Source organism: Azospirillum sp. TSO5, from assembly GCF_003116065.1.
Classification (GTDB): domain Bacteria; phylum Pseudomonadota; class Alphaproteobacteria; order Azospirillales; family Azospirillaceae; genus Azospirillum.
Genome location: NZ_LGQY01000121.1, coordinates 1 through 54,423, shown reverse-complemented (window position 1 = coordinate 54,423; position 54,423 = coordinate 1). Strand labels below are relative to the sequence as shown.

At 67.4% G+C, this 54,423-nt stretch carries 59 protein-coding genes (1 of these 59 only partly in view); 33 read left to right on the top strand and 26 right to left on the bottom strand.

What is annotated here, in order from left to right; genetic code table 11:
• The 7 genes from TSO5_RS26265 to TSO5_RS26235 form a co-directional block, all read left to right on the top strand.
• Positions 1-4, top strand: the 3' portion of a protein-coding gene (locus TSO5_RS26265; protein ID WP_247870978.1) for an N-formylglutamate amidohydrolase. It extends 854 nt beyond the left edge of the window; 4 of the gene's 858 nt are visible here — the last part of the coding sequence; its start codon lies beyond the left edge, outside the window; it ends in the stop codon at positions 2-4.
• Positions 5-29: 25 nt separating this feature from the next.
• Entirely contained in the window at positions 30-1,178 is a 1,149-nt protein-coding gene (locus TSO5_RS26260) for a carboxylate-amine ligase (protein ID WP_109154394.1), read from the top strand.
• 199 nt (positions 1,179-1,377) lie between these two features.
• The gene (locus TSO5_RS26255) at positions 1,378-2,715 is read left to right on the top strand and encodes an O-acetylhomoserine aminocarboxypropyltransferase (RefSeq protein ID WP_109154393.1); all 1,338 of its coding nucleotides are present in this window, start codon (positions 1,378-1,380) and stop codon (positions 2,713-2,715) included.
• A 10-nt stretch (positions 2,716-2,725) separates the two neighbouring features.
• Positions 2,726-3,541, top strand: a complete 816-nt coding sequence (locus TSO5_RS26250; RefSeq protein WP_109154392.1) for an alpha/beta hydrolase — start codon at positions 2,726-2,728, stop codon at positions 3,539-3,541.
• Between the two features lie 176 nt (positions 3,542-3,717).
• Complete coding sequence (locus tag TSO5_RS26245) at positions 3,718-5,610, top strand: PAS domain S-box protein (RefSeq protein WP_109154391.1); 1,893 nt, start codon at positions 3,718-3,720, stop codon at positions 5,608-5,610.
• An 85-nt stretch (positions 5,611-5,695) separates the two neighbouring features.
• A complete protein-coding gene (gene queC, locus TSO5_RS26240; RefSeq protein ID WP_109154390.1) occupies positions 5,696-6,424 on the top strand; it encodes a 7-cyano-7-deazaguanine synthase QueC in 729 nt (242 codons plus the stop codon).
• A gap of 110 nt (positions 6,425-6,534) precedes the next feature.
• Positions 6,535-6,768 (top strand): hypothetical protein, encoded by a 234-nt coding sequence (locus TSO5_RS26235; RefSeq protein ID WP_109154389.1) that lies wholly within the window; start codon positions 6,535-6,537, stop codon positions 6,766-6,768.
• Positions 6,769-6,777: 9 nt separating this feature from the next.
• On the opposite strand, the gene TSO5_RS26230 is transcribed toward TSO5_RS26235, so the two are convergent.
• Positions 6,778-7,128: a cupin domain-containing protein gene (locus TSO5_RS26230; protein ID WP_109154388.1), complete on the bottom strand. Its 351-nt coding sequence runs from the start codon at positions 7,126-7,128 to the stop codon at positions 6,778-6,780.
• 12 nt (positions 7,129-7,140) lie between these two features.
• Complete coding sequence (locus tag TSO5_RS26225) at positions 7,141-7,854, bottom strand: HAD family hydrolase (protein ID WP_109154387.1); 714 nt, start codon at positions 7,852-7,854, stop codon at positions 7,141-7,143.
• A 313-nt stretch (positions 7,855-8,167) separates the two neighbouring features.
• On the opposite strand from TSO5_RS26225, the gene TSO5_RS26220 reads away from it, so the two are divergent.
• Entirely contained in the window at positions 8,168-8,380 is a 213-nt protein-coding gene (locus TSO5_RS26220) for a DUF1127 domain-containing protein (protein ID WP_109076326.1), read from the top strand.
• A gap of 213 nt (positions 8,381-8,593) precedes the next feature.
• Here the strand turns inward: TSO5_RS26220 and TSO5_RS26215 are convergent, their stop codons facing one another.
• Positions 8,594-9,730: a type III PLP-dependent enzyme gene (locus TSO5_RS26215; RefSeq protein WP_109154386.1), complete on the bottom strand. Its 1,137-nt coding sequence runs from the start codon at positions 9,728-9,730 to the stop codon at positions 8,594-8,596.
• Between the two features lie 438 nt (positions 9,731-10,168).
• On the opposite strand from TSO5_RS26215, the gene TSO5_RS26210 reads away from it, so the two are divergent.
• Positions 10,169-10,741 (top strand): MgtC/SapB family protein, encoded by a 573-nt coding sequence (locus TSO5_RS26210; RefSeq protein WP_109154385.1) that lies wholly within the window; start codon positions 10,169-10,171, stop codon positions 10,739-10,741.
• Here TSO5_RS26210 and TSO5_RS26205 read toward each other — a convergent pair.
• The 5 genes from TSO5_RS26205 to TSO5_RS26190 all read right to left on the bottom strand — a co-directional run bounded on the left by TSO5_RS26205 (position 10,707) and on the right by TSO5_RS26190 (position 14,801).
• Positions 10,707-11,909, bottom strand: coding sequence for a multidrug effflux MFS transporter (locus tag TSO5_RS26205; RefSeq protein ID WP_109154384.1), 1,203 nt, complete (start codon positions 11,907-11,909; stop codon positions 10,707-10,709). The two genes, TSO5_RS26210 and TSO5_RS26205, sit on opposite strands and share 35 nt — an antisense overlap.
• A gap of 126 nt (positions 11,910-12,035) precedes the next feature.
• Positions 12,036-12,212, bottom strand: a complete 177-nt coding sequence (locus TSO5_RS33070; RefSeq protein WP_167393315.1) for a hypothetical protein — start codon at positions 12,210-12,212, stop codon at positions 12,036-12,038.
• A 16-nt stretch (positions 12,213-12,228) separates the two neighbouring features.
• Positions 12,229-13,170, bottom strand: a complete 942-nt coding sequence (locus TSO5_RS26200; RefSeq protein WP_109154383.1) for a bifunctional riboflavin kinase/FAD synthetase — start codon at positions 13,168-13,170, stop codon at positions 12,229-12,231.
• 142 nt (positions 13,171-13,312) lie between these two features.
• Positions 13,313-13,762 (bottom strand): MaoC family dehydratase, encoded by a 450-nt coding sequence (locus TSO5_RS26195; protein WP_109076331.1) that lies wholly within the window; start codon positions 13,760-13,762, stop codon positions 13,313-13,315.
• A 463-nt stretch (positions 13,763-14,225) separates the two neighbouring features.
• The gene (locus tag TSO5_RS26190; RefSeq protein WP_109154382.1) at positions 14,226-14,801 is read right to left on the bottom strand and encodes a septal ring lytic transglycosylase RlpA family protein; all 576 of its coding nucleotides are present in this window, start codon (positions 14,799-14,801) and stop codon (positions 14,226-14,228) included.
• A 169-nt stretch (positions 14,802-14,970) separates the two neighbouring features.
• Between TSO5_RS26190 and TSO5_RS26185 the strand changes: the two genes are divergently transcribed.
• Complete coding sequence (locus tag TSO5_RS26185; RefSeq protein ID WP_109154381.1) at positions 14,971-16,020, top strand: alpha/beta hydrolase; 1,050 nt, start codon at positions 14,971-14,973, stop codon at positions 16,018-16,020.
• 30 nt (positions 16,021-16,050) lie between these two features.
• Positions 16,051-17,064 (top strand): DUF6352 family protein, encoded by a 1,014-nt coding sequence (locus TSO5_RS26180; RefSeq protein WP_109154380.1) that lies wholly within the window; start codon positions 16,051-16,053, stop codon positions 17,062-17,064.
• 144 nt (positions 17,065-17,208) lie between these two features.
• Here TSO5_RS26180 and TSO5_RS26175 read toward each other — a convergent pair whose 3' ends face one another.
• The gene (locus TSO5_RS26175) at positions 17,209-18,354 is read right to left on the bottom strand and encodes an AI-2E family transporter (protein WP_109154379.1); all 1,146 of its coding nucleotides are present in this window, start codon (positions 18,352-18,354) and stop codon (positions 17,209-17,211) included.
• Positions 18,355-18,479: 125 nt separating this feature from the next.
• On the opposite strand from TSO5_RS26175, the gene TSO5_RS26170 reads away from it, so the two are divergent.
• Positions 18,480-19,004: a CreA family protein gene (locus TSO5_RS26170; RefSeq protein WP_109154378.1), complete on the top strand. Its 525-nt coding sequence runs from the start codon at positions 18,480-18,482 to the stop codon at positions 19,002-19,004.
• A gap of 219 nt (positions 19,005-19,223) precedes the next feature.
• On the opposite strand, the gene TSO5_RS26165 is transcribed toward TSO5_RS26170, so the two are convergent.
• Positions 19,224-20,177 (bottom strand): succinylglutamate desuccinylase/aspartoacylase family protein, encoded by a 954-nt coding sequence (locus tag TSO5_RS26165; RefSeq protein ID WP_109154377.1) that lies wholly within the window; start codon positions 20,175-20,177, stop codon positions 19,224-19,226.
• Between the two features lie 298 nt (positions 20,178-20,475).
• Between TSO5_RS26165 and TSO5_RS26160 the strand changes: the two genes are divergently transcribed.
• Positions 20,476-21,342: an N-formylglutamate amidohydrolase gene (locus TSO5_RS26160; RefSeq protein WP_109154376.1), complete on the top strand. Its 867-nt coding sequence runs from the start codon at positions 20,476-20,478 to the stop codon at positions 21,340-21,342.
• A gap of 61 nt (positions 21,343-21,403) precedes the next feature.
• On the opposite strand, the gene TSO5_RS26155 is transcribed toward TSO5_RS26160, so the two are convergent.
• Positions 21,404-21,724, bottom strand: a complete 321-nt coding sequence (locus TSO5_RS26155) for a DUF1476 domain-containing protein (protein WP_109076338.1) — start codon at positions 21,722-21,724, stop codon at positions 21,404-21,406.
• A 161-nt stretch (positions 21,725-21,885) separates the two neighbouring features.
• Here TSO5_RS26155 and TSO5_RS26150 point away from each other — a divergent pair, with 161 nt between their 5' ends.
• From TSO5_RS26150 to TSO5_RS26135, 4 genes are all read left to right on the top strand, one after another.
• A complete protein-coding gene (locus tag TSO5_RS26150; RefSeq protein WP_109154375.1) occupies positions 21,886-22,659 on the top strand; it encodes an NRDE family protein in 774 nt (257 codons plus the stop codon).
• A gap of 137 nt (positions 22,660-22,796) precedes the next feature.
• A complete protein-coding gene (gene purC, locus TSO5_RS26145) occupies positions 22,797-23,561 on the top strand; it encodes a phosphoribosylaminoimidazolesuccinocarboxamide synthase (RefSeq protein ID WP_042697247.1) in 765 nt (254 codons plus the stop codon).
• Between the two features lie 53 nt (positions 23,562-23,614).
• The gene (purS, locus tag TSO5_RS26140; RefSeq protein WP_014246942.1) at positions 23,615-23,857 is read left to right on the top strand and encodes a phosphoribosylformylglycinamidine synthase subunit PurS; all 243 of its coding nucleotides are present in this window, start codon (positions 23,615-23,617) and stop codon (positions 23,855-23,857) included.
• Positions 23,858-23,888: 31 nt separating this feature from the next.
• Complete coding sequence (locus tag TSO5_RS26135; RefSeq protein ID WP_109154374.1) at positions 23,889-24,527, top strand: DNA-3-methyladenine glycosylase; 639 nt, start codon at positions 23,889-23,891, stop codon at positions 24,525-24,527.
• A gap of 123 nt (positions 24,528-24,650) precedes the next feature.
• Here the strand turns inward: TSO5_RS26135 and TSO5_RS26130 are convergent, their stop codons facing one another.
• Positions 24,651-25,619: a YegS/Rv2252/BmrU family lipid kinase gene (locus tag TSO5_RS26130; protein ID WP_109154373.1), complete on the bottom strand. Its 969-nt coding sequence runs from the start codon at positions 25,617-25,619 to the stop codon at positions 24,651-24,653.
• 220 nt (positions 25,620-25,839) lie between these two features.
• On the opposite strand from TSO5_RS26130, the gene TSO5_RS26125 reads away from it, so the two are divergent.
• From TSO5_RS26125 to TSO5_RS26095, 7 genes are all read left to right on the top strand, one after another.
• Positions 25,840-26,661 carry a UDP-2,3-diacylglucosamine diphosphatase gene (locus TSO5_RS26125; protein ID WP_109154372.1) on the top strand — a complete coding sequence of 274 codons (822 nt, stop codon included), beginning with the start codon at positions 25,840-25,842 and terminating at the stop codon, positions 26,659-26,661.
• The gene (locus TSO5_RS26120; RefSeq protein WP_109154371.1) at positions 26,658-27,656 is read left to right on the top strand and encodes a glycosyltransferase family 1 protein; all 999 of its coding nucleotides are present in this window, start codon (positions 26,658-26,660) and stop codon (positions 27,654-27,656) included. Before TSO5_RS26125 ends, TSO5_RS26120 begins: the two co-directional genes overlap by 4 nt.
• A gap of 85 nt (positions 27,657-27,741) precedes the next feature.
• Positions 27,742-28,365, top strand: coding sequence for a LysE family translocator (locus tag TSO5_RS26115; RefSeq protein WP_109154370.1), 624 nt, complete (start codon positions 27,742-27,744; stop codon positions 28,363-28,365).
• Between the two features lie 135 nt (positions 28,366-28,500).
• Positions 28,501-29,787 carry a 3-deoxy-D-manno-octulosonic acid transferase gene (locus tag TSO5_RS26110; protein ID WP_109154369.1) on the top strand — a complete coding sequence of 429 codons (1,287 nt, stop codon included), beginning with the start codon at positions 28,501-28,503 and terminating at the stop codon, positions 29,785-29,787.
• A gap of 14 nt (positions 29,788-29,801) precedes the next feature.
• Positions 29,802-30,800 (top strand): tetraacyldisaccharide 4'-kinase, encoded by a 999-nt coding sequence (lpxK, locus tag TSO5_RS26105; protein ID WP_109154368.1) that lies wholly within the window; start codon positions 29,802-29,804, stop codon positions 30,798-30,800.
• Positions 30,784-31,680, top strand: coding sequence for a lauroyl acyltransferase (locus TSO5_RS26100; RefSeq protein ID WP_109154367.1), 897 nt, complete (start codon positions 30,784-30,786; stop codon positions 31,678-31,680). The genes lpxK and TSO5_RS26100 overlap by 17 nt, the downstream gene beginning before the upstream one ends.
• Positions 31,647-32,378, top strand: a complete 732-nt coding sequence (locus TSO5_RS26095; RefSeq protein ID WP_247870977.1) for a LysE family translocator — start codon at positions 31,647-31,649, stop codon at positions 32,376-32,378. Before TSO5_RS26100 ends, TSO5_RS26095 begins: the two co-directional genes overlap by 34 nt.
• Before the next feature lie 33 nt (positions 32,379-32,411).
• Here the strand turns inward: TSO5_RS26095 and TSO5_RS26090 are convergent, their stop codons facing one another.
• Positions 32,412-33,257 carry a BglII/BstYI family type II restriction endonuclease gene (locus tag TSO5_RS26090; protein ID WP_109154403.1) on the bottom strand — a complete coding sequence of 282 codons (846 nt, stop codon included), beginning with the start codon at positions 33,255-33,257 and terminating at the stop codon, positions 32,412-32,414.
• 189 nt (positions 33,258-33,446) lie between these two features.
• On the opposite strand from TSO5_RS26090, the gene TSO5_RS26085 reads away from it, so the two are divergent.
• From TSO5_RS26085 to TSO5_RS26065, 5 genes are all read left to right on the top strand, one after another.
• Positions 33,447-36,545, top strand: coding sequence for a DUF3369 domain-containing protein (locus TSO5_RS26085; protein WP_109154366.1), 3,099 nt, complete (start codon positions 33,447-33,449; stop codon positions 36,543-36,545).
• A 226-nt stretch (positions 36,546-36,771) separates the two neighbouring features.
• Positions 36,772-37,623: an electron transfer flavoprotein subunit beta/FixA family protein gene (locus tag TSO5_RS26080; RefSeq protein ID WP_109154365.1), complete on the top strand. Its 852-nt coding sequence runs from the start codon at positions 36,772-36,774 to the stop codon at positions 37,621-37,623.
• A gap of 25 nt (positions 37,624-37,648) precedes the next feature.
• A complete protein-coding gene (locus tag TSO5_RS26075; RefSeq protein WP_109154364.1) occupies positions 37,649-38,746 on the top strand; it encodes an electron transfer flavoprotein subunit alpha/FixB family protein in 1,098 nt (365 codons plus the stop codon).
• Positions 38,747-38,774: 28 nt separating this feature from the next.
• Positions 38,775-40,076, top strand: a complete 1,302-nt coding sequence (locus tag TSO5_RS26070) for an FAD-dependent monooxygenase (protein WP_109154363.1) — start codon at positions 38,775-38,777, stop codon at positions 40,074-40,076.
• Positions 40,073-40,366: a ferredoxin family protein gene (locus tag TSO5_RS26065; protein WP_109154362.1), complete on the top strand. Its 294-nt coding sequence runs from the start codon at positions 40,073-40,075 to the stop codon at positions 40,364-40,366. Before TSO5_RS26070 ends, TSO5_RS26065 begins: the two co-directional genes overlap by 4 nt.
• Before the next feature lie 183 nt (positions 40,367-40,549).
• On the opposite strand, the gene TSO5_RS26060 is transcribed toward TSO5_RS26065, so the two are convergent.
• The gene (locus tag TSO5_RS26060; protein WP_109154402.1) at positions 40,550-41,005 is read right to left on the bottom strand and encodes a response regulator; all 456 of its coding nucleotides are present in this window, start codon (positions 41,003-41,005) and stop codon (positions 40,550-40,552) included.
• Between the two features lie 273 nt (positions 41,006-41,278).
• Between TSO5_RS26060 and TSO5_RS26055 the strand changes: the two genes are divergently transcribed.
• A complete protein-coding gene (locus tag TSO5_RS26055) occupies positions 41,279-41,581 on the top strand; it encodes a hypothetical protein (RefSeq protein WP_109154361.1) in 303 nt (100 codons plus the stop codon).
• A 55-nt stretch (positions 41,582-41,636) separates the two neighbouring features.
• Here the strand turns inward: TSO5_RS26055 and TSO5_RS26050 are convergent, their stop codons facing one another.
• From TSO5_RS26050 to TSO5_RS26025, 6 genes are all read right to left on the bottom strand, one after another.
• Positions 41,637-41,972 (bottom strand): nitrogenase-stabilizing/protective protein NifW, encoded by a 336-nt coding sequence (locus tag TSO5_RS26050; RefSeq protein ID WP_109154360.1) that lies wholly within the window; start codon positions 41,970-41,972, stop codon positions 41,637-41,639.
• 13 nt (positions 41,973-41,985) lie between these two features.
• Positions 41,986-42,798, bottom strand: a complete 813-nt coding sequence (gene cysE / locus TSO5_RS26045; protein WP_348981067.1) for a serine O-acetyltransferase — start codon at positions 42,796-42,798, stop codon at positions 41,986-41,988.
• Between the two features lie 11 nt (positions 42,799-42,809).
• On the bottom strand, positions 42,810-43,931 hold the full coding sequence (nifV, locus tag TSO5_RS26040; protein WP_109154358.1) for a homocitrate synthase: 1,122 nt from the start codon (positions 43,929-43,931) through the stop codon (positions 42,810-42,812).
• A gap of 263 nt (positions 43,932-44,194) precedes the next feature.
• A complete protein-coding gene (gene nifS, locus TSO5_RS26035) occupies positions 44,195-45,400 on the bottom strand; it encodes a cysteine desulfurase NifS (protein WP_109154357.1) in 1,206 nt (401 codons plus the stop codon).
• Between the two features lie 4 nt (positions 45,401-45,404).
• On the bottom strand, positions 45,405-46,325 hold the full coding sequence (nifU, locus tag TSO5_RS26030; RefSeq protein ID WP_109154356.1) for a Fe-S cluster assembly protein NifU: 921 nt from the start codon (positions 46,323-46,325) through the stop codon (positions 45,405-45,407).
• 57 nt (positions 46,326-46,382) lie between these two features.
• Entirely contained in the window at positions 46,383-46,778 is a 396-nt protein-coding gene (locus TSO5_RS26025; RefSeq protein ID WP_109154355.1) for an iron-sulfur cluster assembly accessory protein, read from the bottom strand.
• Between the two features lie 310 nt (positions 46,779-47,088).
• Here TSO5_RS26025 and TSO5_RS26020 point away from each other — a divergent pair, with 310 nt between their 5' ends.
• A complete protein-coding gene (locus TSO5_RS26020; protein ID WP_109154354.1) occupies positions 47,089-47,601 on the top strand; it encodes a hypothetical protein in 513 nt (170 codons plus the stop codon).
• Positions 47,602-47,735: 134 nt separating this feature from the next.
• On the opposite strand, the gene TSO5_RS26015 is transcribed toward TSO5_RS26020, so the two are convergent.
• Positions 47,736-48,851: an alkene reductase gene (locus TSO5_RS26015; RefSeq protein WP_109154353.1), complete on the bottom strand. Its 1,116-nt coding sequence runs from the start codon at positions 48,849-48,851 to the stop codon at positions 47,736-47,738.
• Positions 48,852-48,997: 146 nt separating this feature from the next.
• Between TSO5_RS26015 and TSO5_RS26010 the strand changes: the two genes are divergently transcribed.
• A complete protein-coding gene (locus tag TSO5_RS26010) occupies positions 48,998-49,660 on the top strand; it encodes a TetR/AcrR family transcriptional regulator (RefSeq protein WP_109154352.1) in 663 nt (220 codons plus the stop codon).
• Between the two features lie 18 nt (positions 49,661-49,678).
• Here TSO5_RS26010 and rarD read toward each other — a convergent pair whose 3' ends face one another.
• Both rarD and TSO5_RS26000 read right to left on the bottom strand, forming a co-directional pair.
• Complete coding sequence (gene rarD, locus TSO5_RS26005) at positions 49,679-50,605, bottom strand: EamA family transporter RarD (protein ID WP_109154351.1); 927 nt, start codon at positions 50,603-50,605, stop codon at positions 49,679-49,681.
• Positions 50,606-50,708: 103 nt separating this feature from the next.
• A complete protein-coding gene (locus TSO5_RS26000) occupies positions 50,709-51,593 on the bottom strand; it encodes a GNAT family N-acetyltransferase (RefSeq protein ID WP_109154350.1) in 885 nt (294 codons plus the stop codon).
• 223 nt (positions 51,594-51,816) lie between these two features.
• On the opposite strand from TSO5_RS26000, the gene TSO5_RS25995 reads away from it, so the two are divergent.
• Entirely contained in the window at positions 51,817-52,152 is a 336-nt protein-coding gene (locus TSO5_RS25995; RefSeq protein ID WP_109076365.1) for an NHLP leader peptide family RiPP precursor, read from the top strand.
• A gap of 66 nt (positions 52,153-52,218) precedes the next feature.
• On the opposite strand, the gene grxD is transcribed toward TSO5_RS25995, so the two are convergent.
• From grxD to purB, 3 genes are all read right to left on the bottom strand, one after another.
• On the bottom strand, positions 52,219-52,560 hold the full coding sequence (grxD, locus tag TSO5_RS25990; RefSeq protein WP_109154349.1) for a Grx4 family monothiol glutaredoxin: 342 nt from the start codon (positions 52,558-52,560) through the stop codon (positions 52,219-52,221).
• 112 nt (positions 52,561-52,672) lie between these two features.
• On the bottom strand, positions 52,673-52,912 hold the full coding sequence (locus TSO5_RS25985) for a BolA family transcriptional regulator (protein WP_109076367.1): 240 nt from the start codon (positions 52,910-52,912) through the stop codon (positions 52,673-52,675).
• Positions 52,913-53,058: 146 nt separating this feature from the next.
• Positions 53,059-54,354 (bottom strand): adenylosuccinate lyase, encoded by a 1,296-nt coding sequence (gene purB, locus TSO5_RS25980; RefSeq protein WP_109154348.1) that lies wholly within the window; start codon positions 54,352-54,354, stop codon positions 53,059-53,061.
• Between the last annotated feature and the right edge of the window lie 69 nt (positions 54,355-54,423).

Below are 54,423 nucleotides of genomic sequence, written 5' to 3'. Positions count from 1 at the left end.
CTGAACACCGAATGGAAAGCGCCGTGCCAATGAATAGCGCCGCGACCGAACCGTCCTTCACCCTCGGCCTGGAAGAGGAGTATCTGCTGGTCGACCGCGGCACGCGCGACATCGTGCCCAGCCCGCCGGACGAGATGCTGGAAGCCTGCCAGGAACAGGCGCCCGGCCGCATCCATCCGGAATTCCTGCGCTGCCAGATCGAGGTGGGAACACCGGTCTGCAGGACGCTGGGCGAGGCGCGGACCGAGCTGGCGGCTCTGCGCGCGACGGTGGCCGGGGTGGCCGACCGCTATGGGCTGGCGCCGATCGCCGCCTCCACCCATCCCTTCGCCGCGTGGGAACCGCAGAAGCACACCAACCGCGACCGCTACAACATGCTGGCCCGCGATCTGGGGGCACCGGCCCGCCGGCTGATGATCTGCGGCATGCATGTCCATGTCGGGATCGAGGACGACGACCTGCGCATCGACCTGATGAATCAGGTCCGCTATTTCCTGCCGCATCTGCTGGCGCTGTCGACCTCCTCGCCCTTCTGGCGCGGGCGCGACATGGAGCGCCGGTCCTACCGACTCAGCGTCTGGCACGAACTGCCGCGCACCGGCATGCCCGCCGGCTTCCAGAGCTTCGGCGAATACCAGAGCCATGTGGCGGTGCTGGTGAATGCCGGGGTGATCGAGGACGCCAGCAAGCTGTGGTGGGATATCCGCCCGTCGTCGCGATTCCCGACGCTGGAGATGCGCATCACCGACATCTGCACCCGCTTGGACGACGCGGTGACGGTGGCGGCGCTGTATCGCTGCCTGCTGCGCATGCTGTGGCGGCTGAAGCTGCGCAACGTCACCTGGCGGCCCTACAAGAACATGCTGATCGAGGAGAACCGCTGGCGCGCCCAGCGCTATGGCCTGGACAGCGGGCTGGTCGATTTCGGGCAGGGCCGCATCGTGCCCTATGCCGACCTGCTGAACGAGATCATCGACCTGACCCGCGAGGATGCGGAGCATTTCGGCTGCACCGCCGAGGTCGAACGGGCGCGGGAGATCATCAAGCGCGGCACCAGCGCCCATCGGCAGATCGAGATCTTCCAGGCGGCGCTCGCCGACGGCGCCGACGAGGACGAGGCGCTGCGCCGGGTGGTGGACTGGCTGGCGGAGGAGACGATGGTGGGGGTGGCGACCTGAGGGATACGGCTTCGGCGCCGCGTCTCCCGGCCGTCCCTTCCCAACCGCCTTGACGCGCGCGTCATGTCTCCATACGCTTCCGCACCGTCGATGCCGCTGGAATGCGGGTTGAACAGGGCTGGCAAATAAAAAGCTGAAAAGCAAAGAGGGCCGCTCCATCACAGGCGGCCCTCTTCCAACATCAAGGGGAGGGAGGAGCATGGCCGGCGCCAAGTTCCTGAAGTTCGACACGCAGAGCCTGCATGCAGGGCAAAGGCCCGATCCGGCGACCGGGGCGCGGGCGGTTCCGATCCACCTCACCTCCTCCTACGTCTTCAGCGACGTCGATCAGGCGGCGGCCCTGTTCAATCTGGAACGGCCGGGCCACATCTATTCGCGCATTTCCAACCCCACCGTCGCGGTGCTGGAGGAGCGGCTGGCGACGCTGGAAGGCGGGGTGGGCGCCGTCTGCACCGCCAGCGGACAGGCGGCGCTGACGCTCGCCATCATGACGCTGATGGGGGCGGGCGGGCACATCGTCGCCTCCTCCTCCATCTATGGCGGCAGCCGCAACCTGTTGGCCTATACGCTGCCGCGGTTCGGCATCACCACGACCTTCGTCCATCCGCGCGACCTCGACGGCATCCGCGCGGCGATCCGTCCGGAAACCCGCCTTGTCTTCGGCGAGGTGCTGGGCAATCCGGGGCTGGAGGTTCTGGACGTGCCGAAGGTCGCGGCCATCGCCCATGAGGCCGGGATCCCGCTGCTGATCGACTCGACCTTCACCACCCCCTATCTCTGCCGTCCGTTCGAGCATGGCGCCGATCTGGTCATGCATTCCTGCACCAAGTGGCTGGGCGGGCACGGCACCGCCATCGGCGGCGTGGTGATCGACGGCGGTCGGTTCGACTGGGAGGCGTCGGGCAAGTTCCCGACCCTGACGGAGCCCTATGCCGGCTATCACGGCATCGACTTCGCCGAGGAATACGGTCCGGCCGCCTTCATCGCCCGCGCCCGTGCCGAAGGCTTGCGCGATTTCGGCGCCTGCATGAGCCCGATGAACGCCTTCCAGATCCTGCAGGGCGTGGAAACGCTGCCGCTGCGGATGAAGGCGCACATCCACAACACCCGCAAGATCATCTGCTTCCTGGAAGGGGAGTTGAATGCGGAGAAGGGGGCGGTCGCCTGGGTCTCCTACCCGGAACTGGTGGACCATCCCGACCACGCCCTGGCCGCCCGGCTGCTGCCGCATGGCGCCGGCTCCATCATTTCCTTCGGCATCCGCGCGGTCGGGTCAGGCGGAGGCCAAGGGAGTAGCCGTGAGGCCGGGCGCCGTTTCATCGAGTCGCTGAGCCTATTCTCGCATCTCGCCAATGTCGGCGACGCCAAGTCTCTGGTGATCCATCCGGCCAGCACCACCCATGCCCAGCTGGATGCGGAGGCGCTCGCCGCCGCGGGGGTGGGGGAGGACATGATCCGCCTGTCCATCGGGCTGGAGGATTGCGAAGACCTGATCGACGACCTGAAGCAGGCGCTGCGCGCCGCCACCAAGGGCTGAGGGCCGCGCCATGCAACTGACCGTCAACGGAACCCCCGTCTTCGTCCACACCGGCGGCCGGGACATCGACCCCGCGCGCCCCGCAATCGTGCTGATCCACGGCGCCGGCATGGACCACAGCGTGTGGAGCCTGCAAAGCCGTTATCTCGCCCACCATGGCCGCTCGGTTCTGGCGGTCGATCTGCCGGGACATGGCCGCTCCGGTGGGGAGCCGCTGGGCAGCATCGCCGCCATCGCCGATTGGGTGATCGCCCTGCTGGATGCCGCCGGACTGGAGCGGGCTGCGCTGGTCGGTCATTCCATGGGCGCGCTGGTGGCGCTGGACGCCGCCGCCCGCCATGGCGGACGGGTGGAGGCAATCGCTCTGCTGGGCATCGCGGAGCGGATGCCGGTACACCCGGACCTGCTGGTCGCCGCCCATGCCGGCGAACAGTCCGCCATCGATATGGTGATCGGCTGGGGCCACGGTCCGCGTGGCCATGGCGGTGCCCAGGGCGGCGGTTGCCCGACGCCGGGGCTGGCGCTGATTCCCGGTGGACGCCGGCTGATGGCGTCGGTTCGTCCGGGCGTGCTGGGTGTCGATCTGGCCGCCTGCAACGACTATGGACAAGGGGCCGGTGCCGCCGAGGCGGTCGATTGTCCGGCGCTATTCCTGCTGGGGGCGCTCGACAAGATGACTCCGGCAAAGGCCGGCCGGTCGCTGGCGGCCCGCGTCAAGACTTCGCAGGTCGTCGTCCTGCCGCAGACCGGACACATGGTGATGACCGAAGCTCCCGATGCAGTGCTGGAGGCGCTGACATCCTTCCTGTCCTTGCGCCGGGGATAAGGGTGGCGGAAATAAAAGTTTCAGTGCTGAAATCAATGGCCCGGAGTCGGGTTAATCCTGACATGAACCATTGATGACCTCTGATTACTCTGCATGGCGGGATCGAAGCCATCCCGCCATTTGCAGCAGGTTCGGGGGGTATCATCTTGCAGGATGGCGAGCATCGCGCGACCGCAATGGCTGTCGGCGCCCTGTTCCGCGATTGCCGGGAAGTCGTCGCGCTGCTGTCGGCCGACGGGTGCGTGCTCCGCATCAGTGACGGCGTCGCGGATCTGCTGGGCCACCCTTCGGACAAGCTGACCGGCACGTCCTTCGACGGCCATATTCATCCCGATGATGTCGAGGAGGCGCGGCGCCGGTTCCAACTGCGCGCGGTGGCCCCGGCCGGCAGCAGTGGCCGCGCCGTTTTCCGTTTTCGCCATGCCGATGGCGGCTGGCGCTGGCTGGAAGTCACCACCCGCAACGAGTTGGCCAATCCGGCCATCGGCGGACTGGTCCTGACCGTCCGCGACATCAGCGACCACATCGCCCTGTCGGAACGGCTGCGGGCCAGCGAAGCGCGCTATCGCACATTGGCGGAGGCGGTGCCGGTCGGCATCCTGCAGGCCGATGCCGACGGTCAGGTGCTGTTCGCCAATGCCCGGCTTGCCGGCATCACCGGGCTGGAGCCCGACCGGCTGCTCGGCGGTGGCTGGCTCGACGCCGTCCATCCCGACGACCGGGCTCGGGTGGCGGCGGACTGGCGGCTGGACGCGACCGGCGATCCGGCGCCGACCGATTTCCGCTTCCACGACTCCGACGGGGCCGGCGTCGACCGGCGGGTGCTGTGCCAGCGCATGGCCCTGGAGGATGGCGGCACCATCGCCACCATCACCGACGTCAGCGAATATGTGCACACCGCCAACGCCCTGCGCCTGTCGGAGGCGCGCAACGAGGCAATTCTCGACACCGCGGCCGAGGCGATCCTGACCATCGACGAGGCCGGCGTGCTGCACAGCTTCAACCGGGCGGCGGAGGCGATGTTCGGTGTTGCGGCCGGGGATCTGCTGTGGCGCCCTCTCGACCGCCTGATCCCGCTGACGGATCTGCGGGAGGAGGGCGGCGTCCGGCTGGAGTTCGCGCCCGGCCAGACCACCGCGTTGATCGCCCGTGACCGTGCGGCGAAGGCGGAGCGCGCCGACGGCACCCGCTTTCCCGTGGAGTTGTCGGTCAGCGCCAGCGAGGTGGAGGGTCGGAGGCTCTACACCGCCATTCTCCGCGACGTCACCGAACGCCGCCGGACGGAGGCCGAGTTGCTGGCGGCCAAGGACGCGGCGGAGGCCGCCGACCGAGCCAAATCCACCTTCATCGCGGCGATGAGCCACGAATTGCGCACCCCGCTGAACGCGGTGATCGGCTTCTCCCAGTTGTTGGAGGCGCAGGCCGGACGAACGATTGGCGACGAGGGGCGGAACGATCAGATGCGCGATTGTGTCGGCGCGATCCGTCAGGCCGGCGAACAGCTGTTGGCGATCATCGACGACATCCTCGACATGGCCCGCGTCGATGGCGGCGGGCTGTCCTTGACCGAAGCGCCCGTCGATTTGTCGGCGGTCGCCGACCGGGCCGTGGCAGACCTGCACTTTCACGCCACCCGTCAGAGTGTGACGGTCGCGGTGGTGGCCGATGGCGGGCTGCCTTCGATTCGTGGCGACCAACGTCGCCTGGTCCAGGCGCTGGGCAATTTGCTGTCCAACGCCATCAAATTCAGCCATCCGTGGGATACCGTCACCCTGACGGCTGCATTGGCCGCCGATGGCTGGGTCGAGCTTTCGGTGCGGGACCGGGGTGTCGGCATGCGACCGGAGGACATTGCGAAAGCCCTGACGCCCTTCGCCCAGCTTGACCAAGGTCCCACACGCCGTCACGAGGGCGTCGGACTCGGACTGCCGCTGGCGTCGCGTCTGGTGGAGGCCCATGGTGGGACACTCACGCTGGACAGCGCGCTGGGGCAGGGCTGTACCGCCACAATCCGGCTGCCGCCGTCGCGCATCATGACCGTCGCCGAGGTGCTGGCGGCGATGTCCTGATCTGGTCTGCGCTGCCCGGATGTGTCAGAAGCTGCCGCATAGGGTCCACCCGGCGGACGGATGGCGAAGGAAAGGCAGGTGTGCGATGGCGGATCAGGACAAGTCAAAGCCGGCGGTGGTGCTGGTCAGCGGCGGACTCGACTCGACGACGGTGCTCGCCATCGCCAAGGCCGAGGGCTACCGGGTCAACGCCTTGAGCTTCCGCTACGGCCAGCGTCATTCGGTGGAGCTGGAGGCGGCGCGGCGGGTGGTTGCGGCAATGGGGGTGGAGCGGCATGTGATCGCCGACATCGACCTGCGCGCCTTCGGCGGCTCCGCACTGACCGACGCCATCGACGTGCCGAAGCACGACAGCGCCGCCGATCTGGCGGCCGGGCTGGGGGAGGGCATCCCGGTCACCTATGTGCCGGCGCGCAACACCGTCTTCCTGTCCTTCGCGCTGGCCTGGGCGGAAACGCTGGGGGCGTCCGACCTGTTCATCGGCGTCAACGCCCTGGACTACTCCGGCTATCCTGACTGCCGTCCCGAATACATCGCCGCCTTCGAGACGCTGGCGAACCTCGCCACCAAGGCGGGGGTGGAGGGCACCAGCCGGTTCAAGATCCATGCGCCGCTGATGCGGATGGACAAGGCCGCCATCGTCCGTCGCGGGCTGGAGCTGGGGGTCGACTACAGCCTCACCCATTCCTGCTACGATCCGACGCCGGAGGGGCTGTCCTGTGGCGCCTGCGACAGCTGCCTGTTGCGCCTGAAGGGCTTTTCCGAAGCCGGAACGACCGATCCAATCCGTTACGTCAGCGGAACGAATAAGTAATTCCTTCCGGCTGCTTCTGGTCCTTCGCGGCGAAAATCCCGACTTGCCCAACAAGATAAAATTTTATATAAAAGCATATCGATTTGTTCGGGACGACGAGGGAGCGCAAGATGGCTGCCACCTCCTGGATGGGACCGCGGCTGAGCGGCCGTGCAGCACGGGCGGTGCTGCGCGAGCATCGCCGCGCCAACGCCCGCAAGCGCGGCTGGTCGCGTGACATCGCCCGCCTGATGCTGGTCGCCTCCGTCCTGGTGCTGGGCGTTCTGGCGGTGGAGATCGGACGCAAGGCCGTCACCATCCTCAGCCACGGCGCCGCCCAGCATTCAATCGAGATCGTTGGCTGACGATCTGCCTCAGGGCAGGACCACCACATAGCGCTTGGTGGTGGCCGCGACCACGGTCCAGCTTCCCGTGAAGCCCGGTTCGATGACGAAACGGTCCCCGGCCCTCAAGGTCCAGGAGCGCCCGTCGTCATGGGCGACGACGCTCTCGCCCTCCAAGACCTCGCAATATTCCCACTCGTCATAGACGATGCGCCAGGATCCGGGCGTCGACCGCCATGTGCCTGCGAACCGCTTGCCGTCCTCCGACTCGTAGCCGTTCCAGGTGGTGAAGACCGGTGACCCGGCCAGGATGCGGTCGGCGGCCGGGGCGCCGGTTTCCGGCGTGATGCCGTCGAGGTCAGGCAGCATGGACAGGGTCATCGAAGGTCCTTCTCACCAGTCGGCCAGCAGCGCCGGCAGGTCGCGGATCGAGTCCAGCCGGCGGTAGTGATCGTCGGGCACCTCCGCCTCCTCATGCGCCCAGGTGATGGCATAGGGGATGTGGACGGCATGGGCACCGGTGGCCAGCACCGGCAGGATGTCCGAGCGTACCGAATTGCCGACCATCAGGAAACGGGCCGGATCGATGCCGTGGCGGTCCATCACCCGCCGGTAGGTGGCCGGGTCCTTCTCGCTGACGATCTCCACCGCGTGGAACAGCTCCGACAGGCCGGAGCGCGCGATCTTGCTTTCCTGGTCGAACAGGTCGCCCTTGGTGATCAGAACCAGCCGGTGGCGGCTGGCCAGCGTCTCCACCACCTCCGCCACGCCGGGCAGCAGCTCCACCGGATGCTCCAGCATCGCCTTGCCGAAGTCGATCAGGCTCTGCAGGTCGCGGGCCGGGACATGGCCGTCGGTGACGGCGATCGCCGTCTCGATCATCGACAGCACGAAGCCCTTGATGCCGTAGCCATAGACGCGGAGGTTCGCCCGCTCCGCCTCCAGCAGGCGGCGGTCGAGGTCGGTAGGGTCCGCAGCATGAGCCAGCAGGCTGCGGAAGCGGTCCTGCGTCATCGAAAACAGCGATTCATTGTGCCAGAGCGTGTCGTCGCCATCGAAGCCGATGGTGTCGAAGGTCTGGCCGGCGGGGGTGATGGGGCTGTTCATGAACCTGTCCACTGGTCCGCTGAATTGATCCGTAAGTAAAACAATACATCGCCCAAGTAGGTTGGCCTTGTCCAGAGGCTGTCGATGCAGGGGTCCATTATTGTCAGCATAGCGAACCGTAAGTATCCGCAATGACGCTTTTGCCACAGATCGGTGACATTCCATGGCGAGTTCTTCGCTGCCTGCAAAGCGGGCATGTTGCCGTCGGGGGTGGCAACATGGCTCGAAGGAGCGTAATTATATTTCCACACAAGGAGGACGTGATCGCCGACCGGCGGACCCTCCATAACAAGACATCTCAGGAATCTCCATCATGGCAACCCTTCTGCATTCGGCCGAGACCGGCCGCAGCACCTCCACCTTTGCCCATGTCGTCGAAGTGGCGTCGAACATGCTGGGCCTGTGGCGCCAGCGCATCGTGACCCGCCGCGAACTGGGCTATCTGGACGACCGTATGCTCCAGGACATCGGCTTCAGCCGTCTGGATGCCGAGCGCGAGATGTCGAAGCCGTTCTGGCGCGAATGAGCGCTTGCACGCCGGCCGGCGAACGCACCGGAAAAGGCCGTTTCCGTTGATCGGAAACGGCCTTTTTCTTTGCCCGGTGCTTGGATTGTCCAAAAGTCAGGCTGCATAGAAAAGCGGCTGCCGGAAACGAAAAGCCCGCCACCGGTGGAACCGGCAGGCGGGCTTTTTCTTGGACCAAGTCCAGGAGGGGCAGAGTGTCGCCCTGCCGTCTCCTCAGATGCAGTAGTGGTGCAGCGGCGCGAAGCCGTTGAAGCAGACGGCCGAGTAGGTCGTGGTGTAGGCGCCGGTGGCATGGATGCGCACGCGGTCGCCGGCCTTCAGACCCATCGGCATCTTGTAGTCGGCACGCTCGTACAGCACGTCGGCGCTGTCGCAAGTCGGGCCGGCCAGGATCACCGCCTCGCGGTCGTCGTCCTGCTCATCGCCCAGCACTTCGATCGGGTACTGGATCGCCTCGTCCATCGTCTCGGCCAGACCGCCGAACTTGCCGATGTCCAGATAGACCCAGCGCTTGGGGTCCTCGGCCGACTTGCGCGACACCAGGACCACTTCGCTCTCGATGATGCCGGCGCTGCCGACCATGCCGCGACCCGGCTCCACGATGGTCTCCGGCAGGTGGTTGCCGAAGTGGGTACGCAGCGAGTCGAAGATCGCCTGGCCATAGGCGGTGCATTCCGGCACGTCGGTGCGGTAGCGGGTGGGGAAGCCGCCACCCAGGTTGATCATGCCCAGATCGACGCCCAGCACCTCAAGCTCGCGGAACAGCTGCGCCACCTGGAAGATGGCGTGGTCCCACTGCATCAGGTCCTTCTGCTGCGAGCCGACATGGAAAGACACGCCATAGGGCTGCACGTCCATGTCGCGGGCCTTCAGCAGCAGGTCGCGGGCCATCGGCAGGTCGCAGCCGAACTTGCGCGACAGCGGCCATTCGGCGCCCTCGCCCGAGGTCAGGATGCGGCAGAACACGCGGGCGCCGGGGGCGGCGCGCTCGATCTTTTCCAGTTCCGGCTCGCTGTCGAAGGCGAACAGGCGGACACCCAGCTCATAGGCGCGGCGGATGTCGCTTTCCTTCTTGATGGTGTTGCCGAAGGAAATGCGCTTCGGGGTGGCGCCGGCGGCCAGCGCCATCTGGATTTCCGGGACCGAGGCGCAGTCGAAGGCGGAGCCGAGACGGGCCAGCAGGCTGAGGATTTCCGCGGCCGGGTTCGCCTTCACCGCATAGAAGATGCGGGCGTCGGGCAGGGCGTCGTGCAGATCGTTGTAGTTCTGCTCGACCACGTCCAGATCGATGACGAGGCAAGGGGTCTGCGGGCGCTGCTCTTCGAAAAAGCGCGCAATCTTCTGGGTCATCTCAGTCTCCTGGGACGCAAGATGATGGAACGGAAAGGGCGAAGTCGGGGGGACGGAGCGGCCGGGCGGGCCGATCAGCAACTGAAAAAGCTGATCAGGCGCTCAGGCCGCCAATACTGGATTGCCCCGTACAGAACCCTGTTCTGTCCGTATGGTCCAGGAGCGGCAGATTTCGGAGACGGGTGAGCACGCGCCCACCCACAACAACATCAACCATCGTAACCTCCAAGTCGCCGCCTTGTTTAAGGGACGGTCGGGGATCACGCGTTACGTCGTTGCATAACCACATCTCGGAGACGCCGAGGGGCGGGCCAGCGGCACGTGCGCTTGCGAGTTCGCGTTACATAGATCCAACGCGATCGAATGCAAAGTGAAAAATGCCGTGTGCCCCAAAAAAGTGGCAGACCGTTTGGCAGGCGGAAAAACCGGAGTGATTTCATGGGCTTGACCGAGGTTCTGACAACGGAGGAGATGGGGGTGCGGCTGCTGGCGGCGGCCTTTTGCGGTGCGTTGCTTGGACTCGACCGCGAAATGCGGGGCAAGGCGGCGGGGCTGCGCACGCATACGCTGATCTCCATCAGCTGCGCCCTGACCACCATGGTTGCGCTGGAACTGTTCGCCGGCCTGCAGACCAGCGGCGACGAGCGGCCGAGCGACCCGGTGCGCGTCATCCAGGGCGTGGCGCAGGCGGTCGGCTTCATCAGTGCCGGCGTGATGTTCCGGTCCGGCGACAGCGTGCGGGGGGCGACGACCGCCGCGGTCATCTGGGTGGCGGGCGGGCTGGGCATCGCCTGCGGCGCCGGCTATTACGCGCTTGCCGGCATGACGCTGGCCCTGTGCCTGGTGGTGACCATCCTGTTCACCATCCTGATGGACCGCTTCCCGCAGTTGGGAGCGTCGGAGGCCGAGGCGGATGCGGAGGATGGCGACGGCAAGGCGCGCCACCGCCGCCACGCCAACCTTCGTCAGGGCCGGATCAGGCGGATCGCCCGCCACGCGCCGCGGGGATGACCAGCAGCCGGTGCGCCAGCAGCGCGCCCAACCCGACCAGCCCGATGGCTCCCATCATTGGCAGGGCGGTGCCGTCGTTCATGTGGCCGACGACGATGCCGATGACTGCGGCGATGGCCATCTGCGCGAAGCCCAGCAGCGAAGACGCCAGCCCGGCCATGGTGGCGTAGGGACCGACCGCGTTGGCGGTGGCATTGGGCAGGGTCAGCCCGGCGCCCAGGATGAACAGGAAGACCGGCACCACGATGGCCAGCAGGTGCAATACCCCGGCCAGCGCCAGCACCCCGCCCAGCAGCCCGCCGCCCAGCGACAGCAGCGTCCCGATGCGGATCATCCGCGCGCCGCCCAGCCGCGGCGTCAGCCGCCCGGCCAGGAAGGTGCCCAGCATATATCCCAGGACCACCGCGCCGAAGCTGGCGCCATACTGCGCCGGGGTCAGGTGCAATTGTCCGATCAGCACGAAGGACGAGCCGGAGATGAAGGAGAAGATGCCGCTGTAGGAAAAGGCAACCACCAGCACATAGCCGACGAAGCCGCGGTTGCGCATCAGCAGCAGGTAGTTGGCGGCGAGCCGGCCCGGCCGCAGCGCCTCCTCGTCGCGGTGGGCGTTGGTTTCGCCCAGCATCGACCACACCGCGGCCAGGATGCCGCAGGCGAACACGGTCAGCAGCATGAAGTTGGCGCGCCAGCCGAACCACTCCGTCAGGACGCCGCCCAGCATCGGCCCCACCGCCGGGGCGAGCGCCATCGCCATCGACATATAGGCCAGTACCGTCGCCGCCCGGTCGCGCCCGAACACGTCGCGCACCACCGCGCGCGCCACCACCGGCCCACAGCAGGCGCCCAGAGCCTGGAAGAAACGGGCGGCGATCAGCGCGTCGATGCTGCTGGTCATGGCGCAGACGGCGCTGGCCGCCAGATAGATCGCCACCCCCACCAGCAGGGTCGGGCGCCGGCCGAAGCGGTCGGACATCGGGCCATAGACCAGCTGCGACACCGCGAAGCCGACCAGGAAGATCGACAGCGTCAGCTGCACCGTGGCGACATCGGTGTCGAACACCCGCACCAGAGTCGGCAGCGACGGCAGGTACAGGTCGGTGGACAGCGGGCCGAAGGCGACCAGCGCCGTCAGCAGGACGCGGATGGACAGGGAATCGGGACGGGGCATGGAACGGCTTTGGGGCGAAGCGGAGACGGGGCGGCACTGTATCAGATGAAACCACCGCCGCCAGCGCGGATCGCTTGCCATCCCGTCACTTGGCCAAATCGCTTGGGCCCAATCGCTTGGGCCCGGTCACTTGGCCGGCAGCACCATGCGGATGCAGCGCGCCAGCACGGTGTTTCCGGTCATCTCGCGGTAATTCTGGATGATGATCGGCTCGGCCGCCTTGCATTGCTCCATGCTGGCGAAATCCAGCGTGGTCGGGCCGCCCTGGTTCAGCATGAACAGCAGCATCAACACGCGCTCCATCCTGCACGCCCTCCGGTCAGCCGGCCGCCAGCACGGCGCGGGCGGCGGCGGCGTCCTTCACGATCTGGTCCTTCAGCACGTCGAAGCTGGGGAACTTCATCTCCGGCCGCAGGAAGTCGATCATCTGGACCCGCAGATGCAGATCGTACAGGTCAAGGTCGACGTCGAACAGGTGGGCCTCCAGCCGGGCGATCGTGCCGTCGACGGTGGGGCGGGCGCCGAGGTTGGCGACGCCCGGCAGCCAGACGGTCTCGCCGGCGCGGTCGATGCCGGCGCGCACCGCATAGACGCCGAAGGCCGGGCGCAGATACTCGCCCAACTCGATGTTGGCGGTGGGGAAACCGATGGTGCGGCCGCGCTGGTCGCCATGGACGACGCGCCCCTCGATCTCCCAGGAATGGCCCAGAACGAAGGCGGCCTCGCGCGGACGGCCGGCGGTCAGCGCATCGCGCACGCGGGTGGAGGAATAGACGCCACCCTGCTCGTCGGACACCGGCCCGACCTCAGTCACGCCGAAGCCCTGGGCGCGCCCGGCTTTCTGCAGAAAGGCGGGGTCGCCCGACCGTTTGTGCCCGAACAGGAAGTCATAGCCGCAGACGACGTGCCGCACGCCCAGTCCGGCGATCAGAACCTCGTCGACGAAGGCCTGCGCGGTCTTGTGGCGGAAGCTGTCGTCGAAATGGCAGACGATCAACTGGTCGACGCCCAGCGCCTCGATGTGGCGGGTCTTGACGCGGAAGGGCGTCAGGCGAAAGGGCGGGTCGTCGGGGCGGAAGACGCTGCGCGGATGCGGTTCGAAGGTGACGACGGCCGACGGCACGCCCATTTCCGCCGCAAGGCGCTGAGCGGTGCCGATGACCGTCTGATGCCCGCGGTGCACGCCGTCGAAATTGCCGAGCGCAACGACGGCGCCCCGCTCTTCGGCCGGCAGGTCGGCGGTGTGTCTGTACAGTCGCATGCGCGCCCCGGTGCTGTGGGCGGACCCCGGCGGGTCCGCTTGCTCGGGCGTCTATATAGACCGACGCCGGCGCGGGGTAAACGCGCCGGCGTGTTTTACGCTCGCAAGCAGGCCGATTGGCCGGAGTGCTGGTCGCGGCCGATCAACCGCGAGACGGGACCATCAGCAGCGCCTCGCCCTCGACCACCACGGTCTCGCCGACGGTGCAGACGGTCTTGATGACGCAGCGGCGCTTTTCCGGGATCAGTTCGGTGATGGTGGCGCGGGCGGTGACGGTGTCGCCGGCGCGGACCGGCGCCTTGAACTTCAGCGTCTGGCTCATGTAGATGCAGCCCGGCCCCGGCAGCTTGGTGCCCAGCACGGCCGAAATGAAGCCGACCGTCAGCATGCCGTGGGCGATACGGCCCTGGAACATGGTGGTGGCGGCGTATTCCTGGTTGATGTGCACCGGGTTGGTGTCGCCGGAAATGCCCGCGAACAGGACGATGTCGGCCTCCGTCACCGTCTTGGCGAAGCTGGCCGTCATGCCGACGGACAGGTCTTCGATGCAGTAGCCTTCGATATCCTTGCGGACCTGACGCACGTCGTCCATCGCAGCAATTCCTCTTTCTCTCGGTGCCTGTTCCGGCGTCTGACGCTGGGCGCCGCGCCGTTCGCTGCAATGCGTGGTGTGCGCCGCAGCGATGGGAATGGCACCACGTCTCCTCCAAAAATGCAAAAAAATCTCTAACGTTCCGCACAAGTCCGCAGGAAAGGCGGCTGCCCCGTTCGGCAGGCTTCGGCGCAATGGAAGCCGTCGTGGTGCCGGCGGATTACTTCGGGCCGAAGGTATAGCAAGGGGAATGGTGCCGGATCAGTGGCTTAACGGTAAAAATCACCGCCTTGGGCCGGCTGCGGACCGCTGGTGCGACTTTGCGGTCGCCATATGGTGCCCTGCCGGCGAAGTCCGTTTCTTTTCAGAGGCCTGACCATCCGGTGACTGTTGGTTCGGCGATTGAACGGAAATCCGGCAGCGGATGCGGCGAATCGGAAGCCGTCTTCGCCGCACCGCAGCATTACTTGCCGGACCCGGAGTGCGACACTGTGTCGCTTTTGCTTCCCCCGCTGCTGCCGTTGCGGCGGGTGTCCCCCTGGGCGACCTGGCTGTCGGGGGCGAGCTGGTCCACCTTGTTCTCCACCTTTTCGCGGGCGGCTTCGGTCGGCTGCTCCGACGGCTTGACCTCCACAGTCACCGGCGCGGTGCCGTCGTCGATCATGTCCAGCTTCTTGGCGGCAGACCGCGACAGGTCGATCACGCGACCATCGACATAAGGGCCGCGGTCGTTGACGATGACGTCGACGCTCTTGCCGTTCTCCTCATTCGTGACGGTCGCCTTGGCGCCCAGCGGCAGAGTGCGCGAGGCGGCGGTCGCCTTGTTCTGGTTCATCGTTTCGCCGCTCGCGGTGGTGCGGCCATGGAATTTCTGGCTGTAAAAGGACGCTTCCCCCTTGTGGACGAGGATCTCCTCGCCATCCTCATGCTCGACATGCACGGGCGGAACCTTGGCCTTTCCATTCGCCAGCGCAGGGACGGAAGTCCCACTCAGGGTCGCGGCGGCAATCGCCAGGACGATGATGCGTGTTGTCTTCATCGGTTCACCTCCAACGGCGGACCAACGGCATTCAAGGAAAAGAGTTCCCTCTCGCAGCTGACACAAGACATCGCTACTATTTCTGGTTTTCTATGTCTTGACGAATTCGAAATGGGTGGCCCGTCCGGGCGCTCTTCCGGTCTGCAACACAACGGTCAGGGGAGAAAGTATGGCCGATGATGCCGCTTGGACTGCATCCGAATTTGCGGCGAAGCCCGCCGGCGAAACTGCTGCCGACCCGGCTGCCGGTTCCGTGGAGATGCGCTTCGTCGCGATGCCCGACGGGGCCAAGCTGCGGGTCGCCGTCTGGCCGGTGCCGGAGCGGGTTCGCGGCACGGCGCTGGTGCTGACCGGCCGGGCGGAGTTCATCGAGAAATATGCCGAAACCGTGGAGGCGCTGGCGGCCCGCGGCTTCCGCGTCGTTGCGTTGGACTGGCGCAATCAGGGCCTGTCCGACCGGCCCTTGCCCAACCGGCAGATTCACCATCTGACCGATTTCGCGACGCTGGTGGACGATCTCGACGAGGTTTACCGGCAGGTGGTGGCACCCGTCGCCGCGGAGACGGGCGGGCCGCTGATCCTGCTGGCCCATTCCATGGGCGGGCTGGTGGCGATGCTGGCGCTGGCCCGCCATGCCGACGATGATCCCGACCGCTATGCCGCCGTCCTGCTGTCGGCGCCGATGTACGCCATCCACAGCGGACCGCTGCCGCGCTGGCTGGTCCGGATGCTGGCCGGCGTCGGGCTCGCCTGCGGATTGGGTGCCCGCTATGCGCTGGGGCAGGGCGATTACGACCCGGCGGAGGGGCGCTTCAGCCTGGACAACAAGATCACCGCCGATCCGCGGCGCTACGCCGCCTTCCACGGCCCCTATGCCGAGCGGCCGGAACTGCGCGTCGGCGGCGTCAGCTTCGCCTGGGTCGCCGCCGCCCTCGATGCGGAGGATGCGCTGCGCCACAGCCTGCCGCTGGAGCGGGTGCGCACGCCGGTGCTGCTGTTGAGCGCGCCGGACGACCGGGTGGTGCGGGCGGCGGCGCACCGCGCGGTGGTCGCCCGCCTCGGCAACGCCCATCTTGCCGACTATCCCGGGGCGCGGCACGAACTGCTGATGGAATGCGACGCCATCCGCGATCGGGTGTGGGCGGACATCGATGCCTTTCTCGACAAGACTCTTGCGCACAAGACACTTGCGCCGGCCGACGGCTCTGTCGTCGGATAGGCGCCTTCAGGACCAAAGGTGCCCAGCAGCATGACCGATTTCTGGACGGCGTCCGGTTTCCACCTGTTGACCCGCGATGACGACAACCATCTGGCGGTGACGCCCGATTTCCTGCGCGCCTACCTTCTCCGGCCGGAGATGCGGCCGCCGGAGGAGGCCTGCGATGCGGAGCGCACGCTGCACGCCGCCTTGCTCGACGATCCGGCGCGGAGTGTGCCCGCGCCGCTGCTCGACGCCATCGCCGATCCGGATGCGCGGGAGAATTTCCAGGTCTGGCTGGCCTTCCGCGACCGGCTGCTCGCGGCCGGAACGCTGGAAGGCTGCTACATCCGCCTGTTCCGCGAGGGTGCCCGCGGGGTGCCCGCCCTGTTCATCGACCAGCTGGTCCACGCCATCCTGCGCGGCATCCTGGATGAAACGCCGTCCGGCCTGCGGGCGCGGGCCGGGGAGCTGTTCTTCCGCGAACAGACCGTCTCGGTGGAGGACGGCCGCGTCCGTGTCGCCGATGCCGAGACGGTGGAGACGATGGCGGCGTCCGGCGGCTTCGGTTCGCTCGGCCGTCTGGTGGTGGAGGCCGGCACCGCTCCCCGCAGCGTCGAGCTGGACATCTTGGACGAGACCAACCACCCGCTCTATTGGGGCCGCGACGCCCGGCACGACACCGTGCTGGACATCACCTTCGCCGCCGCCGGGCTGGACGCGCTGGCCCGCGTGCTGGAGGCCTGGGTCGGGCATTTCCTGGGCGTGACGGTCAGCATCCAGCCGGTGCAGAACATCCGCGACGACCGCTGGGTCTGGCATGTCGGGCTCGACAGCGCAGCATCCGCGATCCTCAACGACCTCTACAACGGGGTCGAGGTGGGAGAGGAGCGGCTGGCCCGCATTCTCGCCCTGTTCCGCCTGGACTTCGCCGACCCCGCCGCCATGCGCCCCGATCTCGCCGGCCGGCCGGTCTATCTGGGGCTGGCCATGACGGAAGGGCGGCGGCTGAAGCTGAAGCCGCAGAATTTGCTGGTCAATCTGCCTCTGGCTTCGGTGGCGTGAGGGTATCGCTGCGGGTGCCCCCTCCCTAACCCTCCCCCTCTTCGAGGGAGAGGGGACTGCCGCCGCTTTGCAAACTCACCCTCTACCGCCGAAGGCGGGGGAGGGAGGGACCCGCGAAGCGGGAGGGAGGGGGCAACCCCACCTTCAATCCCCCAGCAGCGCACCCACCGGCTTCAGCGGCTCGTGCGCGTCGAACAGGATCTTCAGGATCGCCAGGATCGGTACGGCCAGCAGCGCGCCGGGTATGCCCCACAGCCAGCCCCAGAACAGGATCGACACGAACACCGCGATGGGGTTCAGCGACAGCCGGCGGCCGACGATCATCGGCGTCAGGAAATTGCCCTCTAGCGTGGTCAGCGCCACGAAGGACAGGGGTGGCAGGATGATGGTGCCGAGGCTGTCGAAGGTCAGGACCGACACCAGGAAGAACACGCCGGTCATCACCGCCGGGCCGATGAAGGGAATGTAGTTGGCCAGCGCCACCATCACTCCCCACAGCGCCGGGTTCGGCAGCCCCCACATCCACATCACCAGCCCGGTCGCCAGCCCCAGCACCGCATTGATGACGGTGATGGTCAGCAGATAGGCGGCGATGTTCTGCTGCAGCGTCGCCGCGACCATCGCGTAATGCACGCGGTCATCGACGTTGCGCATGGTGCCGATCAGCGACTCCAATGAATGGCGGCCGCGGGCGAGGAAGAAATAGAGCAGCACCAGCAGGATCACGACATTGGCGAGAACCGATTCGACTTGGCTGACCGCCTGTTCCATCAGGGTCGGACCGCGCACCACCACTTCGCGCACCGGCCCGGCCTCGCCGGTTTCCTTGGTGATCTCCTCGATCTGGCGGGAGGCTTCGCGGGCGCGGTCGATGCCGGCGCGGATGTCGCCCAGCTTGAATTCCAGTTCATGCAGGACCCGCGGCATGCGGTTCACCCACTCCGCCGCCGGGGTGGACAGGGTATAGACCGCCAGCAGCACGCCGCCGAACAGCATGACGACCATGACGGCGGCGCCGAGCCCCTCGGGCACCCCGACGCGGTAGAGGGCGCGGACCAGCGGTCGCAGAAGGAAGCTGAGGATCAGCGCCAGCATGATCGGCAGCAGCACGTCGCGTCCGAAATAGAGCGCGAACAGAACGGCGATGACGAACAGGCCGACGACGGCGATGGTCAGCGGATCGCGGCGGTGGCCGGGTGAGGGCAAGGGTTCGGTCGCCGGTTCCGGCGTGCCGGCAAGCGGAGCCTCGGGGGCGGGGGGAAGCGAGGCGAGCGGGCTGCGGTCTGTCATCGCGGTGGCCGGACCTCCGGAGGGAGGCGCTTGACGGCGGCGCCAGACCCTCCGATCTAGGGGAGTGTTTTTCCGGGCCGCTCATCCTGCGGTCCCCGCCCGTCCTTGCCGGAGACCCGATCGAGATGCGCAGCCCGTTTCCCCTGATGAACGCTTCCGCCGGCCTTTTGGTTCTGGGCCTGCTGGCCGCCGCGCTCCCGCTGCGCACGGCGGCGGCCGACGAGGTGGTCGGCCGCTTCTCCAACGACTGGACCGGCAACGGCTTGGAGATCCAGGCGATCGAGGATCCGAAGGTGAAGGGAATCACCTGCCATCTGGTCGATTTCGACCGCAGCCTGATCGACCGGCTGAGCAAGGGCAACTGGTTCGAGGACCCGTCCAACGCCTCCATCGCCTGCCGTCAGACCGGCCCGGTGACCGTCGGCGACATCGAATTGTCGCAGAAGGGGGAGGAGGTCTTCTCCGAACGGAAGAGCCTGATTTTCAAGTCGATCGCCATTCGCCGCATCTACGACCGGCCGAACGACACGATGGTTTATGTGGTGTACAGCCGACAGGTGAAGGACGCCTCGGCCAAGACCTCGATCTCCACCGTGCCGCTGTTCAGCGCGAATGCGACCTGGACGAAGGGCAAGCCGGCGGCCAAGTGAGGGGGCCGGCGGTGTTGGCCTCCCATCAGAGTTTGTGAGCTTTTGGGCTTTTCTCGGCCGTCATCCCCGCGGAGGCGGGGAACCAGACTGATCCGCATCTTGAGCCCCGGGAGCGTCTGGATTCCCGCCTTCGCGGGAATGACCGCCGAGGGAGGCTCTTGATAAGATCCGTCGCGAAGCGGTTCAACGTGAAGCGTTTATCAACGGCACTCACAAACCTCACCCGACGATCCGCCCCAGCCGCACCGCCGTCTGGCCGGACTTCACCCGGCGGGCGGGCATGATGAGGACGCAGTCGTCATGGGGAGTCAGGATCGCGCGGCCGTCGTCCCAGCCGATGACGGTGCCGGCGCGGCCGATCACCTCCATGCCGACGAAGGGGGCGGTGAAGCGGAACCGCTCGCTGGCTGCGGTCACCGCATCGGTGACCTCGACCACCCGCTGCGGATCGGTGCGCGGGCGCAGGCGCGGACCGTTCAGCGGCGGATCGATCATCTCCAGACCGAGAAGCAGGCGCAGGCAGCTTTCCAGCGCGACCGTCGCGGTCTCGGTCCGCCAATGCTGGCCGCATTCGACCAGGATGGCGGTGTGCGACCCCTCCGGCTCGGCGAAGCTGCCGTAATCGATCAGCCGCTTGCCCCCGGCATGGCCGCCGTCCGCCACCACCCAGGCCGGATAGCCGAGTCCGAGCGCCAGGTCGCGCCCGCGCGTGGTCCGGCCGCACAGGGTCAGCGGCGCGGTGTCCGCCGTCATCGAATGCAGGTCGAGCAGCAGGTCCGCCGACTCGTAGACCGGCCGCAGGACGCGGGCGCGCCGCAGCTCCACGCTGTCGCGCCGGCCGTTCAGATGCTCCGGCGACCACAGCCGGTTGAAATCCTCGTCCAGATAGCGCGAGGCATAGGGGTTCTGGCGGTCGAAGGTCGCATAGGCGGCGGTGTTGGCGAAGACGAAGGTCAGCCGTCCGCGCGTCGGCCGCAGACCCATCCGCAGCAGCGCATCCAGGGCGATGGCGCCGCACAGCTCGTTGCCGTGGACGAGCGCGTTCAGCACCACATGCGGCCCCGGCTCCGCCGCCGACAGGCTGGTGACGTGGTCGATGCCGGTGTTGCCGCGCCGGTGGGGCGCGATGTCCGGCGGAGAGAGTTCGACGGGGGCGAAGAGCGGGTCGGTCAAGCGGCAAGCTCGCCAGCGGTGGGCGCTCCAATCAGTATGACGAACCAAGCGACTCCGCGCCAGTGCGGGCCGGTCGTGAAGCGCGGTTTTTTTGGCTGATGCGCCCGGTGCGATGTTGCGGCGGCATGGCAGGATCATGACGAATTGCCGTCGACTGAGGCTTGACGCATGGGTTATAGGATTGTCTGGATTGATAAGGTCGGCGGTTGAACTTGCGGCAATTTAACTGGCGGGAATCGAACTTGCCGATGTCTCTATCGCCTATGTCTCCATCGGGTCGTCTGGCCGGGGCCGGTCGATGAGCTTCGTGATCGATGACGTTCTTGTCCGCAACGACCCGGTCGGCCGGCGCCTTCCGGTCCTGTTCGATTCGCCGCACAGCGGCAGCGTCTATCCCGCCGATTTCCGGGTGATCTGTCCGCATCCCCTGCTGCGCCAGGGGGAGGACACCCATGTCGAGGAGCTGTTCGCCACGGCGCCCGACCATGGCGCCACCCTGCTGTGCGCGCTGTTTCCCCGCACCTGCATCGACGTGAACCGCGCGGTCGACGACATCGACCCGGCGCTGGTCGACGGCGAGTTGCCGATGCCGCTGCGCCCGACTCCGCGCAGCACGCTGGGCATGGGGCTGATCCGCAGCATGCTGCGGCCGGGCCTGCCGCTCTATGACGGAAAGCTGCCGGCGGCGGCGGTGACCGACCGCATCGACCGCTATTACCGTCCCTACCATGCCCAGATGCGGCTTGCGCTGGATGGCTTGGCGGCGCGGTTCAGCACGGTGTGGCACGTCAACTGCCATTCCATGCCGTCGTCGCTGCGGCCGGACGGGCGCGACCCGCTGGCGGTGGATTTCGTCATCGGCGACCGCGACGGCACCACCAGCGAGCCCGGATTCGTCCGGCTGGTGGCGGAGACCCTGCGCGGCTTCGGCCATCGCGTGGCGATCAACGATCCGTACAAGGGGGTGGAACTGCTGGCGCGCTACGGCGATCCGGCGCGCGGCCGTCATTCGATCCAGCTTGAGATCAACCGCCGCCTCTACATGAACGAGGAGACGCTGGAACGCCACGACGGCTTCGCCCGGCTGAAGGGCGAGATCGACATGCTGATCCGCCGCATCGCCGACTATGCCGGGCAGCGCCTCCTGCACCGGGCCGCGGAGTAGGCCTCCCGCCGCACGGCCGTTGCGGCGGCGGGTCCGCGTGAGGCGGGCTCAGGCCCCCGGATCAGCCCTGAGTCACATGCTCGCGCGCGATGTCCAGGAAATGCGCCATCTGCTTTTCCACCCGGTGTTCGGAGATGTCGACTCCGCGGGCGTTCAGGTCGGCGCACAGCTTGTCCCGGATGTCGTGCGGGCCGGCGGTGGCGATGTCGGTGTCCACGATCTGGCGCGCATAGGCCTCGGCCTCCGCCCCGGACAGCCCCATCAGGTCGGCGGCCCATTCGCCGGCCAGCCGGTCGCGCCGGGCGCGGATGCGGAAGAGCAGGTCCGCGTCGTGCTGGAACTTGTTCTCGAAAGCCTTTTCGCGGTCGTCGAAGGTCGTCATGGGGACCCAGGCTCCTTATTGGTTTCGCTCCCGTTCCCAATGATTATATAGCCCGGAAGCGGTTGTCGTCACTGTCCCGCCGCGTCGCAGCCGCGGATATTCTGCAGAGTTTCCTCGGGGCGGCGAGATACCCTTGGGCACCACAAAAGACAAGGTATGGCATGTGCAGCGTGATCCTCCTGCGGCGACCCGACGCAACCTGGCCGCTGGTCGTCGCCGGAAACCGTGACGAGATGACCGGGCGCCCCTGGCTTCCTCCCGCCCGCCACTGGCCCGACCGGCCCAACGTGGTCGCCGGGCTGGACGAACTGGCCGGCGGCTCCTGGATGGGTCTGAACGACGAGGGGGTGGTGGCGGTCATCCTCAACCGCTTCGGCACGCTGGGGCCGGAGGCCGGCAAGCGGTCGCGCGGCGAACTGGTGCTGGACGCGCTGGATCATGGCGACGCCGCCGATGCCGCGCGCAGCTTCGCCGACCTCGACATCCGTGCCTACCGCCCCTTCAATCTGGTGATCGCCGACAACCGCGACGCCTATCTGGTCGTCCATCGCGGCGCCAACCCGCGCCACCGGCCGGAGGTGTCGTCGATCCCCGCCGGCGTCCACATGCTGACCGCCTTCGAGCTGGACGACCCGCAGGACCCGCGCACCGCCTTCTACCGCCCGCTGTTCGAGCATGCGGTCCCGCCGGCCGTGGACGTCCCCGACACGGAGTCCTTCGCCTGGGGTGGCTGGCCGGAACTGATGGGCAGCCGCATCTGGGAAGGCACGCCGGACGAGCGCGGCGCCATGGACTTCCTGCTGCCAAACGGCTTCGGCACCTCGTCCAGCTCCCTGCTGGCGGTGCCACGGGTGGAGCGGCCCGACCTGAACCCGATCTGGCACTTCGCCCCGGGCCGCCCGCACGCGGTGGATTATGGGCCGGTGGAGCTGTGAGGGGCGGGTTGACCGCACAATCCTGCCCTCCCGCCCCCGTCGTTGTGTTCGTGCACCCGGCTTGCTATATCACTCTGGCACATTCCTGGGCCGGCAAGCTCGCTTGACCGGTCCTTACGTATTTGGACGATCATGCGATGACACGACGCCGGCGCATCTACGAAGGCAAGGCCAAGGTACTCTTCGAAGGGCCGGAGCCGGGCACCCTGGTGCAATACTTCAAGGACGACGCCACCGCCTTCAACAACCAGAAGAAGGGCGTCATCACCGGCAAGGGGGTGCTGAACAACCGCATCTCCGAGTACCTGATGAGTCGTCTGTCCGAGATCGGCGTGCCCACGCACTTCATGCGCCGCCTGAACATGCGCGAGCAACTGGTGCGCGAGGTCGAGATCATCCCGATCGAGGTCGTTGTCCGCAACGTCGCCGCCGGCAGCCTGTCGCGCCGCTTCGGCATTCCCGAAGGCACGCCGCTGCCGCGGTCGATCATCGAATACTACTACAAGTCGGACGAGCTGAACGATCCGATGGTTTCCGAGGAGCACATCACCGCCTTCGGCTGGGCGGCTCCGCAGGACCTCGACGACATGGTCGCGCTGTCGCTTCGCGTGAACGACTATCTGTCCGGCCTCTTCCTCGGCATCGGGCTCAAGCTGGTGGATTTCAAGCTGGAATTCGGCCGGCTGTGGGAGAACGAGGAGATGCGGATCGTCCTGGCGGACGAGATCAGCCCCGACAATTGCCGCCTGTGGGACGTCAAGACCAACGAGAAGCTGGACAAGGACCGGTTCCGTCAGGACCTGGGCCGCGTCGAGGAAGCCTATCAGGAGGTCGCGCGGCGCCTCGGCATCCTGCCGGAAGGCGGGCCGAGCGACGTCAAGGGCCCCAAGACGATCCAGTGACTGCCATTCAATAACCACCCCTCCACCAACACCCCAAAGCGAGCGGACATCCGATGAAGGCCAAGGTTCACGTCACCCTCAAGCGCGGCGTTCTCGACCCCCAGGGCAAGGCCATCGCGCACGCGCTGCACACGCTGGGCTTCGACGGCGTCGAGGACGTCCGCGCCGGCAAGGTGATCGAGCTGCAGCTCAAGAGCACCGACGAGGCGACCGCCCGCAAGGAGGTCGAGGCGATGTGCAGCAAGCTGCTCGCCAACACCGTGATTGAGGACTACGCCATCGAGCTGGTGGCCTGATCCACAGGTTGCAGGGATTGGAGCGCGGCCGATGAGCGTTGAACATCTGGCTGCGCTCGACCCCATTTTTGCCGAATGCCTGCGCGTCGGCGGCCCGGTGATCCGCGATTTCACCCGGCCGACCGGCTTCGTCGGCCTGCTGCGCATGGTGATGGAGCAGCAGCTCTCCACTAAGGTGGCGCTGGCCCTGTGGGCCAAGCTGCAGGACCGGCTGGGCGGCGAAGTTACGCCTGATGCCATCCTGGCGCTGGACGACGAAAGTTTGCGCGCCTGCGGCTTCTCCCGCCAGAAGATCGGCTATGCCCGCGGCCTTGCCGAGGCGGTGGCGAGTGGCCGGCTCGATTTCGACATCATCCATGACCTGCCCGACGAGGAGGCGATTGCCCAACTCGTCGCGCTGAAGGGCATCGGCCGCTGGAGCGCCGAGGTCTATCTGATGACCACGCTCGACCGGCCGGACATCTGGCCGATCGGCGATCTGGCGATTCAGCTCGGCGTGCAGCGGCTGAAGGGCTGGGCCGACAAGCCGACGGCGAAACAGCTGATCGAGGTGGCCGAACCTTGGCGGCCCTACCGCTCGCTGGCGGCGCGGCTGGTCTGGCACCATTACGTGGCGTTGCAGGAGCAGGCGAGGGCGGCGCGGGTTGGCAAAGGATTGCCCCCTCCCTAACCCTCCCCCTCTTCGAGGGAGAGGGGACTGCCGCCGCTTCGCGATCAGTTTAGGCCGACAAGCATCACACCCCCTCTCCCGCGAAGCGGGGGAGGGATGGGGAGGGGGCAGCCGAGCAACCACTCACCCCGCCAGCACCGGCAAGCGCCATCCTGCCAGCGTGATCTCCACCGGCAGCCGTGCCAGCACGTCGCCATCGCCCTGCACCGCGTCGGCGAACAGCCCGTCACCCGCCGGCCCGTCGATCCGCACCCGCTTCGCCGTCACCACGCGATACTCCGGAAAGCGCGCCAGCCGTCCGGCGGTGACGCCCCAGACATAGCGCAGCGCATTCAGCCGCCCGCCGCGCGGGAACAGGCAGACATGCAGCACCGGCTCGGTCAGCCGCGCATCCGGCGCGCAGATGAACCGGCCGCCGTAGAAATGCCCCTTGGCGACGATCACCGACGCCACCTCCTGCGGCGGGCCGTCGTCCAGCGTCACGTGATAGCGGTGGTCCGGCCGCGTCGCCAACTGTACCAACGTCTCCGCCACATAGGCGCCTTTGCCGATCAGCCGCTTCACCCTCGGATCGACCCGCTCCACCACCCGCGCGTCCAGCCCAACCCCGGCCATCAGCGAAAACACCCGCCCGTTCGCCAGCGCCGGCCAGATCATCGTCCGCCGCCCGCCGGCAATCGCCGCGGCAATGCGCTCCGGGTCCATCGTCAGGCCCAGTTCGGCCGCCAGCACATTGGCGGTGCCCATCGGCACGATGCCGAGCGGCAGCGGCTGCCCCACGTCGGCATGGACCGCCAGCCCGTTAATGACCTCGTTGATGGTGCCGTCGCCGCCGGCCGCCACCACCGCATCGACGGCGGTGGGATCGGCCTCGCGGGCGAAGGCCTCGGCATCGCCGCGCTTGCCCGTCGGCCTGACGGTGACGTTAACCCCGCGCGCCTCCAACCGGGAGACAACCGCGCGCAGCCGCCGCGCCCGCCGCCCGCCGGCCGTCGGGTTGTGGATCACCAGAAGCCGCCGCACATCGGGCGCCGCATCCCCGCCGCCGGCATCGATCGTCGGATCCTCGTTCATCAGCACCGTGTCGCGCACCGATTCGCTCTCCCTGACCGGCGCGTGAGGCGCCTTCTGTTGCAAAGCCGTGAAGGGATCACGGCGGTTCCGTTGCAGTAAAAATGCAAGATGATGACGATAGAAGAAATATACGTGGCGAATAGGTGCGGGTGTTCCAAATCGTTGTCAAGGTGAGCGTCTTTCCTTTATACGGCAGTTGTCTTGATGGCCACCGGCCATGGCGACGACGGAGCGGAAGATGGACGCCGTCCCAGCGGTCAAGCGCTACCGCAGCATTTGGATATCCGACGTTCATCTGGGAACGCGCGGCTGTCAGGCGGAGCTGCTTCTCGATTTCCTGAAACACACCGAATCGGATCACCTGTTCCTGGTCGGCGACATCGTCGATGGATGGCGGCTGAAGAAAAGCTGGTACTGGCCGCAGGCCCACAATGACGTGGTGCAGAAGATCATGCGCCGCGCCCGCAAGGGTGTGGAGGTCTATTACATCCCCGGCAACCATGACGAGGCGGCGCGCGATTATGTCGGGCTGCAGTTCGGCGGGGTGCATGTGGTGGACGAATGGGTCCACACCACCGCCGACGGCCGGCGCCTGCTGATCACCCACGGCGACAAATTCGACGCGGTGGTGCGCTACGCCAAGTGGCTGGCCCTGCTGGGCGACCACGCCTATGTCACGCTGCTGCACGTCAACACCCTGTTCAACTGGGTCCGGCGCAAGCTGGGCTTCAGCTACTGGTCACTGTCGGCCTATCTGAAGCACAAGGCCAAGACCGCGGTCGAATTCATCGGCAAATACGAAGAAGCCCTAGGCGAGGAAGCCCGCCGTCGCAAGGTCGACGGCGTCGTCTGCGGCCACATCCACACCGCCGAGATGCGCGATATCGAAGGAATCCTCTATTGCAACGACGGCGATTGGGTCGAGTCCTGTACCGCCTTGGTCGAGCACGACAGCGGCGCGCTGGAGATCATCCACTGGACGGAGGTCATGGCGCAGCGGATGCCGGCCCCTGGTCCCAGTGCGGGCAAACTGGCGGCGAAGGAACGGGAAGCGGCGTGAACATCCTGATCGTCAGCGACGCTTGGCACCCGCAGGTGAACGGCGTCGTGCGCACCATCGGCACCGTGCGCGATGAGCTGGAGGCGATGGGGCACAGCGTCGAGGTGATCGGCCCCGACCGCTTCCGCACCTTGCCGATGCCGACATACCCGGAAATCCGGCTGGCGCTGGGGGCCAAGCGGCGGCTGTGGGCGATGATCGAGGGCATGCGGCCCGACTGCATCCACATCGCCACCGAAGGGCCGCTGGGCTTCGCCGCGCGGTCCTATTGCCTGAAGCATGGCAAGCCCTTCACCACCGCCTACCACACGCGCTTTCCCGAATATGTGCGCGACCGCGCGCCGATCCCGCTGGCGCTGTCCTATGCGGTGGTCCGCCGCTTCCACAAGCCGTCCTCGGCGGTGATGGTGGCGACCCAGACCATCGAGGACGCTCTGACGCACCGCGGTTTCGCCAACATCCGCCGCTGGACCCGCGGTGTCGATACCGAGCTGTTCCGGCCGCGTGACAAGGGTTTCCTCGATCTGCCCCGTCCGGTGTCGATGTATGTCGGCCGCGTCGCCGTGGAAAAGAACCTGGAGGATTTCCTGCGCCTCGACCTGCCCGGCACCAAGGTGGTGGTCGGCGACGGCCCGGCGCGGGAGGAGTTGCAGCGCAAATACCCCGGCGTCCATTGGGTCGGCGCCAGGCATGGCGAGGATCTGGCGAAGCACTACGCCGCTGCCGACGTCTTCGTCTTCCCGTCGCGAACCGACACCTTCGGATTGGTGTTGCTGGAGGCGCTGGCCTCCGGCGTGCCGGTGGCGGCCTATCCGGTTCCGGGACCGTTGGACGTGGTCGACGGCTCTGGCGCCGGCTGCCTGGACGAGGATCTGAAGCGGGCGGTCGAAGGGGCGCTGGCGATCCCGGCGCAGACCTGCCGTGACTATGCGCTGGGCTATTCCTGGCGCCGCTCGGCCGAACAATTCCTGTCGAATCTGCGGCCCTTCACGTAAGCGGGGAACCGCATTCCGCTTGGCGAAGACCGGGTGCCATGGTTCCATTTCGCCGGATCACCACTCCCGCGCGAGGTCCCCGGCCATGACCCCCGACTTCCTCATCACCTCCCTGATCGTCGTCGCCTCGCCCGGAACCGGGGTGCTGCTGACGCTGGCGGCGGGGTTGTCGCAGGGCGCGCGGGCCAGCGCTGTGACGGCGTTCGGCTGCACGATGGGGATCGTGCCGCACATGGCGGCGGCGGTGCTGGGACTGGCCGCCCTGCTGCACACCAGTGCCGTGGCGTTCCAGGGGCTGAAGATCCTGGGCGTGCTCTATCTGCTCTACATGGCCTGGGCGACGCTGAAGGAGCAGGGGGCGCTGAGCGTTGAGACGGACGGGGCGGCGGACAGGATGCAGCGTTCGGCCGGGCGGACGATCCTGCGGGCGGTGCTGGTCAATGTGCTGAACCCGAAGCTGTCGATCTTCTTCCTGGCCTTCCTGCCGCAGTTCGTCAGCGACGCCGACCCGCAGCCGCTCGCCCGCATGCTGGAACTGAGCGGCGTGTTCATGGCGCTGACCTTCGCGGTCTTCGTCCTCTACGGCCTGTTCGCCGCCGCGGTGCGCGATCAGGTGGTCTCCCGCCCGCGGGTGATGGCCTGGATGCGCCGCAGCTTCGCCGCCGCCTTCGCCGCGCTCGGCGCCAAGCTGGCGCTGGCGAAGCGGTGAGGGAGCTGCATCGCACCGTCCCCTGTTACGGAATGGTTGCCGCGTGCTAAGGTGCCGCCGGGCGCGTCGCCGGTGGTCCGTATCAGGGGGACCGGCAACGCGCCCGTTGTCGTACGTCTCCAGTTCCGGGCCTTGATGCTGCAATCCCTCTACCGTGGCCTGACGACCGTCGCCGGGCCGGCGGTGCGCCTCTATCTCGACCGCCGCCGCGCCGCCGGCAAGGAAGACCCCGCCCGTCAGGCGGAGCGGTTCGGCATTGCCTCGCGCGCCCGGCCGGACGGTCCGCTGGCCTGGATCCACGCGGCCAGCGTGGGGGAGGCGAATTCGGTCCTGGTGCTGATCGGCCGGCTGCTGGACAGCGCGCCCGATCTGACCGTGCTGATGACCACCGGCACCGTCACCTCGGCCGAGCTGATGGGGCGGCGGCTGCCGGAGCGCGCCATCCATCAATATGTGCCGGTCGATCTGCCGGATGCGGTTGATAGCTTCCTCGACCATTGGCGGCCCGACGCGGTGCTGTGGACGGAATCGGAGATCTGGCCGAACCTGCTGGCCGGCATCCGTGCCCGCTCGATCCCGGCCGCGCTGGTCAACGCCCGCATGTCCGAACGCAGTTTTTCCCGCTGGCGCAACGCGCCCGGTCTGATCGGCGGCCTGCTGTCCACCTTCCAGGTCACGCTGGCCCAGACGGAGGGGGATGCGGAGCGGCTGCGCCGGCTGGGGGCCTTCGGTGTTGCCAGCGTCGGCAACCTGAAATTCTCCGCCGAGCCGCCGCCAGCCGCATCCGACGCGATGGAGCCGTTGCGCGCCGCCCTGGCCGGTCGGCCTGTCTGGCTGCTCGCCAGCTCCCACCCGGGGGAGGACGAGATCGCCGCGGCGGTCCATGCCGCGCTGGCCCCGGCTCTGCCCGGCCTGCTGACCGTCATCGTACCGCGTCATGCCCATCGTGGCGACGCCATCGCCGAGTTGATGCGGGCCCGCGGTTTGGCGGTTCTGCAGCGCACGGCCGGGCACCTGCTGCCGGGACCGGAGCATGCCGTCTACATCGCCGACACCATGGGCGAGCTGGGGCTGTTCTACCGTGCCGCGCCGGTGGTGTGCATGGGCGGCTCCTTCATTCCCCACGGCGGGCAGAACCCGGTGGAGCCGGCGCAGTTGGGCTGCGCAGTGCTGTACGGCCCGCACATGTTCAATTTCGGCGAGATCACCCACATGCTGGAGGCCGCCGGCGGCGCCCTGCCGGTCGCGGACGGCGATGCGCTGACCCGCGAGACCCGGCGGCTGCTGACCGACGACCGGGCGCGCGAACGCATCGTCGCGGGGGCCGCGCGGGTGACGGCGGACAACCGGCGGATCATCGACCGGGCGCTGGGGGCGCTGGCCCCGGTGCTGGGCGCCGCCGGTATCCGGACCGCTGCCTGAGGGGACGCGGAGCCGTGAAGACCCCCGCCTTCTGGTATCGGCCGCCCGGCATTGCCTCCACCCTGCTGGCGCCGCTGGGCGCGCTCTATGGGCTGGCCGGACGGCGGCGCCTTGCCGGGACCGTTCCACGCCGGGTCGGCGTTCCGGTCGCCTGTGTCGGCAATCTGGTGGCTGGCGGTGCCGGCAAGACACCGGTCGGGCTGGCGCTGATCGCGGCGCTGCAGGCTCGCGGGATCGCCGTCCATGCGCTGACCCGTGGCCATGGCGGGAGGGAGGTCGGCCCTCTGGCGGTCGATCCCGGCCGCCACGGTGCCGCCAATGTCGGTGACGAGGCGCTGCTGCTGGCAGGGGCGGCCCCCTGTTGGGTGGCGCGCGACCGGTTGGCGGGGGCGGAGTGCGCGGCCGCCGCCGGGGCAGGGGCCATCGTCATGGATGACGGGTTCCAGAATCCGGCGCTGCACAAGGATCTGGCTCTGATCGTCGCCGACGGCGCGGTCGGTTTCGGCAACGGCCGGCTGGTGCCGGCTGGTCCGCTGCGAGAACGGGTTGCCGACGGCCTTGCCCGCGCCGACGCGCTGGTGATCCTGGGCGAGGACCGCCACGGTCTGGCGGCGCTGGCCGGCGGGCGGCCGGTGCTGGCGGCGCGGTTGGAACCCGATCCCGAGGCCGCCGCCCGGCTGGCCGGACGCGACGTGCTGGCCTTCGCCGGAATCGGCCGGCCGGAGAAGTTCTTCGCCACGCTGGAGGCGCTCGGCGCCCGCGTGGTCGGACGGGTGCCCTTCGCCGACCACCACCCCTACCGAGCGGCCGAGATCGCGGCCCTGATCGACCGCGCCGCGGCGCTGGGCGCCGTGCCGGTCACCACCGCCAAGGATGCCGTGCGCCTGCCGCCCGACCTGCGGGCGAAGGTCGCCGTCCTGCCGGTGTCGGTGCGCTGGGCCGACGAGCGGGCGCTCTCCATGCTTTTGACCTCCGTGTTGCTGAAGGGAAGCCCCGATGGCCAAGCCGCGTAGTCCGCTGCAGAAATGGCTGACGCGCCGGATCGGCTATCCGGTGGAGGCGGCGCTTGTCCACGCTGTCTGTTGGCTGTTCCGGGTGCTGCCGCTCGACCGGGCTTCTGCGCTCGGCGGCTGGATCGGACGGACGGTGGGCCCGCGGCTGCCCAACAGCGCCCGCGCGCGGCGCAACCTGACGCGGGCCTTTCCGGAGAAGGGCAGGGCGGAAATCGACGCGATCGTGCGCGGCATGTGGGACAATCTGGGCCGTACCATCGCCGAATACCCGCATCTGGAGCAGATCGGCCGCGAACGCACAGAAGTGGTCGGCATCGAATATGTCGATGCATTGCGCGAGGACGGCAAGGCCGGCATCCTGGTCTCCGGCCATCTGGCGAACTGGGAGGTTCAGTCGGTCGCCGCCCGCTTGCACGGGCTGGAGTTGGGGGTGGTCTACCGGGCGCCCAACAACCCGATCGTCGGCGACCTGCTAGTGAAGCTGCGCGGGGCGGCGACCGGCACTCAGATCCCCAAGGGACCGGAGGGCGCCAGAATCCTGCTGCGTTACCTGACCAAGGGCGGCCATGTCGGCATGCTGATCGACCAGAAGATGAATGACGGCATCCCCGTCCCCTTCTTCGGTCGCGATGCCATGACCGCGCCGGCCGCCGCCGTGCTGGGCATGAAGATGCAGTTGCCGCTGTGCCCAACGCGGACCGAGCGGCTGGAGGGCGCGCATTTCCGCATCACCGTCCTGCCGCCGGAGGAATACCCGACCAGCGGCGACCGCAATGCGGATGCGCGAATTCTGATGGAACGGCTGAACCGTCTGTTGGAGGATTGGATCCGCGACAAGCCGGCGCAATGGCTGTGGATTCACCGCCGCTGGCCGGATTGAACGCCCGCTCCACCGTTCTTCAAGGTTCGTCCGCGATGGCCCTGCCGCTCGACCTCCATCTGCTGCAACTCTATATGGTCGCCGTCTGCGTCCTGGTTCTGGCGCCGGGGCCGGATTCGCTTCTGGTGCTGACCCGCAGCATCGCCGACGGCCGGCAGGCCGGGGTGGTGGCGACGGTGGGCATCTGCGTCGGCAACACCGTCCATTCGTTGCTGGCCGCCGCCGGGATCTCCGCCCTCATCGCGGCGTCGGCATCGCTGTTCGACCTGCTGCGCTATGCCGGCGGCGCCTATCTCGCCTGGATCGGCTTGCGGTCGCTGTGGAGCGTCTGGACCAGCCGCGGCGCCGAACCCGCGGTCGTGGTCGAGGCTCCGGCCCCGGCGCCTGCGGGCCGTGTCTTCGTCCAGGCGCTGCTGACCAACCTGCTGAACCCGAAGATCATCCTGTTCCAGCTGGCCTTCGTGCCGCAGTTCATTGCCCCGCACCTGGGCCATGTGGCGCTGCAGACCTTCATCCTCGGCAACATCATCTCGGTGCTGGGTGGCGTCTATCTGGTCGGCATTGCGGCACTCAGCGCCGGGGCCGCGCGCCGGGTGCTGTCCAGCCCGCGGGTGCGGACGGCGATGGACGGCGTCGCCGGCGTGCTGTTCCTGGGTTTCGCGGTGCGCCTGCTGCTGACCGACCGCAAGTTTGCGTGAGGGTTGGTGGGGGGCACACCGCAGTCCCCACCCTCACCACAGATCGTCCTCATCCTCCGCCCCGGTGTCGACGTCGAAGGTCGCCGTCTGGCGGACGATCGGGTGGCTGTCCTTCCATTCCTCGAAATCCGACACCACCGCCGGACGGATGCCGAGCGCCAGCACCGGGCAGCCGCCGCCGCGGCCGGCGTCCAGGCGGTAGAGCAGTTTCTTCATCCAGGTGGTGCTGGCGCCGTATTTGTTCTGGAAGTTCTTCATCTCCACCCGCCGCGCCACCTCGGTGAACAGCGGGATCAGTTCGGCGCTGCGGGTCAGCAGCACGCCGGCATTGATGATGCCGCATTCGTAGAAGGTGCGGGCGGCGTAGAGGTCGCGGTCGAAGGTCTGGTCCTTGCTGTTCCATTCCAGGTCGAAGGACACGCGCTCCTTCACGAAGTCGATCTTGTGCCCGTCGATGAAGCCGTTGACCTTGTACAGCTCCTCGCGCTGGCGCTGCTCGGTCACGGTCTGGCCACGGTTCTTGCCGGCGACGCGGCGCTTTTCCTCGTGCGTCACGATCATCTTGGTGATGAACAGGTCGCCGCGGATGCGCGTCTCGTTCCAGCCCAGCGGATTCAGCATCCGCTCCATCGTCTTGGCGATCTGCGATTTGTTGCCGCCCGACGCCACGATGTCCTCGGTGCGGATGCGGAACTCCATCAGCCGTTCGGTGATCTCGCGGAACTCGGCCGTGCAGGCATAGGCCAGGATGCGCGCGGCGTTGCGGTAGCTGTGCACCTCGTACAGGTCGAGGAACCCCGGCGGGAACAGGTCGCCCAGGTCGGGATCCCGCGCTTCGATCAGCGGAGCCTTGTCGTGGATGCAGGCAAGCAGGTTCATGACGGCACATGCGCGATGGAAAGCGGCGCCACCATGGCGGCTGCCGCCCGGCAAATCCACCCTTTCCGCCCGATGACACCACCTGACGGTGCCGGCCGGGGGCCGAACTGGCGGCCATTCCCCGACATATGGTAAGGTCGCCCGCGCGCCGGGGTGGAAAAAGCGCGGTTGTTTCGCCGGGGGGCCGTGATGAGCGACGAATTCCTGTTCGCGGAGGAGGAACCCACCGTCGAGGTGGCGGCCGAGGCTGCCGAACCGGTCGAACCCTGGCTGATCCTGATCGTCGACGACGACCCCGCCATCCACGCCACCACCAAGATGGTGCTGCGCGGTTTCGCCTTCGAAGGGCGTCCGGCGCAGTTCCTATCGGCCGCCACTGCGGCGGAGGCGCGCGGGGTGCTGCGCGACAACCCGGCCATCGCGGTGATCCTGCTAGACGTCGTGATGGAGTCCGACGACGCCGGCCTGCGTCTGGTCCGCTACATCCGCAACGAACTGAGCAACCGCCGTGTGCGCATCATCCTGCGCACCGGCCAGCCGGGGCAGGCGCCGGAACGCGACGTCATCCTCAGCTACGACATCAACGACTACAAATCGAAAACGGAGCTGACGGCGCAGAAGCTGTTCACCTCCGTCGTCGCCGCGCTCCGCGGCTACCAGGACATCACCGCCATCGAGGACCACCGCGAGGGGTTGGAGCGCATCCTCGACTCCTCGTCCACCCTGCTGGGCAAGCGGACGATGGCGGAGTTCGTGCGCCATGCCGTGGCGCAGATCGTCGGCGTCTGCCCGCCCGCAAATGGAATGACGGTGGGCGGGGTGGCGCTGGTCAGCCGCCTGTCCGACGGGCCGCGGCCGGCGGAGCCGCTGGTGCTTGGCGGCGCCGGCTGCCATGTCGGGATGGAGGGGACGCCGCTGTTCCTGGCCCTGCCGCCCGATGCGGTGCAGGCGGTTACGGCGGCGCTGTCCGACGGCCGCAACCGCTACGAACGTGGCCACAGCGTTCTGGTCTTCCGCTCCGCCACCCGGCACCACGACACCGCGGTCTATCTCGGCCATGGGCGGGCGCTGACCGCCGACGAGCGCCGGCTGCTGGAGGTGTTCTGCGCCAAGGTCGCCATCGGCTTCGACAACGTCCATTTGTACGAGGAACTGACCGAGCTGAACCGCAGCCTGGAGGGCCAAGTGGCGGAACGCACGCGCGACCTCGTGGCGGCGCGCGAGGCGGCGGAGGCGGCGCGGTCGGAGGCGGAGGCGGCCAACCAGGCGAAGTCGCTGTTCCTGGCGACGATGAGCCACGAGATCCGCACGCCGATGAACGGCATCCAGGGCATGCTGGAGCTGCTGGAGCACACCAGCCTGACCGGCGACCAGCGCGAGCTGGTCAGCGTGGTGCGGGAGTCGGCCGGCGCGCTGCTGACCATCATCAACGACATCCTCGACTTTTCGAAAATCGAGGCCGGGCGGCTCGACCTGGAACGGGTGCCGGTCTCGCTCGCCAATGTGGTGGAGGGGGTGGCCGAAACGCTGGCGCCGGGCGCACGGGGCAAGGGGCTGTCGCTGGTCACCTACATCGACCCCGATCTGCCGGTGGAGGTCGTCGGCGATCCGGTCCGCATCCGGCAGGTGCTGTTCAACATCGCCGGCAACGCGGTGAAGTTCACCCAGTCCGGTTCGGTGACCATGCGGGTGGAACTGGCGCAGTTCGACGGCGACCGCGTTACCATCCGCGTCGCGGTGACCGACACCGGCATCGGCATTTCCAAGGAAAATCAGGTTCGCCTGTTCCGCCCCTTCACCCAGGCGGAGGCATCGACCACCCGGCGTTTCGGCGGCACCGGGCTTGGACTGTCGATCTGCCGGCGTCTGGCCGAACTGATGGGCGGCGACATCGGCGTCATCAGCGAGGTCAATGTCGGCTCCACCTTCTGGTTCACCTTCGCCGCCGATCTGGTCCCGGGGGCGATCGAGCCGGCCGTGACGCCGCGGGCGCCGCTGCAGGGGGTGACGGTATTGCTTCTGGCGGCGGATGCGCAGGAGCGCGGCTTCCTCGCCCGCTATCTGAACGCCGACGGCGCCCAACTGGTGGAGGCGGCGGACGCCGATGCGGCCTTGCGCACCCTGCTGCCGACCGCCGCCTGCGACGTGCTGGTCTCCACGCTGGGCACCGACCTTGCGGCCCTGGACAATGACCCGCGCGGCCGGGTGCGCGGGCGCGTGCTGATCGGTGGCGACGCGCTGAGCGCGGGCGACGCGGCGGAACTGGGCGCATCCGGCGCCGGGACCGTGGTTCTCGGCCGGCCGGTGCGGCGGGGCGGTCTGGTCCGCGCCATCCTGGCCGCCGCCGGGCGGATGGCGGCGGGGGAGGGCGGCCGTACCGACCGCCATCCCGAACCGGAACCCGCCACCCCGGCGACCGGCCGGCGCCGCCTGCCCACGGTGGAGGAGGCGCGGACGCAGGGCCGGCTGATCCTGGTGGCGGAGGATCACCCGACCAACCGTCAGGTCATCCAGCGCCAGCTGACCCTTCTCGGTCATGTGATGGAGACCGCGGAGGATGGCGCCCAGGCGCTGGCCATGTGGCGGGCCGGCGGCCATGGCCTGCTGCTGACCGACTGCCAGATGCCGGAAATGGACGGCATGGAACTGGCCCGCAGCATTCGCGCCGCCGAGGCGGCTGGTGGAGGCCCGCGCCTGCCCATCGTCGCCATCACCGCCAACGCGACGGAGAACGAAGCGCAGCTTTGCCTGGCATCAGGCATGGACGACACGCTGGCGAAGCCGGTCAGCCTCGCCGACCTGCGCCAGGTGGTCGACCGTTTCCTGCCCCCGACGGAGGGCGAGGGCCGGGACGGGGAGGACCCGTTCGAGCCGCAGCAGGAGGTTCCGAAGGTGACCGATGAGTTGCAGCAACCCGCCCCTCGGCCGGCATCTCCGCCAACCCCCGCAATCGCCGACCTGCCGCCGCTCGACCTTGAGGCGCTGACCGCGCTGTTCGATGGCGACGGCGAGTTCGTCCGGCATCTGCTGGGCGAGTTCGTTACCTCCAACAGCGCCTCGCACCGCTGGCTGATGGACGCGCTGGCCGGCGAGATCTGGGACGAGGTGCGGCAGGCCGCCCATAAGCTGGCGGGATCCTCGCGCACCGTCGGCGCCCGCGACCTCGCCGCCGCCGCCGATGCGGTGGAATTGGCGGTGATCGACCACCGGCTGGAGGGCATCACCGCCCTGGTCGCCCGCGTCGGCATCGAGTTGGACCGCGTCATCGCCCATATCGAGGCGGTCTGATCCCCCACCCGCAGCGGCTGTAGCGAAACCGACATGAGCGTCCCCTTGTCGCCTTTGCGACAAGGGGACGACGCATCCCGCTCTTCAGAAAAATTCTGCATTTCCCGTGACTTGGTCGGTCTTCGCCGGCTGGCACGCCGCTTGCTGTTCTGGGTGTATCCCGGCCCGGTGCCGGCCCCAAACCCACATGCGCGCCACAGCGAGAGCGGAAGCCAAGGAGAACGGGATGCACATCGTCGTCTGTATCAAACAGGTGCCCGACAGCGCCCAGATCCGCATCCATCCCGTCACCAACACCATCATGCGGCAGGGCGTGCCCGCCATCATCAACCCCTTCGACCTGTTCTCGCTGGAAGAGGCGCTGCGGCTGAAGGACAAGGTGGGCGCCCGCGTCACCGTGCTGACCATGGGGCCGCCGATGGCGGAGACCTCGCTGCGCAAAGCGCTGTCGCTGGGGGCCGACGACGCGGTGCTGCTGACCGACCGCAAATTCGCGGGCTCCGACACGCTGGCGACCTCCTACGCCCTGACCTCGGCCATCCAGAAGCTGGCGGAGGAGGAGCCGGTCGACATCGTCTTCTGCGGCAAGCAGACGGTCGACGGCGACACCGCTCAGGTCGGCCCCGGCATCGCCACCCGGCTCGGCTTCGAACAGCTGACCTACATCACCAGGATCGAGGATCTGAACACCGCGTCCAAGGAGATCGTGGTGCAGCGCCGCTCCGAAGGCGGGGTGCAGGTGCTGAAGACCAAGCTGCCCTGCATGATCACCATGCTGGAAGGCACCAACACCATCCGCTTCGGCAAGATGGACGATCTGTTCCGCGCCGCCCGCTACGAGCTGAAGACCTGGAGCCGTGACTTCACCGGCGCCGAGGAAGGCCGCGTCGGGCTGAAGGGTTCGCCGACCGTGGTGTCGAAGGTGTTCGTGCCGAAGCCGCGCGCCGAAAAGGCCAAGATGATCGAGGCCGCATCCGATACGACCGACGCGATGGCCGCCGCCGCCATCGACGCCATCTTCGCCGCCCAGCCCAAGCTGGCCGGCGACCTGCTCGCCCGCGCCGCGGCCGGGCTTTGACGATCCATCCGCGGGAGACCCGACGATGAGCGAACCAAGCAAGCCCCAGGGCCGCAAGTTCCAGCTTCCCGAACACCTGAAAATTTACAAGAACGTCTGGGTGATCGTGGAGCAGGAGCGCGGCATCGTCCACTCCGTGTCGCTGGAACTGTTGGGCGAAGCCCGCAAGCTGGCCGACAAGCTGGGTGTGGAGGTGGGCGCCGTGGTTCTGGGCGCCGAGAGCCCCGACCTGAACCGCATCTGCGGCGACGCCATCAGCTATGGCGCCGACATCGTCTACAAGGTGACCGACCCGGCGCTGGCCGACTACCGCACCGATCCCTACTGCCGCGTCATGACCGAGGTGGTGAACACCCACAAGCCGGAGATCGTGCTGCTGGGCGCCACCACGCTGGGCCGCGATCTGGCGGGCGCCATCGCCACCACGCTGGCGACCGGCCTGACCGCCGACTGCACCGAGCTGGACATCTACGCCGACAACCGCTCGCTGGCCGCCACCCGGCCGACCTTCGGCGGCACGCTGCTCTGCACCATCCAGACGCTGGCCTACCGGCCGCAGATGGCGACGGTGCGGCCGCGCGTGATGGCGATGCCGGACCGCGACGATGCCCGCACCGGCCGCGTTGTCGAAATCCAGCCGGATCTCCGCGAAGAGGACATCGTCACCAAGGTTCTGAACTTCATCGCCGACCGCGAGCAGAACGAAGCTCAGCTGGCCTTCGCCGACATCATCGTCTCGGCCGGCAAGGGGCTGGGCAAGGTCGAGAACATGAAGCTGGTGTTCGATCTGGCCAAGGTGTTGGGCGCCGAGGTCGGCGTGACCCGCCCGCTGGTCCAGGCCGGCTGGGCCACCAACGACCGTCAGGTCGGGCAGACCGGCAAGACGGTGCGGCCGAAGCTCTACATCGCCGCCGGCATCTCCGGCGCCATCCAGCATCGGGTCGGCATGGAGAAGTCGGACCTGATCCTGGCGATCAACACCGATCCGAATGCGACGATCTTCGACTTCGCCCATCTCGGGCTGGTCGGTGACGCGCTGAAGATCCTGCCGGCGCTGACCGATGCCTTCGGCCGCCGGCTCCCCATCAATAATTATATGGCCGTCAACCGCATGGCCGGCTGACCGCCGGACGAGAAAGGAGCCTGTCGACATGGTCGAAAAGTTCGACGCCATCGTCATCGGTGCCGGCCCGTCCGGCAACGCCGCGACCTATACGCTGGCCAAGCAGGGGCTGAAGGTCCTGCAGTTGGAGCGCGGCGAATATCCCGGCGCCAAGAACGTCCAGGGCGGCATCATGTATTCGCATGAGCTGGAGAAGATCATCCCGGATTTCCGGGACGATTGCCCGACCGAGCGCCACATCATCGAACAGCGCGTCTGGCTGCTGGGCGACGACAGCTATGTCGGCACCAACTACCGGTCGGAAGCCTTCAACAGCGACAAGCCGAACCGCTACACCATCATCCGCGCCAACATCGACAAATGGTGGGGCGAGCAGATCCGCAAGGTCGGCGGCCTGCAGATCTGCGAGACCACGGTGACGGAGTTGATCCGCGATCCGTCCGGCAGGGTGATCGGCGTCCGCACCGACCGCGAGGGCGGAGAAATCCACGCCGACGTCGTCATCATGGCCGACGGCGTCAACGCCCTGCTGGCCAAGCGCGCCGGTCTTCAGGTGGAGGCGGCGCCGGAGACTGTGGCGCTGGCGGTGAAGGAAATCCTCTTCATCGATCCGGAACTGATCCAGCAGCGCTTCGGCATCAAGGAGGACGAAGGCGTCGTCATCGAGATCATGGGCAAGGTGACCAAGGGGATGGTCGGCACCGCCTTCCTCTACACCAACAAGGAATCGCTGACGATCGGCATCGGCTGCCTGATCTCCGACTTCAAGAACGGCGACTGCCCGCCTTACAAGATGCTGGAGGATTTGAAGAAGCACCCGGTCATCCAGCCGCTGATCGAAGGGGCGGAGATGAAGGAATACGCCGCCCACATGATCCCGGAGGGCGGCTACAAGGCGGTTCCGCAGCTCTACGGCGACGGCTGGATGGTGGTCGGCGATGCCGCCCACTTCAACAACGCCGCCCACCGCGAGGGCTCCAACCTCGCCATGGCGTCGGGCCGGATGGCGGCGGAGACGGTGATCGAGCTGAAGGCCGCCGGCAAGGGCTACAGCGCGTCGAATCTGGCCGCCTACAAGAAGAAGCTGGATGACAGCTTCATCATGAAGGACCTGAAGAAGTACCGCGAGCTGCCCGGTATCATGCATGGCAACAAGCAGTTCTTCGGCGCCTATCCCGACGAAATCACCGCGGCGGCCCACAACTGGTTCACCGTCGACAGCATCGACAAGAAGTCGAAGGAAAAGCAGATCATGAAGTCCTTCATCAAGCGCCGCTCGGTGATGGGACTGGTCGGTGACGCAATCAAGCTGGTGAGGGCCGTGCGATGAGCATCATGGTCAAGGTCGAAGAGAAGCTTTATCAGAACCGCTACATCGTCGATGAAAGCCGGCCGCACATCCAGATCAAGAGCGTGGAGGCCTGCCAGAGCTGCGAACGCCAAGCCTGCACCTTCTGCTGCCCGGCCGCGTGCTACAGCAAGAATGAGACGGGCGGCGTGACGCTGGTGACCGACGGCTGCCTGGAATGCGGCACCTGCCGCGTCGTCTGCCAGGACAAGGGCAACATCGCCTGGGACTATCCGCGCGGCGGTTACGGCATCAGCTACAAGTTCGGCTGATCGGGTCCGTTTGGTGTCTTCCCCTGGAACTGAATGGCCTCCGCGCGGCCTTGCGCGGGGGCCGATTTGTCTTGGGGGAGTGGTCTAGTCGAGGAAAGTCATTGCCCCCTCCCTAACCCTCCCCCTCTATCGGACCGGCCTTCGGCCAGCCGAGGGTAGAGGGGACTGCCGCAGCTCCGCGACTTACTCCCTCTCCCGCCGTGGGCGGGGGAGGGTTGGGGAGGGGGCCTGTGCCGGGGCTTCCCTCAACGTCTCCACCGCGTGGCCCAGCGCCCGCTGCAGCTCGGCCGGGAAGTAGGGTTTGCGAACGAAGCCGAAGGGGTCGCACTCCGCGGCACGGTGGCGGGTCTCGGGGTCGCCGAAGGCGGAGGTGAAGATGCAGCGGATGCCCGTCCGCTCGCGGATCGCCGCCGCCGCCTCGATCCCGTCGCGCGGGCCGAGCAGGCGGATATCCATCATCACGACATCCGGACGCAGCCGTTCGGCCGCCTCGACCGCGGCGTCGGCATTGTCCTCGATCCCGACGACGGCGAATCCCAGCATCCCGAGAATTTCCTCCAATGCCATGGCGGCGAGGCTCTCGTCTTCAATGATGAGGATGCGCAGGGGAGCGTCGGAGGCAGGCGTAAGATCTGTCATCGTGATCGCATAGAAGGCTGTCACAGCGATTTTACAGGAGCCGAGTGATCGGCAAACCAAAAAGCGCAGGATTATGACCAATGGCGCAGCCTGCGCCGAACGCATGGGTCACGGAACGGAAGCGTCGCAGGATGTCGCCGCACCCTTGTTTTTTACCCGTACGACGCACCATCTCTGTCTCAGGGTTGTTTTCACCAGCGAGCATTGCGGACCCGCGCCTGTCCATTATGGACGGCCGGCGGGGCCGCTCCCTTTTCCATGAGGAGACCGGCGATGGACCTGCGAGTCTGTTTCGAAAACATGGAAAGCGTCAACGTCAACGACGCGGCGATGATGAAGCATTACACCAAGAGCTATCTCGCGGATTTTAATCCGGAATGGGCCGGATTCATCATGTTGCCCCATGACGAGACGCTGCGCGCGACGATGGAGCCCGCCTGGCAGGTGCTGATCCGCGACGCCTCGCCGCGGACGGAGCAGGAGCTGCTGCGCTACATCGACGAGAATCCGATGGCGGCCTATCATGTCCATGTCTACCGGCGCGACGGCGGCCGGAACGAGAGCAAAATCCACTGACGGCAAAGGGGGCGCTGCAAGACGCCCCCTCCGTCAAAGCTCTTGCGCCGGCGGTTCAGCCGACCGGCGATCCCAACAGGCTGTCGAGCGGGACGAAGCGGTCGGCCATCTTGCGCGCCTCTTCCTTGTGGACCTTGAAGGTCTTCTCCGCGATGGCGTTGGAGACGACGAAATCCTGATAGGCGCGTTCCAGGTGAAAACGGTAGCGCGCCGACATGCCGTCGTCGTCCAGCCCCTCCATCCCATGGTCCGCCGACAGGTAATCGTGGAAGCGCTGCAGGATGTGCAGGCGGTTCACGTTGATCACGCGCTGTTCGTAAGTGACGTGGAAGAAGCGCAGGAAGTCTTCCGCGGTTTCCAGATCGTCGAGGTCATCGGTGAAATCGCTCATCGTCGAAGACTCCTCACGCATGCTGCTGGGTGGAAGGGGAGGGGCTGCAGCCCTCCTGATCGCAGATGTTTCCACAGGCGCTGCAGGCAACGCCGTCCAAACGGGCATCGCCCAGCCGCACTTCCGGCAGTCGGATGTTCTTATCAGGAAACTGTGACGGTACGGTTGCGGTGTGAGCATCCAACCGGGCTTCGATGCGGTTGATGTGCTCGATCAGGCAGGCGATGGCCTTTCCGACCGGGTCCGGCATCAGATGGTGTTCCAGGTCGATGCCATGTCCGGAAAGATTACGGCCGGACAGTTGGTGGTGCGCATCATGCCGCACCACACGGCCGGGGATACCGACCACGGTCATGCCATCCGGTACCGGCTTGGTCACCACCGAATTGGCGCCGACCCGCGCGTTGGCGCCGACGGTGATCGGCCCCAGGATCTTGGCGCCGGCGCCGACCAGCACGCCGTCCATCAGCGTCGGGTGTCGCTTGCCCTTGGTCCACGAGGTGCCGCCCAGCGTCACCCCATGATAGAGCGTCACGTCGTCTCCGATCTCCGCCGTCTCGCCGATCACCACGCCGGCGCCATGGTCGATGAAGAATCGGCGGCCGATGGCGGCACCGGGATGGATGTCGATGTTGGTCACCGCGCGGGCGACATAGGACAGGAAGCGCGCCGGCCAGCGCAGCCCCCGCCGCCAGGCTGCATTGGCGAAGCGGTGCATCACCAGCGCATGGATGCCGGGATAGCAGGTCAGCACGTCGAAGACATTGCGCGCCGCCGGGTCGCGGTCGAAGACGCAGGCGACATCCTCGCGCAGCAGAGCGACGATGCCGGGCTTGGTCATGTCGCCGCCTCCAGGAAAGCGTGCAGCTCCTCGGGCGTGGGCGGCCGTTTGGCGCGGGTGGCCAGCGCGCGGACGCGCGGCAGCACCGCCTGGGCGGTGGCGTCGTCGCAGGCGATGCCCAGCCGTTCATAGGCCAGCTTCACCGCCGCGGTTCCGGAATGCTTGCCCAGCACGATGCGGTGCTCGCGCCCGACCTCGGCCGGGTCGAAATTCTGGTAGGTGGCGCGGTCGCGCAGCAGCCCGTCGACATGGATGCCGGCCTCGTGGGTGAAGACGGCGGAGCCGACGATCGACTTGTTGACCGCCACCGGCCGGTTGGAGGCCCGCTCCACCAGATCGCTGATGGTGCCGAGCGACCGCGTCTCCACGCCGCTGTCGATGTGGTAGAGGTGTTTCAGCGACACCACCACTTCCTCCAGCGGTGCATTGCCGGCACGCTCGCCCAAACCGTTCACCGTGGTGTTGACGTGGGTGGCCCCGCCCAGCACCGCCGCCAGCGAGTTGGCGTTGGCGAGGCCGAGATCGTCATGGGCGTGGATCTCGATCTCCAGGTCGGTGGCCCGGCGCAGCCGTTCGATGCAGGCGCGCGTCTGGAAGGGGTCGAGCACGCCCAGCGTGTCGGCGAAGCGGAAGCGCCGCGCGCCCGCCTTCTGAGCCACCGTGGCGGCGGCGATCAGGAAATCCATGTCGGCGCGGGAGGAGTCCTCGCCGCCGATGCTGACCTCCAGCCCATGGTCGCGCGCCTGTTTGACTTTGCGTTCGATTTCCGCGAGCACCCAGCCCCGGCTGCGCTTCAGCTTCTTCGTGATGTGGATGTCGGACACCGGCATCGACAGGTTGACGAAGCCGACATTGCAGGACAGCGCCGCCTTCAGGTCGGCGTCGTGCATGCGGCACCACACCATCAGCCGGCCCTTCAGCCCCAGCGAGGCCACGGCGCGGATGCCCTCGCGCTCCTCCTCGCCCATGGCGGGGATGCCGATCTCCTGCTCCGGCACGCCGGCGTCGTCGAGCGCCTTGGCGATGGCGATCTTCTCGTCGAGCGTGAAGGCGACACCGGCGGTCTGCTCGCCGTCGCGTAGCGTGGTGTCGTTGATGGTGGCGAAGGTGGTGGGCATGGGGGCACCTTCTGGGAGTTGTTGCCGCGTTTGCCCCCTCCCCATCCCTCCCCCTCTTCGAGGGAGAGGGGGTAGGACGCTTGCGAGGGGTCAGCAAAGGAGCGGCGACAGTCCCCTCTCCCGCGAAGCGGGGGAGGGTTAGGGAGGGGGCCGAGAGCTGCCCCCATCAGAAGTGTCGCAGGCCGGGCCGGGGACCCGCCCCGACGGGGTGTCGTCGGGCGGGGTGCCGGGACGGGCCATCGACCCGGCCTGCGATCTCGGTGTTACGAATAAACGGGTGCGAATTCCTTCGGCCGGTCCGCACCCTGCTGCCAGTAGGGCGACAGGCTGCGCAGCTTGGCGATGATGTCCGGCACCACGGCAATGACCCGGTCGATCTCCTCCTCCGTCGTGTCGCGCGACAGCGAGAAGCGGGTGGCGCCATGGGCGGCGGTGTAGGGCACGCCCATCGCGCGCATGACGTGGCTGGGCTCCAGCGACCCGGAGGTGCAGGCGGAACCGGAGGACGCGGCGATGCCGGCCTCGTTCAACAGCAGGAGGATCGCCTCGCCCTCGATATATTCGAAGGCGATGTTGCAGGTGTTGGGCAGCCGGTTGTCCGGGTTGCCGGTGACGAAGCAGCTCGGCACCGCCGCCAGGATCGCCTGTTCCAGCTTGTTGCGCAGCGCCTTCACCCGCGTGTTCTCGTCGCCCATATGGACCAGCGCCAGTTGGGCGGCGGCGCCCAGCCCGACGATGCCCGGCGCGTTCTCCGTCCCGGCGCGGCGCGAGCGTTCCTGATGGCCGCCGCGCAGCATCGGGCGGTAGCGCAGGCCGCGCTTGACGTAGAGCGCGCCGATACCCTTGGGGGCGTGCAGCTTGTGACCGGACAGCGACAGCATGTCGATGGCGCTGTCGGCCAGCTTCATCGGGATCTTGCCGACCGACTGCACCGCGTCGGTGTGGAAGAGGGCGCCGACCTCCTTCGCCATGCGCGCCAGTTCCTCCACCGGGAAGATCGTCCCGGTCTCGTTGTTGGCCCACATGATGGAGACGATGGCGACCTGATCGGACAGCGCCGCGCGGTAGGCCTCCATGTCGAGGTTGCCCCGGTTGTCCACCGTGATGCGGTGGACCTTATAGCCGCGCTTCTTCTCCAGATATTCGCAGAGCGCCAGCACGCCGGGATGTTCGACCACGCTGGTGACGATCTCGCGCTTCTTCGGATAGGCCTCCAGTGCCGACAGGATGGCGGTGTTGTCGCTTTCCGTCCCGCCGGAGGTGAAGACGATCTCGCTGTCATGGGCCGCACCGAGCAGGGCCTGGACCTGTTTGCGCGCCCATTCGATCTTACCGCCCACCGCGGCGCCGAAGCCGTGCATCGACGACGGGTTGCCGAAATGCTCGGTGAAGAGCGGCAGCATCTCCTGCAGCACTTCCGGATCGACGCGGGTGGTGGCGTTGTTGTCGAGATAGATGCCCTGGCTCATGGCATTAAGCTCCCACTGGCATAAGTGATGCGGGCTTGACCCGCACGAACTCGCCGAGCTTCTCGACCAGCTTCATCTGCACGCCCATCATCGTCCCGGCCGACTGCGAACAGCCGGAGCAGGCGCCGGACAGCCGGACGTAGATGTCCTTGCCATCGATGTCGACCAGTTCCACATCGCCGCCGTCGCGCTGGATCTGCGGGCGCATCTCCTCGATGGCGCTCATGATGACCTGCATGCGCTGGACATTCGTCAGCTTGGGCGCCGCGGCCGGTTCGGCCTTCGGCTCCAGCGGCTTGATGGCGTCCAGCCCGACGGTGCCGGGGGCGTGTTTCTTGGCGGGCTTCAGGGCGCCGGTCTTCGCCAGCACCTCTTCCAGCACCTCTTCGATCTTCTCGTGGCAGGTCTGGCAGGAGCCGCCGGCCTTGGTGTAGTGGGTGACCTCCTCCAGCGTGGTCAGGCCGTTGACGGTCACCGCGCGCTCGATCATGGCGGCGTCGATGCCGAAGCATTTGCAGACCAGCTCGCCTTCCTCATGATCGTCTTCCCACGCCTCGCCCTTGTAGTTGGCGATGGCGGCGCGCAGGGCCTCGGCACCCATGACGGAGCAGTGCATCTTCTCCGGTGGCAGGCCGCCCAGATACTCGGCGATGTCGCGGTTGGTCAGGGTCAGCGCCTCGTCCACCGTCTTGCCGATGATCATCTCGGTTAGCGCGGAGCTTGAGGCGATGGCCGAGCCGCAGCCGAAGGTCTGGAACTTCGCGTCTTGGATGATCTGGGTGTCGGGATCGACCTTCAGCATCAGACGCAGCGCGTCGCCGCAGGTGATGGAGCCGACCTCGCCGACCGCGTTGGCGCTGTCCAGGACACCGGAGTTCTTCGGGTTGAAGAAGTGTTCCTTGACCTTGTCGGTGTAGTTCCACATGTCGCTGCTGCCTTTCCGTGGGGTGCGCGCCTAGGGGAAGAGCTGTTCGGGGAAGGTTCAGTGGGTCGAATAGGGGGCCGACGACCCACAGCTCGACGAGGAGGTTGAGCAGGAGCCGCCGCCGCCTTCACCGGCCGAGAAGGACTTGCCGCAGCCGCAACTGCTGGTCGCGTTCGGGTTGTCGAACTTGAAGCCGGAGCCTTCGATGCCCTCGACGAAGTCGACCACCACGCCGCTGAGGAAGGGCTGGCTGTTGGCGTCGACGAAGATGGTGACCGGGCCGAAGCTGAGAACCGCATCGTCGTCGCCGGCCGCCGCCTCCAGGCCCATCTGGTATTTCAGGCCGGCGCAGCCGCCGTCGGTGACCGCGATCCGCAAGCCGGCGGCCGCGCCGCCCGACTTCGCCAGGACCCGTTCCAGGGTGGAAACCGCCGCATCCGTCAGAGTCACCATGTCCCGCCTCCTCAAGCCGCGTTGCCGGGGGTGCCGGCCGATCTGGCGAGGACTAGAGCAAGGGCTGTGCCAAACTAGCAAGGCATTGATTTACAAGCATTGTCGGATGGGGTGGCGTGGCGAGAGTCCGACAATGTTTCGCCTTCCAACGTTTTTGTCGGGTTTGGCGCGTGTCGGTTTTGCGACAGCCGCGACACTTCGCCGCACAAAAATAATGTGGTCTTTCCCTGAGCCCACGCGCCTACCATGGGGCGTCGTCGGTGCGTCGGATGGTTGATTGCTGCAGCGGAAAATCCAGGCGAGGGAAGCGATGAGCGACGAACCGATCGAACTCAGGATGTCGAACGGCCGCATGGCCTTCGGCGATGTGCCGGAACAGATCGACGAATTGTTGCAGGAGGCGGTGAAGGCCCGCGACGTGCCCGACGCCTGCGAGGCGTTGTTGTGGGAGGCGCACCGCAAGGGGCCGCGGGTGCTGCCTGTCTTCTACGCGCTCTACAAATTCTACTTCAACCGCAAGAAGCTGGGCGAGGCGGAGCGGGTGGCCCGCATCGGGCTGGATGCCGCGGCATTGCAGGGCGGCTTTCCGGCGGACTGGTCGCAGCTGACCGCAGGCTCCACCGACTGGGCGGCGGCCGGGCCGGCGCGCTTCTTCCTGTTCACCATGAAGGCGCTGGCCTTCATCGAACTGCGCCGCCACAACCGCGACAGGGCGCTGGCGATCCTCGCCAAGATGGCGGAGATCGACCCGGCCGATCAGGTCGGCTACGGCACCATCGCCGCGCTGGCCCGCGGACTGGATGGCGAGGACGGGGCGGGGTAACGAAAAAGGCCCCCGGCCCAGGGGGGAACCGGGCCGGGGGCAGCGGGGATTTGCGTCTCACGACGCACTCACGACGCGCTCTCTCACGTCGAGAGTTATTGCGGCCCCGCCGGGGCAGGGAGGCCGCAAACCGGTCAGGCGGCGACGGACTCCAGAGCCGGATAGTCGGTGTAGCCCTTGGCGTCGCCGCCGTAATAGGTGGTGCGGTCCGGCTCGGCCAGCGACGCATCGGCACGGAAGCGCACGGGCAGGTCCGGGTTGGAGATGAAGGCCTCGCCGAAGCTGACCGCGTCGGCCTCGCCGTTCGCCAGGGCGGTGTCGGCGTCGGCCCGGCTGTAGCCGCCATTCAGGATGAGCGGACCCTTGAAGGCGGCGCGCAGGGCGGACGCCACATGCGGTGCGCCCTCCGACGGAGCCATATGGTGGCCGGGCCGCCCCTCGATCACATGCAGATAGGCGAGATTGAAGGGGTTCAGCGCCTTGGTGATCGCCAGGAAATGCGGCAGCGGGTCGCTGTCCTTCATGTCGTTGAACACGCCGGTCGGCGACAGGCGGACACCGATGCGGTCGGCGCCGACGGCATGGGCCGTGGCCTCCAGGATTTCCAGCAGGAAGCGGCAGCGGTTCTCCACCGTCCCGCCATACTGGTCGGTGCGGGTGTTGGTGCTGTCGCGCAGGAACTGGTCGATCAGATAGCCATTGGCCGCGTGGATCTCGACGCCGTCCAGGCCGGCATCGAACACCGCGCGCTTGGCGGCGTCGGCGAAGTGACGGACCAGAGCGGGAATCTCGGCGGTCTCCAGCGCGCGCGGCACCGGGAAGGGCTCCATGCCGGCGCCGGTGTAGAGCTGGCCCTTCGCCGCGATGGCCGACGGGGCGACCGGGGCGGCGCCGTTCGGCTGGAAGCGCGGGTGGGAGATGCGGCCGACATGCCAGAGCTGGGTGACGATCCGCCCGCCGGCGTCATGCACGGCGTCCGCCACCGCGCGCCAGGCCAGGGTCTGGGCGTCGGTGTGGATGCCCGGCGTGTTGGGATAGCCCTGGGCAGTGTCGCAGACCTGCGTCGCCTCGGTGATGATCAGGCCGGCGGAGGCGCGCTGCGCATAATATTCGGCGGTGAGCGCGGTCGGGCAGTTGCCTTCGCCGGCGCGGCTGCGGGTCATCGGCGCCATGACGACACGGTTCGGCAGCTCGATGGCGCCGAGGCGCAACGGGGTGAACAGGTCAGGCTTTGCAGTGCTTTGCGGCATGGCGGGACTACCCCCTCTCGGCCCCTGTTGGGCAAATCGGTTTGTATGTATGTGAGTACATACTTGAACCAGAGCCCGCCGCTTGTCAAGTATGTATCTGCATACTTATTATGAAGCTGACGGGACGCACCGGAGAGGGACGGGCTTTGGACGCAAGCAAGGAAGAAGACGGCTGTTGCCCCGGCAACGGGACCGAGGGCGCGTGCGAGGGTGGGGCGCGCAAGCGCGACCGCGCGGCGACCGAGGGCGCGCTGCTCGACGCCGCCAAGCTGGTGTTCGCAGAGCGCGGATTCGATGCGGCGACGACGCGCGAGATCGCCGGGCGGGCCGGGGTCAACGAACAGCTGATCCAGCGCTATTTCTCAGGAAAGAGCGGTCTGCTGCTGGCGGTGGTGGAGCGCTATTGGCGTGAGGAAGCGGGCGGCTGCGACCTGCCGCCGCCGGACGACGATCTGGAAACCGACCTTGGCCGCTTCCTGCACGCGCAGTTGAAGCACAGCTGGAAATGCCGCGACTTCACCCGCGTGGTGCTGGCCCGCGCGCTGGTCGATCAGGCGGTGGCGGACGAGATGGCGCGCACCCTGTCGGAGAGCCGCATCCCCTGCCTGCTGAGGCGGCTGGAAGGCTTCCGCGCGCGCGGCGCGATCGCCGCCGATGCCGACCTCGCCAATGTGGCGGCCGGCATCGCGACGCTCAGTTTCGGGCTGGGCTTCCTCGATCAGGTGGTGTTCGGCCGCGACGATGCCGGTATCTGCGCCATGGTCGGCACGCTGGCCCACACCATCGCCCATGGACTGACGCCTCGCTGACGCCGCGGTAAACCGCCGCTACTCCGCGGCGGCGGCGGCGCGGGTTGTGCTGCGGTGGCTGTGGACCGCGTCGGCGGTGAAGACGGCCAGCGCCACCCAGATGCAGGCGAAGGTGATGGCGTGGTTGCGGGTGAAGGCCTCGCCATAGACCAGCACGCCCAGCAGAAGCTGCCCGGTCGGCCCGACATATTGCAGCAGCCCGAGCGTGGTCATGGTCAGCCGCGTCGCGCCGAACATGAACAGCACCAGCGGCACCGCCGTCATCGGCCCGGCCAGCACCAGCAGCGTGCTCTCGCCCCAGCCATGTCCAAAGGCGCCGTCGCCGCCCAGCCACAGCAGATAACCGAGCGCGGCCGGCAGCAGCAGGGCGGTTTCCACCAGCAGCCCGATCACCGGGTCGATCGCCGCCTTCTTGCGCACCAGGGCGTAGAAGCCGAAGGACAGCGCCAGCGACAGCGCGACCCAGGGCACGGTGCCATAGCTGACCACGAGGCTGCCGACGCCGGCCGCGGCGATGGCGACCGCCAGCATCCGGCCGCGGCTGAGCCGCTCATGCAGGAACAGCACGCCCAGCAGCACATTGACCAGCGGGTTGATGAAGTATCCCAGGCTGGCCTCGACCAGCCGGCTGTTCACCACCGCCCAGATGAAGACGGTCCAATTGACGGTGACCAGCAGGGTGGTGACCACCAGAATGCCCAGCCGGCGCCAGCTGCCCACCGCAGCGACGACTGCCGCCGGTCCGCGGGTCGCCAGCACGCCGATGCCGACCAGCACCACGGTCCACACCACGCGGTGGGCGACGATCTCCACCGCGCCGACATCGCCCAGCGATTTGAAGAAGACCGGGTTGACCAGCCCCCAGATCAGGTATGAAGCCAGCGCCGCGACGAACGCTGCGGTTGTGGAGATCGGGGCCTTGACGGGCGGCGGGGTCTGAACCATACCGTCCGTTTAGCACATTGTTTGTGCAATCCGGCAGCGGGGAGCCGGGCATGGCGGGGCTGCGCGCCGGGCATCGCTTCGCGGCATGCTAGAAACCGATATGCTAAAAATTGAGCAGGCGCTCGCTCGTCATCATCCGGTCGATCCAGTGGGCGTGCGGCGCGAACCTTCGCTCGAACAACCGCCACATGCCGGACTGGCCGCTGGCCGTTTCGATGACCGCCACCGAATCGCCGCCATGGCGGGCGGCCACCCGCTCAGCCCCCTCGGCATAGGCGCCCATCAGCCAGCCGCGGCGGTCATAGGGTGGGCGGACCCAGCCGATGGGGAAGAACCAGCGCGACAGATCCAGCTGGTGCACGCACAGCGCCCAGCCGACGATGGCGTCGCCCGTGCCGATGACCAGCGACAAGTCGGGGTCCAGCATGCCGCGCCAATGGGTGGGCCGTGCCCAGACCGGCGCCTCGCCGCGGTCGATCAGCGCCTGGGCGAGTGTTTCCGCCTCCGTCCCCCGCTCCCGCCAGGACCACAGGCGGAAGCCTTCCGCCATCATGCGCGTCATCAGCGAATCGCGGTCACGGAAGACCCTGACGGTGTCGCGCACGGCCCCGCAGATGCGCAACCGCGACGGTTCCGGTTCCGGCCAGCCGGCGGCGCGCAGGGTGGCGGCGAAGGCATCCGCCGCCGGCAACCGGCTGGAATAGCTGACGGCCAGTTGCCGGACGCCGAGCGCGGGCAGGGCGCCCTCCAGCGCCGCCAGCAGCCGCAGCGCCAGTCCGCGCCGGCGCCAGGGCCGGGCGACGGTCAGCGACAGCAGCGTCTGCTCTCCCGCCTCCAAGGGGCGGCCCGGCGATACGGCCGACAGCGCAAGGCCGGCCGGCCGGTCACCGTCCCACGCGGCAACGGCGCAGGGCCGGCAAAGCCGTTTCTCTTCCAGATCGGTGAGCGACAGCAGGGAGCGGTAGGACGCCCAGGTCAGCGGTGCCACCGCGTCGGCTTCGTCCGGAGAGACGGGGCGAATAACTTCTGATTGAGTTATCATGAATCAAGTTCCCGCCGCCGCAATCGCGCAATGCCAGATGGCGCAATACAATTTCCGCTTGCCGGTTCGTTGATTGCATGTATATAGCGATCTTATTGCCGCGTCTATGCTTGCCGGACCGGTGCATCGATACGGTTTCAGTTCTTAAACAATTGCGGAAAGGTGGGTTATGACTTCGCAGGCTGGTGTCGATCCTCTGCTGCAACTCCGTCGTCAAGCCGAAGCCGCCCTGGTGGATCGTGCGCAATCCGACGCTGCGTTCCGCGCCCTGCTGGTCAAGGACCCGCATGCGGCCCTGAAGACGCTGTTCGGCACCGATCCGATCCCCGGCATTGCCATCAAGGTGGTGGAGGAGCAGCCGGGCGAAATGACCCTGGTCCTGCCCGCCGCCGACCAGAGCGAGCTGCCGGACGACCTGCTGGACCTCGCCTCCGGCGGGACCAGCTTCTCCGCCTTCATCCTCTACGGCCCGAACGACGCGCCGCCGAAGCCGAAGAAGAAGTAACGGCACACAAAGAAAAAGCCCCGCCGGAGCGGGGCTTTTCTGTTCCGGCCTGGACCGGCGATGCCGTCAGGCGGCGGCGCCGGTGGCGACGCCCTTGTCGGCCATCAGGGTCTGCAGCTCGCCCGACTCGTACATCTCGCGGACGATGTCGCAGCCGCCGACCAGCTCGCCCTTGACGTAGAGCTGCGGGAAGGTCGGCCAGTTCGAGTATTCCTTCAGGCCCTGGCGCAGGCCCGGATCCTCCAGGATGTTGACGCCCTTGAACTTGACGCCGGTGTGGCTCAGCACCTGGACGACGGCGGCGGAGAAGCCGCACTGCGGGAACACCGGGGTCCCCTTCATGTACAGCACGACATCGTTGTTCTTGATGTCCTGCTCGATGCGCTCGACGACGTTCTGATCGACCATGACTCGATAACCCTTCCGATTAGGCCCGGCGGTGCCGGGACCTTGTCCAATGTGACGAATACTCAGGCGCCTTCCGGCATCTGCTGTTCAGGCGCCTTCCGGCATCTGCTGTTCAGGCGCCTTCCGGCACCGCGGTGGTCAGCGCCAGGGCGTGCAGTTCGCCGCCCATCTTTCCCTGCAGGGACGCGTAGACCATCTGGTGCTGCTGCACCCGGCTCTTGCCCTTGAAGGTGGCGGAGGTGACGAGCGCGGCATAGTGGTCGCCATCGCCCCGCAGGTCGGCGATCTCCACGACTGCGTCGGGGATGCCTTCCTTGATGAGCTTTTCGATCGTGGCGGCTTCCATCGCCATGGGTACAGTCCTCGTTCTGTTCAGGATTGCCCCGCCCGGGCACGTGCTTCTCGAGATAGATTAGGTGCGGCCGGGCCGTTTGTCATCCACCGGCAAATATTTGCCGTTCTGCGGAAGACGCCGTAACGGCCCGCGCCATCAGCACGTCACTCGCCGAACACGCGCTTGAACACGGTGTCGACATGCTTGGTGTGGTAGGACATGTCGAACATCGGCTCCAGCTTCTCGCGGCCGATATGCTTGGCGATGTCGGGATCTGCCGACAGCAGGTCCAGATAGTTGCCGCCCTTCTCCCACACCTGCATGGCGTTGCGCTGCACCGCCTTGTAGCTGTCCTCGCGGCTCATGCCGGCCTGGGTCAGCGCCAGCAGGACGCGCTGCGAGAAGACCAGACCGCCCAGATCGTCCAGGTTCTTCTGCATGCGCTCCGGATAGACAACCAGCTTTTCCATCATGCTGGTCAGGCGCACCAGGGCGAAGTCCAGCGTGACGGTGGCGTCGGGGCCGATCATGCGCTCGACCGAGCTGTGCGAGATGTCGCGCTCGTGCCAGAGCGCCACGTTCTCCAGCGCCGGGACCACGGCGGAGCGCACGATGCGGGCCAGACCGGTCAGGTTTTCCGACAGGACCGGGTTGCGCTTGTGCGGCATCGCCGACGAGCCCTTCTGGCCGGGGTGGAAATACTCCTCCGCCTCGCGGACCTCGGTGCGCTGCAGGTGGCGGACTTCCGTCGCCAGATTCTCGATGCTCGACGCGATCACGCCCAGCACGGAGAAGAAGAAGGCGTGGCGGTCGCGCGGGATGACCTGGGTCGACACCGGCTCCACCGACAGGCCCAGCTTGGCGGCGACATGCTCCTCCACCCGCGGGTCGATGTTGGCGAAGGTGCCGACGGCGCCGGAGATGGCGCAGGTGGCGATGTCCTGGCGCGCCTGGACCAGACGCTCGCGCCCGCGGGCGAAGGCGGCGTAATGGCCGGCCAGCTTCAGGCCGAAGGTCGTCGGCTCGGCATGGATGCCGTGGCTGCGGCCGATGGTGACGGTGTTCTTGTGTTCGTACGCCCGGCGCTTCAGCGCGGCCAGCAGGGCGTCCATGTCGGCCAGCAGCAGGTCGGCGGCCTGGGTCATCTGCACGGCGAGACAGGTGTCCAGCACGTCCGACGAGGTCATGCCCTGGTGGACGAAGCGGGCCTCGGGGCCGACATACTCGGCGAGGTTGGTCAGGAAGGCGATGACGTCGTGCCGGGTCTCGCGCTCGATCTCGTCGATGCGGTCGATCTCCCACTTGCCGCGCTCCCACACCGCCTTGGCGGCGTCCTTCGGGATCACGCCCAGCTCGGCCTGCGCGTCGCAGGCGTGCGCCTCGATCTCGAACCAGATGCGGAAGCGGTTTTCCGGCTCCCAGATGCGGGCCATTTCGGGGCGGGTATAGCGGGGGATCATTATTCTTCTCCTGGTTGCGGCGCGCCGTAGATACCAAGGTCGCGAGAAAGCCTTGGAATTCTAATGGCT

Bases quoted from the DNA above. Each gene is read 5' to 3' on its own strand.
- TSO5_RS26085 (WP_109154366.1), top strand. From the start codon at position 33,447: ATGAGCGACGAATTCCTGTTCGCGGAGGAGGAACCCACCGTCGAGGTG.
- TSO5_RS33070 (WP_167393315.1), bottom strand. From the start codon at position 12,212: ATGGAGCGCGTGTTGATGCTGCTGTTCATGCTGAACCAGGGCGGCCCG.
- TSO5_RS26070 (WP_109154363.1), top strand. From the start codon at position 38,775: ATGGTCGAAAAGTTCGACGCCATCGTCATCGGTGCCGGCCCGTCCGGC.
- TSO5_RS26215 (WP_109154386.1), bottom strand. From the start codon at position 9,730: ATGACCCAGAAGATTGCGCGCTTTTTCGAAGAGCAGCGCCCGCAGACC.
- nifU (WP_109154356.1), bottom strand. From the start codon at position 46,325: ATGTGGAACTACACCGACAAGGTCAAGGAACACTTCTTCAACCCGAAG.
- TSO5_RS26050 (WP_109154360.1), bottom strand. From the start codon at position 41,972: ATGAGCGATTTCACCGATGACCTCGACGATCTGGAAACCGCGGAAGAC.
- TSO5_RS26100 (WP_109154367.1), top strand. From the start codon at position 30,784: ATGGCCAAGCCGCGTAGTCCGCTGCAGAAATGGCTGACGCGCCGGATC.
- TSO5_RS26060 (WP_109154402.1), bottom strand. From the start codon at position 41,005: ATGACAGATCTTACGCCTGCCTCCGACGCTCCCCTGCGCATCCTCATC.
- nifS (WP_109154357.1), bottom strand. From the start codon at position 45,400: ATGAGCCAGGGCATCTATCTCGACAACAACGCCACCACCCGCGTCGAT.
- TSO5_RS26115 (WP_109154370.1), top strand. From the start codon at position 27,742: ATGACCCCCGACTTCCTCATCACCTCCCTGATCGTCGTCGCCTCGCCC.
- TSO5_RS26055 (WP_109154361.1), top strand. From the start codon at position 41,279: ATGGACCTGCGAGTCTGTTTCGAAAACATGGAAAGCGTCAACGTCAAC.
- TSO5_RS26170 (WP_109154378.1), top strand. From the start codon at position 18,480: ATGCGCAGCCCGTTTCCCCTGATGAACGCTTCCGCCGGCCTTTTGGTT.
- TSO5_RS26195 (WP_109076331.1), bottom strand. From the start codon at position 13,762: ATGGACGACGTGCGTCAGGTCCGCAAGGATATCGAAGGCTACTGCATC.
- grxD (WP_109154349.1), bottom strand. From the start codon at position 52,560: ATGGTCGATCAGAACGTCGTCGAGCGCATCGAGCAGGACATCAAGAAC.
- TSO5_RS26205 (WP_109154384.1), bottom strand. From the start codon at position 11,909: ATGCCCCGTCCCGATTCCCTGTCCATCCGCGTCCTGCTGACGGCGCTG.
- TSO5_RS26210 (WP_109154385.1), top strand. From the start codon at position 10,169: ATGGGCTTGACCGAGGTTCTGACAACGGAGGAGATGGGGGTGCGGCTG.
- TSO5_RS26080 (WP_109154365.1), top strand. From the start codon at position 36,772: ATGCACATCGTCGTCTGTATCAAACAGGTGCCCGACAGCGCCCAGATC.
- TSO5_RS26025 (WP_109154355.1), bottom strand. From the start codon at position 46,778: ATGGTGACTCTGACGGATGCGGCGGTTTCCACCCTGGAACGGGTCCTG.
- TSO5_RS26150 (WP_109154375.1), top strand. From the start codon at position 21,886: ATGTGCAGCGTGATCCTCCTGCGGCGACCCGACGCAACCTGGCCGCTG.
- TSO5_RS26160 (WP_109154376.1), top strand. From the start codon at position 20,476: ATGAGCTTCGTGATCGATGACGTTCTTGTCCGCAACGACCCGGTCGGC.
- TSO5_RS26200 (WP_109154383.1), bottom strand. From the start codon at position 13,170: ATGCGACTGTACAGACACACCGCCGACCTGCCGGCCGAAGAGCGGGGC.
- rarD (WP_109154351.1), bottom strand. From the start codon at position 50,605: ATGGTTCAGACCCCGCCGCCCGTCAAGGCCCCGATCTCCACAACCGCA.
- TSO5_RS26020 (WP_109154354.1), top strand. From the start codon at position 47,089: ATGAGCGACGAACCGATCGAACTCAGGATGTCGAACGGCCGCATGGCC.
- TSO5_RS26090 (WP_109154403.1), bottom strand. From the start codon at position 33,257: ATGAACCTGCTTGCCTGCATCCACGACAAGGCTCCGCTGATCGAAGCG.
- TSO5_RS26135 (WP_109154374.1), top strand. From the start codon at position 23,889: ATGAGCGTTGAACATCTGGCTGCGCTCGACCCCATTTTTGCCGAATGC.
- TSO5_RS26225 (WP_109154387.1), bottom strand. From the start codon at position 7,854: ATGAACAGCCCCATCACCCCCGCCGGCCAGACCTTCGACACCATCGGC.
- TSO5_RS26015 (WP_109154353.1), bottom strand. From the start codon at position 48,851: ATGCCGCAAAGCACTGCAAAGCCTGACCTGTTCACCCCGTTGCGCCTC.
- TSO5_RS26250 (WP_109154392.1), top strand. From the start codon at position 2,726: ATGCAACTGACCGTCAACGGAACCCCCGTCTTCGTCCACACCGGCGGC.
- TSO5_RS26235 (WP_109154389.1), top strand. From the start codon at position 6,535: ATGGCTGCCACCTCCTGGATGGGACCGCGGCTGAGCGGCCGTGCAGCA.
- TSO5_RS25985 (WP_109076367.1), bottom strand. From the start codon at position 52,912: ATGGCGATGGAAGCCGCCACGATCGAAAAGCTCATCAAGGAAGGCATC.
- TSO5_RS26185 (WP_109154381.1), top strand. From the start codon at position 14,971: ATGGCCGATGATGCCGCTTGGACTGCATCCGAATTTGCGGCGAAGCCC.
- TSO5_RS26190 (WP_109154382.1), bottom strand. From the start codon at position 14,801: ATGAAGACAACACGCATCATCGTCCTGGCGATTGCCGCCGCGACCCTG.
- TSO5_RS26125 (WP_109154372.1), top strand. From the start codon at position 25,840: ATGGACGCCGTCCCAGCGGTCAAGCGCTACCGCAGCATTTGGATATCC.
- TSO5_RS26245 (WP_109154391.1), top strand. From the start codon at position 3,718: ATGGCTGTCGGCGCCCTGTTCCGCGATTGCCGGGAAGTCGTCGCGCTG.
- TSO5_RS26230 (WP_109154388.1), bottom strand. From the start codon at position 7,128: ATGACCCTGTCCATGCTGCCTGACCTCGACGGCATCACGCCGGAAACC.
- TSO5_RS26220 (WP_109076326.1), top strand. From the start codon at position 8,168: ATGGCAACCCTTCTGCATTCGGCCGAGACCGGCCGCAGCACCTCCACC.
- nifV (WP_109154358.1), bottom strand. From the start codon at position 43,931: ATGCCCACCACCTTCGCCACCATCAACGACACCACGCTACGCGACGGC.
- TSO5_RS25995 (WP_109076365.1), top strand. From the start codon at position 51,817: ATGACTTCGCAGGCTGGTGTCGATCCTCTGCTGCAACTCCGTCGTCAA.
- TSO5_RS26180 (WP_109154380.1), top strand. From the start codon at position 16,051: ATGACCGATTTCTGGACGGCGTCCGGTTTCCACCTGTTGACCCGCGAT.
- purS (WP_014246942.1), top strand. From the start codon at position 23,615: ATGAAGGCCAAGGTTCACGTCACCCTCAAGCGCGGCGTTCTCGACCCC.
- TSO5_RS26065 (WP_109154362.1), top strand. From the start codon at position 40,073: ATGAGCATCATGGTCAAGGTCGAAGAGAAGCTTTATCAGAACCGCTAC.
- TSO5_RS26110 (WP_109154369.1), top strand. From the start codon at position 28,501: ATGCTGCAATCCCTCTACCGTGGCCTGACGACCGTCGCCGGGCCGGCG.
- queC (WP_109154390.1), top strand. From the start codon at position 5,696: ATGGCGGATCAGGACAAGTCAAAGCCGGCGGTGGTGCTGGTCAGCGGC.
- TSO5_RS26075 (WP_109154364.1), top strand. From the start codon at position 37,649: ATGAGCGAACCAAGCAAGCCCCAGGGCCGCAAGTTCCAGCTTCCCGAA.
- TSO5_RS26155 (WP_109076338.1), bottom strand. From the start codon at position 21,724: ATGACGACCTTCGACGACCGCGAAAAGGCTTTCGAGAACAAGTTCCAG.
- TSO5_RS26260 (WP_109154394.1), top strand. From the start codon at position 30: ATGAATAGCGCCGCGACCGAACCGTCCTTCACCCTCGGCCTGGAAGAG.
- TSO5_RS26255 (WP_109154393.1), top strand. From the start codon at position 1,378: ATGGCCGGCGCCAAGTTCCTGAAGTTCGACACGCAGAGCCTGCATGCA.
- purC (WP_042697247.1), top strand. From the start codon at position 22,797: ATGACACGACGCCGGCGCATCTACGAAGGCAAGGCCAAGGTACTCTTC.
- TSO5_RS26095 (WP_247870977.1), top strand. From the start codon at position 31,647: ATGGCTGTGGATTCACCGCCGCTGGCCGGATTGAACGCCCGCTCCACC.
- purB (WP_109154348.1), bottom strand. From the start codon at position 54,354: ATGATCCCCCGCTATACCCGCCCCGAAATGGCCCGCATCTGGGAGCCG.
- TSO5_RS26175 (WP_109154379.1), bottom strand. From the start codon at position 18,354: ATGACAGACCGCAGCCCGCTCGCCTCGCTTCCCCCCGCCCCCGAGGCT.